We start from the raw sequence: 57,671 nt of genomic DNA, 5'->3' as shown, positions 1-57,671 counted from the left end.
CATCCTCAAGATTTACATGCGTATATGTATTCAGCGTTGCACTGATATCTGAGTGACCCATCAAATATTGCAATGCTTTTGGATTTATTCCAGATTTTGCCATATTTGAACAATACGTATGACGACAGATATGAAGTGTAATAACAGGCATCTGCACTTTGTAGGTATTATTATATTTCTGAATGATATGTTTAAAGTAATGCTCACATTGCAATGAATAACAGATACTTCCATCCTTATAAAAATATAAGAATCCACTTTTTCCATTTACCATAGGTTCTGCTTTCGGCGGGTTTCGTTTTTCTATAATTTTCTTAAAACTTTCCTCTACTTCCGAAGTCATAGGTATCTTTCTTATTCCACTGGTTGTCTTTGTTTCTTGAATATAATATCCAATTTTTGACTTTTTCTGTAATTGATGATCGATGTTGATCGTATGTTCTTTAAAATCAATATCAGAAATCGTCAAACTTGACCATCACCAAATTCTATGATCATTAGCTCTCCGTCATCTTTCCGTGCTATATCAATTGTTACAAAGTTGCTTTTAATTTTTTTGTGCTGCATTCTATCCAACTAATTTCAACGTCAGATAATCTCACATCCTCTTTTTCCGTCCCATAGTTATCCATTATCAGAATTTTCCCAGCGTAGACGACTATTCTATATTCTTCTGATATAGGCATTCCACTTCTTTCATGAAATCCAATTTTCTGTAAGTTCATAAATTTACACAGACCAATTCCTCCTTAGCATAAATCTAATCTTTCACATTTACCACACCTCTACATTTCTTCTATCTTATATTGCTTCTTTAGACGCTTGCTCATATGATACCATGCCCATGAATCAGCTCCGTGGAGTCTAAACAATTCCGCTGCTATTTCATCATCATTTCTAAGTTTAGATGAATAGTATTCTGTATTTGGAAAATCCTCTTGTAAATCAAGCATTGCCAGTTCCTTGTTACCTCGCAACCTTGCACTCATATACTCATAAATCGTATTGAGATTTCCACCCTGTTCCATGCAAAGCTTTGCCAATTCAAAATCATCTCGATAAGATTTATCAACATAGATAAAATTCCATCTTTCTACTTTACACGCCAAGTAAACAAGTTCTTTATCTTTACGATATGGCTTCATACAATCCAGATACATGATGGTTCCATTTGCTGAATGTTCAATAGCAAACTTCGCCCATTCACGATTATTTTGAAAGCGTTTAGATGCAAATTCTATCGCTTCTCCACTATGTGAAAGACTATATCTTACCATCACCTCATCATCCTGATATTGCGGAAGTACCCCTAACGACCATCTATACTTCAATACAACTTTCGCCAAAACTCTGTCATTGAAATAAGAAAGATCCAGCTTTTCCATCAACCTCGGATGTTCCTCTAATAATTTACTCAATCTTCTTCTGTACTCAATGTAGCGTTTCTGCCCTATAGCCTTTTTATAAGGCAGCAGGCAAACTTCAACCGGTATGTACTCTCTATCTTCAAATAATATTTTCTGTATTTCCTGAATCTTAGGAATTAATTCCTCATAGTCAATACCACATTCCTCTGCTGTTTGTCTGAGATGATCAAGTCTCCAAACTTTTTCAGCCAATTTCTTCAATAATTTTTCAATATGTGCACAACTTTTTTCGTGATTTTTCCTGGAAACCTCAATTTCTTTATCTATATCTACATTATTCGAACTTCTAATTTCAGACATAGACAATGCAGGTTCAAAGGAAATATCTTCTTTATACTCTTCCACCATAGTCATTGGATAATCACCATAAATGGCTCTATATTCCTGTCGCAGTTGGATGAATCTCTTATCATTAAACAGGTTTTCAATAAACTGATTATCATAATCATATTCGGGAATAAGCTTTGCAAAAATCATTCTAATAATTTCAGATGACAAATCATCAGGATCAGTCCAAAAATCCACATCAGAGAAATCTCTGTTATGTATGTAATGATTTCTGATATATAAACAATATGAAAAATGATAATCTATTGCATATGGATTACGAATAAGATGCTCTCTGTCTTTATCTTTAAGGTTTGCCACACACTCATCCACAACTTCCGTAATGAATTCTAATTCTGTTTTACACTTTACTTTTTCTCTTTCTTTTGACATAGCAAACTCCTCCGATAATCCAACTCTGATGATATCGTTTTACCAAAATACTGTCCAAAAATACTGACTTCATATCTCTTGCCATTCCATACATCATGTTTACCGATCCTCCAAAGGTGTAAATTCTATACTTCCATCCAAGCCCCCCAATAAAATCAAGACTTTTTAGAACAAAAGGTGTGTTGACAACTATCCGCCAAATAATATCATTTTCCTCTTGTTCAAAACGGTGATTCACGATCTTACATCTATACAGTTAGGAACTTGATCATTGTCTCCTTATAAGACGCTCTGTGATATCTTTATAATCTATAGATTGCTGTTGTATGATTGGTAAACTGCACATGCCTTAGACAATTCCAAACGATTACTTTATTTCAAATTCTTTTTTCAACAGTTCTACAATAAATTCTGCAGTCTGTTTATCGAATTGAATCGACTGACTAATCTTATCCGGATTCTCACGGTCAATTTTACCATAGGTATCTATCTGAACATACCGGTCACCATCAGCATTAAATACCGTATAAGTAGTATATACTTTATCATGTATGATGTTTCTGTTCTTCTTTATCTTTTTAATATTTTTTAAATTAATCTGTGCCATAACACCTCTCCTCAGATATTTATAAATAATACTATTATAAATCTTCGTAAGAAATCGCTATTTCAATCAATTGCAGTATATCTTTTCGATCTATATATAATTTATACAGCACGCCATCTATATCCGTTCCATAATGCAAAAGATTATGACAATAACTGCAAAGTGAAACTATATTTTGCTCTCTGTCTAAATTTACATCAGTAAAATCTTTCTGAGCAAATAATGAAACCAGATGATACTGTTCTGTATAATTCTAGCTCAAATGTCTGTGTATGCTCAATTGCTTCATTCAACTTACCACTTTTGTCAATAATATCCTGCAGCCTTACCTACCTCATCCGCACAGATAAATCCCAATATTGCCGCAAGATAACTAATCTTATGATTTATAATGCCAATAACACATAAAATCATAATCGCTCTAGTTCCAACCCATACTCCATTTGGTCCATGATTATAGTTTTTTCGGAGTTTGAAAAGCATATATTGAATAAGCAACGTACAAACGAAATATCCAATCCCATAAATCACAAATTCCAACATATTCTCAACCTCTTCATAATATTTCTATACGGTATATTCCAAGTCCTCTATTAGAACTGGTTCTTATTCTATTACAACTTCTTCCATACGCCTGTAATTTCCGCACAATATAATCAGCTACTTCCTTCTCTATGGCAACTTTATTTAGTCTGCCTTCCGCACGAAATTCATATATCCGTTCATTCTTTTCAATTAATCTGTCAATATATTCCATAAGTCGATGTCTCATCTGAAAGGACCAACCTCTCTGTACATAATAATTCGCTTTCTTGCTTCTACATATCGGTAAGCTGCTATCCGCTTTGTGATCCTGATTCATTAACTCGTCTGTCAGATTAAAGTAATCATATACCACGAACTGCTTGTTCTGCCCTGTTGTACTTGTATCCCAAGTAACATCTAACTGATACGGCTCTCCATCAATATTTACAATATTCCATGCATGTGGCACACACTGTCCGCTTTTTGTTGAATCACCGGTTACAACTATACACTTCATATCAACTGCATTCAAAAGAACCTTTACCGCCTTAGCAATCCCTTCACATTGAGCTTTATGATGTGCAAAAACACCAAGAATATTGTGTGAAGCAATCACTCTGGATAACTTGTCCTTATCGCTTCCTTCATAGTCATACGCAACATTCCGACAAATCCAATCGTGCACTCGAAGTTCTTTTTTATAATCATTACATTCCAGCAGATGCAGCTGTCCTGCAAGTTCATTCACCTTTTTTTCAATTTTTCGGTTATATTCTTTTACCTTTTCTTTCGAAAAAAAATATTGCGGACAGATTGCAATATGCCCAAACATATCACTGGCAGTACTACATGCTGACTGATTCAGAAAATAAATCAATGGATTATCCCTTGTCATTGCCATGAATATACGTTCAAAGCTATCCTGTGTAAATTTACCACGTACCGGAATTGGTATGATCTCCTGATGCAACATTGCCCCATTGTAAAATGCCTTATAGATCGCCTGCTCTTGTTTATTCAGTTGGTGATAATAATAGCGATCTACAATCATTTTCCTGTGCCCCCCTATTCTCCTGTAAAATACACCATAACAACTGTGATATCATCTCCACACCCAAGTTCACTAGTCTCTGTCAGCCAGTTCTTCAGATTTGCCTGTACCGTCTCTGCTCCATGCTCCTGAATCATCTGCAAATAATCCTTACATGTCTTCTGGTACTCTTCATCAGAAGTATAACTGTTTGCAAATCCATCTGTAGAAAGGATGTACATACATGACTCTTTACTTTCCCTTTCCCGTCTCCACACCGATACCACGGCTTTTCTCCATGCATCCGGTTTTGAAAGAGAATGTGTTTCTGTTCCAAGGAATTTCTCTGGTTCTACCAGCGGTGCCACTTCCTCTTTTGTCACAACACTAATATCACCATCTCCGATTTGGAAAGAAAATACAAAGCTGTCAGTCACCAGCATTCCAAGCAGTGTCGTTCCATACAATGAAAATACAGACGACCACTTGATATTTCCATCTTCATCGGTCATTCCATCTACTTTGTTTTTATAAAAAGACTGTTTCACCCTTGCCTGCCATTCTTCACATACATCCTGGGCGAACCGTATGTCGCCTTCCCGGTTAAGGAACGTGATCAGATTAGAAAGTCCATCCTCATTTTCTCCATAGACTCTCAGATAGTTTTTCATAACCTCATAAAAGGAATTTACAGCAATCATAGAACCTCTGTCACTTCTTGGACATTTAGAGCTTCCATGACCATCTGCGACCGCAATGATTGCAATTTTATCTGATACCTCTACAATTCGTTTATTATCCTGACAGGGCATTTGGTTTCTTACGTGAGTCGCACCTTTGACGATTCCATCACATATATAACGTTTCATCCGACTCCTCCTCTTCTTACCAGACAGCCCCTTCATCAAAATCATCTGGATTTGGAATATTACTCATATCAAGTACCAACGGTGCCCCATTGTTTACCGGTGCAAATGGATCATTTGCCGGTACGGATGGCACTACAGAAACACCTGCTGAAGATGTAGGTACAGAAGCTGGTACAGAGTTCATTGGCTTACTTGATGGTGCTGATACCATAGAAGCTGTCGTAGATGCCCATTTAATCATTTTCGCAAGGGCTGCCGCATTATTTGCCTGTAAAACCAATTCATTATTCCCACAAAACTCAACTAACACATCATCATCTGCATCTTGACCAATAGAAATTGCAATTTTAACTGCTTTTCTAAACCATGGTAATTTTTTCAATTTTTCTAAACTTCTTTTATAATCATCTGTAGGTTGTCCATCAGAAAGAAGTACAATAACCGGCGGTAATGCCCTCTCTGGCATTGGCGGAATACTCAGTTGTGCCGCTAAAAGATCAAACGCTTTTCCAAGCTCTGTCAATCCATTTGCATCCATATCTTCCCACCCATAATCTTCAACAGGTACTGGGGTTGTTGTAATCCAACTTGCACCTGAAGAAAACTGTAAGGCACGGATTAAAAGCTGTGCGTTCGGATTATTATCTGCTGCTGTACGCATCTCTGGAATACATTCCTGAATGGTATTGTTTACGATTCCAATTTTCTCTCCATACATGGATCCAGAGCAATCCACTACCCAAAAGAAATGAATTGGTCTTGTTGCTAATTCTCCACCTGGTATTTGTAATACTTCCATCTTCTTATCCCCCAATCTTTCCACTTTCAACTTCTAAGTCATCAAGTATCTTCTTATCTATTTGCCATGCATGTTCCAGCTTTGCTCTGCAAACTTTAACTTCTCTATCAATTACTTCTTCTCTATCTTTCGCATATTTTATTCTAAGCAATATTGAATAAAGATCTAACTCCTTTTGCATCCCCAAAGCTACTGTTGCTTTATCAATTTCCTCTTGCATTTTATCCTTTGATACCATTCCCCATTCTCCTTTAAGCGATTATCTGAACTCTCCAACCGTTCCAGGAAATATGATCTTTACACCTTTTGCAATCCCAGCTGTTTTTCCTGGTGCAACCGGTATCTGCGTGCCATCTGCTTTCTGGTAAGTCCAGTTCACGTTATCTTCATTCCGAATTCCCCAGAGTGCCGGGTTCTTCGGATTCTGAACCACCGATCCTACAACTGTATCCATATCAAAGTCATCATAAACATGATGATGCAACAATTTTGTATTCTGATTTAGCAGTACCTGGTTCTTCCCAATGATGATCTTATTGGGTATCTGTACAGCTTTCCCACAGTTCCAACAGGTATGTGCTACACCTTTTGCTTCCAGTTCTTCATCATAAAAGAACTGTGCACCACAGGAACACTGCAACATTCCACTCATCATATTGGAAAATAGTGTCATCCATTCCGGCTCTGTGATACGTTTGCTTGGCTCATTCAATCCGACTGTAAATGCCTTGGTAAACATCTGCCGCAATTTTTCTGGATATAATGGCCAGTAAATCGTTGCATTGTCATGAATCCCTTTTACCGGTCTGTTCGTCTTATTATTCGGATCAAAGATAAATACCGGATCTGTACCATACAGCTTCACTCTTGCTGCCATATCCATACAGCGAATACTTGCTTCCAGTTTTCCTTCCAGTGGATGATTTACCATAAAAAGATAAAACAACAGCACAGAAAGGGAATAGCGGTCTGTATCTTTGGATGGACGTTTCTCACCTCTTACAATCTCCGGTGCCATAAATCCCGGTGTTCCAAGAACTCCACCTGGCTTACTATTATCAAAAGAAACATTATCATTATCACAAATCAGTACATCTCCATTATCCGGATTAAAAAATAAGTTTCCGAAAGAAATATCCTGATACTTAGCTCCCATAGCGTGCAGTTTCTGATAACCTCTGGTTAGATTAAAAGCAGTTCTACACAAAGTATAAAAAGATGGATTTACACGTTTTTTCATCAGATCCACGATGCTTTTATAATTTTTCGGTCGAAGAGGCATGATATAACCATACAGATCACTCTTTGTCGGTACAATCAGTTCCATAGGCCAGAGAAAACTTTCATCCGGTGAACCTTTCGCAATGATTGTTTCCAGAATCTTTTTCTGACGTTCCGTAGCACTGCCTTTAAAGTACCATTTCAAAGCATAATGATTGCCGCCGCATTTCACATCATAGACTTCTCCCTGTCCACCAGCTCCCAGGAGACTGACTACCTCATATTTATTTCCACTCTCTGAAGTGAGAATTGTTCCATTTTTTAATTGTCCTTCCATTATGGTATCTGCCTCCTTTGTTTGATCAACTGCAACACTTGATTTACTACACTTCCATCCGCCACGATCATGCAATAGGATTTATTGCCAAATTGCATTTCGCAAGCATTGCTATATGGCGTAATAGCTGTCAGATAACGATAGGTCTTGTCAAATCCCCATTCCATTGCCTGAAACACAATTCTCTGATTGGTTATGTATAAAATTCCCCGGTGCTGCACAAGTTCTGTATGTTCAACAGTTCTTCCTCTTCCTGAACTCCAACGGGTTCCCTCAAATAATCCTGGGGCACTTCCTCCCACATGGCGGAACTCTTTCACTGTTTTCTGCTCCATATTGATTGCCTTATCAATAAAGTGAATCCTTTCTCCACGTTTCAGGAACAGTTTGTCTGTGTTTAAAATTGGAAGTCTGCCTGCAATGATCTCCTGCCTTGCTGCATCCGGCAAAATCGTCGTCACCGTAGGAATCTGATTCCGATTTCCAAATAGTGCATCAAAAAGTCCCATCCTCTCACCTCATTATCCTAGATACTACCTTATCATAATATGTTCTTATTCCAGTCCCTTCGCAGGTGACATTAAAACTTATACTAAATCTATTGTATAATTTCCCTCCTCAATTGTAATCACATCTAATAACTGATCTGCTTTTATCATCCAAAATAACTCCTCTGTTTTCAGCATTTTATTTTTTTGCCATTAGATTTATTCTTATTTACATTGGTAACACAAGAATCTTTCCATCTTCACATACCATTAGTGTTAATAAGCCATTGTTTTCTGCTCCATTAGGCAAAATTCTGTTTTCTTCTGTCACTTTCGTTTCCAATTTAAAATAGTGGTCGCCATATTTTTCATAAAGGTATTTTATCAAAATAACCTCTGTTCTATCTTCCTCTTCACTTAGAAAAATATCCAATCTTTTTCAGCTTACTCTCTATCCATTTTTAATCTACATCTACAATTTTTTCAATAATTTCTTTATCAGCAACGATTTTTTATCATCTGACCTATAAAACCCAAAATTACCCTATAAATTTACACTACTCTCAAACGACACCGGCAGAAGTAAAGCGAATGCGGAGTTTCATTCCCCTATAAATTTACACTACTCTCAAACACAGATTTAAATAATTTCTCCTGTCAATCGTTTCATTCCCCTATAAATTTACACTACTCTCAAACTATCATACTGGCTTCCTCTCTTCGTACGCAGTTTCATTCCCCTATAAATTTACACTACTCTCAAACAAAGCATATAATCTTGATAACCAAGATGAAGTTTCATTCCCCTATAAATTTACACTACTCTCAAACCACGACTATGTGTGTTCGGACGGAACGGTGTTTCATTCCCCTATAAATTTACACTACTCTCAAACAACTTAATTGTTATATAAATAAAGGAGTGGTTTCATTCCCCTATAAATTTACACTACTCTCAAACAACTAACAGGCGAACAACCTACTTTATCAGTTTCATTCCCCTATAAATTTACACTACTCTCAAACCTCAAATTCGAGAAAACGACCTGCTATCGTTGCAAAATCTATAGGATCTATTTAAAACTCGCACAAATCACAATCAACAATCAAACGATTTTCTTGTTCTAATCTTTCAAAATCGTGACTATCAATTAATAACACTCTAAAAGAATGCCCAACCACAGTATTTACAAATTCTTGCAATTGTTCTTTTCTTATATAACTACTTAGATTAACAAAAATAAACAGCTTATCTCCTTCAAACTCACGTATTAACTCCATATACGCATAAATTTTATCCACAAGCCTAGAATATTCATCTGCCACAGTCAGTTCTGCTGCTTTAAGTATCTGTTGAAACGAAATATCATGGCATTCTATTTCTGAATCAAAATTAAGGCTCAAATCATTAATATATGTCTCAATTTCAGCCAGCAATTTTTGTGTTCTTTCATAGTATACCGCATCCTGACCACACTTTTCCATAGCCACTAATACTTTTTTTATTATTGTCCTACTATTCATTTCTATAGCCAACGGATCTGTAATTAATTCTACACATTTATGAAAACTGACAGGTTCATTGCGAACGGATAATACTGTATTACCTTCAAAATTATTTATCTGGCTTTTTATATCCATCAGTAGCTCATAAAAAAATTCTGGGGCTTCAATCACAAGTACACTAATTTCATGATCGGATATTTCTATCTTACTATTTATTTTGGGATGCACAATTTTCATAATATAACCAGCCTTTCATCGGTATCTATTACTTCTTCATCTGGTTTTCCTACCAAAAATTCCATTTTTGAAAATTGTTTTTCTGTTACTGTCAAAATCTGAACTAATCCTGCCGGTGGTTTAGCCTTTCGAATCGTATGGATCACGTTTTTTTCTACACTTTGATTTAAAACCATTCTACAATAAACAGATTCTTGCATCATAAAAAAGCCATTTTTCAAAAGTGTTTTTCGAAACAATCGATAATTTTTCATATCCTCTGATGTCTGTACCGGCAAATCAAAAAAAACTAAAACTCTCATAAATCGATAACTCATAATCCATAAAATGTAATCAACGACAAGTCCTTTTCATTTATTGCGTCAAAAATACTTCTCACATAAATCTTAATGCCATTAGTTAAGACTTGCCGTGTATTATTAATCCCTATTTCTTGCTGCAAAATTTCTACCATTTTGTGTTTTTCTTCTACTGAAAATGCTGTAAATCCACTGGAATAAACGTATCGATCTACCAGAATACGAAACGGTTCCATTAAATCACAACTTAAATTAAATTGATTGAACATGTTATCATGAAAAAATCCTAATTGTGTCAGATATCCATTTGCAACAATTTCTCTGTTAATTGTTGATAAAATAAGCGAATATCCATAGTTCAAAGCTGCATTAATTGAATTATCATCATTTCTGGTAAAATCTTTTCCAAATAACGCATTAAAATACACTTTGGCCGCATGTCCTTCACGGTTCGTTGCATCCCGATATTCCATCTCATCTATGTAGATTCTCAGTAAATCTTCTTCTTCCTTTTGTAAATCCAACAAAAAATCTGCCTGTTTTCGAATTTTTTCTTTTACAATTCTTGTCCAAATTTCCCCTTTAAGTTCTTCAGTCCATGACATTTGTAATTTGATTTTACTAGAACAATCATGGCATCCATAATAGGGCACCAATTCCGACTGCGGATTTCTTTTGCTGTCGCAAAAAATCACTTTAATCTTTTTCTGTATAAGTGCTTCCATTAAACACCCTGTAAGAGATACCGCAGGATTCTCTATAATAAGTGTATGGATATCATCTAAGAGAATCCTTTTTGTATCTTCTTTCCTCACTTCTAAGAAATTCATTTTATAATCTAATTTACAGCGTTTTGTAATAACTACCGTTCTAAAGCTCATAATAACTCCAATAAATTCTGAGATATTTTCCTATGTAGTCCAGCTGCAGAAATGTCTACAATCCGGACATCTTTGTATGATTTTTTCCAATTTGACAATTTAGAATTTTCTGTAAATATCCCTGCCTGTCCAGCTCCTCCCAATGCTTTTAAATCACAGCCGGTTGTTCGCCCTGTTTTAAAAATAGAAAGAACATTTAAAAGTGTATCTACCTGTTGTTCTAAGTTCAAATTTTCAAACTCCTTTTCTTTATCATGTAATACCTGTAGTTGACTACCAAATATTAAACAATAAGGCTTTTCTTTTACTTTGCTTGTTAAAAATAAAAATAACTCACCATTTTCTTCTTTCGTTATTTTGTCATATACTTCATCTACTAACAAAGAATTATTTTGTTTCTTCTTTTTAGCAAAGCTTTCCAAGCGTTTGATATAGCTTTCCTTCTTATTGTCAACAAACAACGGCATCATAGATCCAAATACTAATATCTTTCCTCCATTAGATTTACTTGCCAGGGTTGCTTCAAATCCATCAAATGTCAACAATGTGTTTACTTTCATTTTTCTCATACCCAACAGAAAACTTACTTCCTGCACTACATCTCTTGGTTTTCCAAGAATCTTTGCAATCGTATTTCTTGCATAGTCTTTTGCATAGGTTTCATTATCCATAATCCGTTCCGATTCCATCAAATCTATTGGAACAAACATTACATCTTGCTTTGGTTTCTTTCCCGCTTCAATATATTTTACTAACAGGAAATAACTGGCTGTTGATTTATTATATCCTCCATATTTTTCTGTATCCAATCCAACTTTTCGCTCGATTAACCCTGATGCTGCTCTCAAAGGCTGTTGGTCAAATAAACCTCCTTTTCTTTCAAACGCATATCTTGTATAGTGGACACTGTTTTTCGTGAGTATTTTTTTCACTCTCGCGATATCTTTTCCCCCCTCCCACACTAATTCTTTTCCGCGCCATACTTTGTTTTCAAAAATCACCTTTGTCTTTACCGAATATTCATCTTGATCAACTTTAAAGAATTTGGCAGTAAATCTGGCATGATACACTTCTCCTGCAACAATATTCAAATATGCATCTTTCGCATGATGTAAATCATTTACAATTCTGCTTTTCGCACATTTCAGAATTTCATTTCGGAAATCTGAAACAAGACCAGCCTTCACAAAAACAATTTCTGTTTCTGGAAAAATGTACTGAAAAATTCTTGTCAATGCTTTTGTAGACTGTCTAGTCTCCACCAGTTGCCGATTGATAAACTCCATTTTTTCTGTGTTTGAAAATCCACTACCCCTTGTCAGACGATGATATTTTTCATCTGAAATAAGTCTTTTTTCATGGTACACTCTCCACATTTCTCCCATCTTTTGTCTGATTTCTGCACTAATTGGATATTTATCCCCCTTTACTCCATTTTCTTCTGACAAAACAAGAACTTTATTTGAGAGGCTATCATCTTTTACTCTACACTGTGGATAAATATGATCCACATTATAAGCATCTGTTTTTAGTTTTTCGATATCTATTGACTTGCCGGAATACATACTTCTTCCAAGCTGCATAAAATATAGAAAAAGAACTTCACTTCTAAGTTCGCGTTCACTACAATCTTCCAATTGTTTTGATAATTCCCTTACTTCGCCCTTATCCATACCTTTATACAATTCTAAAATCTGATCTTTCCTTGATTTCTTTCTACTGCTTCCTTCTTCCTGTCCTCGTGCCATTTCCACATAGATTTTTTTTGGTGCTGTTTTGCAAACACTTTGAATATCTTTTATTACATCTAATGTTCTGTAAATTGGACGTTTTACCGCATTTGAAACATACATTTCCTCTAATAAAGATTCTACCGTCATCGGATGCTCTTCATAATATTTACGTTGTTCTTCTTCGATACTGTCTTTGAATGTATATCGATCTGAAAGCAATTGCATCAAATTATCATTTGTATCCCACAATGCCTGTATAATACTAAAACTTTCACCGGTTTCCTTATTTGCAGCTCGAATTCCAGTAAAAAATTCTCTAGATAATCTTCCAAAACCACTATATTTTAATTTTGATAAATACCTTCTGTCTTCATCTAAAAGTTTTGGGAACTCCCTCTCTAATCTCCGAAGCACTCTATTTTTTTCTTCAGAATATGTAATGCACTCAATAATTCGCTCTGCTTCTCTTTCATTTAAAACTCCTGAATTTAGAAGTCTTTTAAAATCATGCTGTGGTTTGAGAGAAGATTTTATAGTAACATCGATACCACCCAGTACATCTTCTTTTTTCATATAATTATTACTAATTAAGTATTTCTTTATCTTATCAACTGTTACTTTTTTATTTTCTTCAAAAAGTCTATAAATCTCCTGTTTACATTCCACGGAAATTGAGGTTCCATTAATTTTAATATTGTTTATTTCATTCAACACAGTAAATTTGCAATACAATAATGAATTCTGTGGCAACACAGTTTCACCTGGCAAATAAGAGCAATTATTTGTCATTCGGTTAATAAATGCTTCCTCACTTTGATCTAAATCCACCTTTTCTTCAAAATTCCAGGGATAAATTTTTCCTTCTGACTTTCGTTTCAACCATGCATATTTACTTGTTGAGCAAAGCGGACCCACATAATATGGAATACGAAATTCAAATATAGAAAGCAACTTCGTTTTATTAGAAATGCCCTGTTCATCTTCCTTTTTCAAAAACGGCAAATAGTTTTCTGCATTTTCCAGAATTTTTTTCAATTCATCATAATAAAGCTGATAAGGTATAACTCTATTATCTCCCGTTACCTGTTTCGGCATAAATGTGTATGTTTCCAATCGGAACATCATATCTTGATAAATTTCCTCATCTTCTTCATCAATTTGAACATCTTTTAATTTCTTTTTTAGATAATCGCAAAATTCTTCTTGTGTGATCTTCTTCTTATATTCTTTCGTTCTTTTTCCCTTTGGGATATTATATACATAAGATGCATAGTTTTCTTTTTCTGCATTTTTAAATATGGTCGCATACTCATTCGGGCAATACTTACGAACAAAACTCTTTAGTATCTTTAAATCCGCTTCATGTTGAATATAATCTTGCACCTTTGCTTCTGAAATACTGGAACATCCATGTAATGAATCCACTAACAATGCCCAATCATAAAGTGCGCGAAGTCGAATCAAATACTCTGAATACTCTGAATCCACTTCATCCATTTCATCTAAAAGCAATTGGAAGTCTTCCTCTGATTTTTTCAACGAAATAGAAATTTTCTCCTGAAATTCTTTCTGATTAAATAGTTTTCCAGCCTCTACAGTTCCTCCTGAAAGAAGTCGAATCAGTCCTTCTTTATTGATGTAATCCTCTTCATCAGTTTTAGGCTTTTTCCCATCGTATAGTAATCCCCAGAATTTTCTCTCTTTATTTTTAATCGTTTGATGCAATAAAAGAATATTTTTGAATTCTTCTTTATCAGAACATATCCATGGTGGCGTTGTAAAAAGCTCCATCAAATTTCCGTAAATCGAATCAAAATCAAGTAACTCGGTAATATTATCTTTATTTACTTCACTTAAAAAATGTCCTCTATGCGCCATAAGCCAGGCAATTGCTAAATAAACCAAGCGAACATCGTGCGGTTTTGTATTTTCCATCAGTTCTTTAATGAGATGATGAATTGTTGGATAATCTTTGTGATACTCTTTATCCGTATAATTTTCATCTTGAAAAAAAAGATAAGTATCTCTTCCACTGGTATCTTCCCTAAATAATGCACTTTCCTTCAATCGAACAAAAAATCTTTCATCAACTTCACTAATAGCTTTTGCAAAAATTTCCTGTGTCAAATGAACTCTTTGTTGTCTGCGATCTAATCGTCTACGTGCTGTTCTATGCATTCTTCTGTCTGAACATTGTTTTCCTTCTTCAAACACATGGGATCCCCACATTGATTCCCCTTTGTACTTCAACAAATTGAACCGTCCATCCGTTACTGCGTAGCCAACGGAGTTTGTTCCAATATCTAATCCTAAATAATAATTTTCTTTCACTCTTGACACCCCACCTCAAAATATGATATTTTAATTTTGTAAATCATTACCCTATAGATTTACACTGCAAGTTCAAATAATATTATTATGAATGCGTCAGATAACTGACAAACACAGTGTGTGTTATAAAAAGCCTATTTCATATAGGCTTTTTTATTTTATACCATCATATCATCAAGCGCTGATTTTTTTGTCCCATATCAGGCGACATTTTACACCAACTGATATTTAATCTTATTCTTTCTGGCATACACTTCTGCATATGAACCAAAAGAACATTGAAGAATAAACTGCTTATCCATATTGGCAAATGCATCTAAACCAATTTGTTTCACACTATCTGGAATAATCAGAAAATCCAAAGAACTGCATCCAAAAAATGCACGTTCACCAATCTCAACTAGATTCTTCTGCAATTCCACCTTTTTTAGATTTTTACAATTTTCAAACATTTTAGCTGGGATTCTTTCTATATTCTCTGAAATTGTTATATGATCTAACGAATCACACTCTGCCAAAAGTCCTTCCCCTACCCAGAACACACTCTTTGGAATAGCGATTGTTCGAAGTCCTGTTCCTTTCAACGCACCATCCCCAATCGTCTTTAATGCCACCGGCAATGATATTGATTTGAGACTGCTACAATTTTCAAAGGCTGAATCTTCAATCTCTTCGATACTGATCGGCAATACCACCTGATGCAGCTTATTACACCCAGAGAAAGCTTTTCGTCCAATATAGGATATTCCTTCTGTCAGAATGGCTTCCTCTGTCGGAGAATTACTGAAGCTGTCATCTGCGATCTCCACCACCGGCGTATTCCCGGATTTATTCTGAAAAATAATCGTTTTGTTCTTATCTCCACGAAATCCAGTCACTGCAAGACCTTTTCCTCTACGGCTTTTTTCATATGTAAATAGATCCCCATAAGATCTGCCAGAAGATGACTGTTCTCCTTGAATTGCCGGTCCGCTTCCCTGCTTCTGAATGGAAATGTCACAGGCTTTTCCCAGCACTTTTGCCCCATAGCATGCACACCATACTGAAACAATCCAGTCTGCATTAACACGGCTCATGCCAAAATCGTCCATAAGCTGCTTCACATATCGGAATGCAAAGGTATTATTGATGTGGGATGCAGTCTGAATATCCTGCGCAATTCCCATGTTATATGCCATCAGCAATAAATTGACATTCTTCGCCTGATCTGGAAATAAGTCTTTTACCAATGCCTTAAATTTCTTTCTATCATCAAGAAATGCCTGGTGTTGCCGCAACATCTCTTCAAAATCCTGTTCAAAAATAACTCATCACCTTCTTATCTGCTTTTGTACTATTCTCATGTCTTATTCCACACCAAGTGCTTTAAATACTGCTTCTTCTGCGGAAGAATAGAAAATCAAGCTAAATGCACCAACCAAATCTGATGGTACAGTTCCCAGATCACCTGCAGAAGTAATTGGCAATAATACTTTCTTCGCTCCACTGTCTAGACATACTTGCAGTGTACTTGCCAGCTCATCTACCTTGATCAGAGTACCTCCAATACTGATTTCACCAAGAATTGCAAGGCTGTTCAATGGTGTCTTTCCAAGTGCTGCGGAACAGATTGCAATTAACGTCGGCAATGCCAGGTTTCCTGTCATTCCAATGCCCTGCATATCCTGATAGTTAATGATATAATCCTTTGTTGTGGTACTGATCTGACCGGAAATACGGTTTCCATTTGCTTTCAAATAATTAAATGCTGTATTTGTTGCCTCTTTCGGCTCTTTTCCTGATCCAATGCCAGTACAAGTCAGCTTTCCATTTCCAGGCATCATCTGTGTTTCCAGCATATAGCAACCGATCATACCTGTCTTTGATTTGGAAACGGTATAAACAGATCCTGGTTTTCCCATGCCTTCCGGAATTAACTTGCCGCCGCCCTGCTCTGGAACGGAAACATAATGCTCCTCAAAACTGTCATTATCTGTATAAGAGAAATTCACATCATAGAACTCCATGCCGCCGATCTTTTTCAACTGCTCTTTGACTCTGCGACGAAGTTCCAGTGAAATCTCCACAATTTCACGCAATTCTTCTTTCGTTACCTCTCCATCCGGATAAAGAAGTTTCGTAAATCCGGAAATCATCTTACGAACAGCAATAGTATCACGCTGATTCAGGTTGTTTCCAAGGTGGAAATACTTGTCCATCAAATCACTATAGCTGTCTTTACGCAGTTCTCGCATAAATTCAGATAGATAATCTGTAATAAAACCATAATCATTCGTGAATGAATCTGGTCTGTATTTCGGAATCTCCCAACCTGGAATATAGCAGTGCATACGATCCAGGAACGCTGTATCGGTTCCCATTTCCGGTGGGAATGGGTCAAATAAGCTGGATGTCTTTAAAAGCGTATCTACACTCTGGTTGATATTTCCTACAAATACCATAGAAGCCTTAGCTTGGATCTCTGCTTTTCCTCGTGAAAATGCTCCGGATGCCATGTAACCTTTCATAATCTGGATTCCATCTTTATCTTTAAATTTAATACCGGCAACCTCATCAAAAGCAACACAGTCCCACATACCAACAAGACCTACTGTGTGATTGGACATGTTATAAAAAAGGTTCGCAACCGTTGTCTGTCCCCCTGCTACCAGAATACTGTTCGGAGAAATCTGCTCATATATGTAAGATTTACCGGTAGAACGTGGTCCCAACTCACAAAGGTTGAAGTTATTCTCTACTAGCGGAATCATACGTGCAATCAACAGCCATTTTGCTCTCTCACTAAAGCTTTCCGGTTCCAATCCCGTAGAACGGAGCAGGATATCCATCCATTCCTCTTTGGTAAATGCTTTTCTTCCATTTCTCACTTCATCCATATCCACATGCGGCATCTGGATTGGTGTCAGCTTGCGGATACGAATTGGCTGTGTATTCTTCTTATCTTCTTCAATAAATTCATATTCCATCTGCAGGATACACCAGATGCCACCACAGAGCAGACGGTCATAATCTTTTACATAATCCGGATGAATCGGGATTCCCTTTACACCCAGATTAGAGAATGTAGCTTCATAGCGGTCTTCCTTTGTATTCAGTACAACCGTGATACGGTCAATCACTGTATAACTACCTCTTTCACGCAAAAGAGAGAGAATCTTCTGTGCCTCATCCGGACGCACATAATTATCTCTCAAAATACGCTTTACGTTCTCCACTCCCTCTTCAATGATCTCGTCATCATCGGAATTACAGTACTGTCCAAGGAGATATTCCAGTACATAGACCGGAACATTGGCTCCCTCACGAATAGATTTAGTTAAATCCTTTCGGACAATGCGCCCATCATAGTATTGTCGGAGCTTTCGTTTTATTTCTTCTCTTTTGTCTTCAGTTGTATTTTCTCTATATTCGTCCATTTTTTCTCCCATCAATCTCTATATATTTCTTGCAAAAGAGCCTTATGCGACTCAAACATATCATCTAAACAACTGATTTGTTGATAATAATATGTAAAAATCGTCCTGTGATCCAATTTAACTGCAGAGATATTCGAAAAGTTATTCACAATACCTGCATGTAATGATTCAAGATAACGATCCATAATAGGCTTTGTCATAATATACTGAATATTTGTAGCTGATATTTCTTTAAGCATATCCGTAAATTGCAAGTTGTCATATATTTTTCCAGAACGTGCCTCTTTTTGGCGTTTATAATGTTTTTCTAGTTCCTGATGTACTTCAACATTTAAAACATCCTTGACCTTATTAAAATACTCAGCGTTTGTTTCCATTATAATATTTTCAACCACGTCTTCTGAGTTTTCTAAACTATAATATGAGCATAATAATTTTGCCAATTTATCAGGCTCAGCTGCAAATGTTGACTCTATGCCATAACCATTTTGAAAAAACACTTTAAATTCCGCACCACTGGTATCAACATTCTTTTTATCTACATTTCCAGCAGATTCTTTTTTATTACATGGAACACAGTCAGTATCTCTAATTAAAAGCCATTTGCAGTTTGTAGGAATTATACCTTTTAATGCACGTGAATATGTAATTAACTTAGCGTTTAAAGTATCTATTCCATCCATTTTTACAACTATTTTCATCGGAAAAGACACATTTGCATACTCTTCATATTTAGGACACATCGTATCAAGAAAGTCAATATCTCCCACTCCTTCTACTAAAATCAGTTTTCTAGCATTTCGTAACTTTTCAACATCTTCAAGATCTCCAACTAAATTTTCGAGAACAATCCCTTTATATCCTGCTGGAAGATGATCTACTATACCATTCTCTTTAGCACTTTCTGTCATGAACAAAATTTCTTCTTCATCCAATTCTTTCAAAAAACGATCGTTATGAGATATAATCAGTAACTGACTATTCGTTAATGTTCTCAATTCATTTATCAATCTTCTTTGTAATTTAGCATGAAGATGTGAATCTGGTTCGTCAATTAAAAGTAAATATATTTCTGGTTCCACATATTCTAATGAAGAAAATATTTCTGCAAGTTGTAAAAACCCACTACCATATGAAAAAATATTTTTACCATCCACTTTTATGGAAATATAAGTCTTATCATCTTTTTGCTTTTCAACGATTTGATAGTCTTTTCCCATTACATTATTGATATGTTCCTGCACATTCAAAATATTATCCTTAATTTTATTACGTAAGACCTCATATCCTTTTCCTTTTGCAATTTTATCCATTACCTGAGCTTTATACATATATGGTTCTTTTGCTATAATATTAGCAATCGGCCTTGTTTCACTAATCATAATAAAATTTGATAAATTTTTGCCGGGAATCGAATTAACCATTTCAGCAAATTTTTCAAATTCAGAGTAATCAATATATTTTGTTTGATAATATGCGTCATCCATAGAATCAACTTTTTCAAGTCTAAATCCTAATCTATAAGATATCCCATTATATTCAATTTCCAATGTAATCTCCGCTTCCGCATCCTTTTTTGAATAATTGTGTGGAAATAAATCCATGTCCTGATATACTCTAATATGTTCCATATCTCGGAATAAGAGATTATGTGCTTGTGCATAAAATCCCTTTTTGCTCTTTTTTATTGTGCCATCATAGCACATTTTCCACAATAAAATAGCTTCAAACAGTGTCGTTTTTCCTATATTATTTTCCCCGATAATCACATTAAAAATGGGGTTAAATTTAACAGTAATATTATAAATACTCTTAAAATTTTTTATTTTTAATGATTTAATCATTTGTTATCACCTCAAAATCCAAAATCATCCACGAACGCAATATCAATCATAAATTCATACTGCTGCAGTATATTCTTCTCATCATTTGCATCTGCCAGCACCAGATAATACTTGTCTCCATACTTATATTCTCTGGACTTCAATGTAAATTTCTCATGGAATGTTCTCTTCTCCGGTGCATCTTCTCTGCTGTTCGCCACAATCGGTACATCAAAGGATATCTTCTCTCCATCTTCAGTTGTAAAGTATGCCACCAGGCTTCTTGCTTTCATGGTATCTGTTACTTTCTCTGTCTGAATGAAATCAAAGTAGGTGATCAGGTTTGTGACTTTTCGATTGACAGAAGTTAAAATCACATCCACATAATCATATGCCACTGCTCTGGTATTGGTTGTCAATTCGATCACCGGTATCAGCATTTCCTGTAAGGATGAACCACCATGTACATAATTCTGTCCGCCACCAGCGACTTTGAAAATATCTGCTCCAATCGGTGTGGTCACATATAACTGATTCATATATTCCATCATTCTTGACTTCATTCCCGGTTCATTTACTTTCTGTGTCGTCAGCAGGAATCGCTTATTGGAGTAGGCACAGATTTCCCGATCATAAGACACTTTATCAAATTCATGTAGCTTATCTCTCTTATATAAGAATCCATGATCTGCAGTAACAAAGAACTTCGCTGCTGATATATAACCTGTCAGCTTCTTGATCAGTTTATGGATTTCCTCGATTGCCTCTGAACAGGCTGTAAACACTTCATTCTCGCTGGCTGGCTTATCTCCACGGGCATCTACCTGGTTGTGATAGATGTATACAATATTTTTCTTCTGCAATAACTCACGGATTTTCTCTTTATTTGCACTTGCCACTTCATCAAAGGACAATGCCACGTTGTTCTCATTCTGAGCTTTTAAGATCTTATCCCTTGAAGCCAGATCCCCGCAGTTCTGTCCGTCTACCGTTACATTCAGCTTTTCATCCACCAGCAATTCCTTATGTGGTAAAAGACTTGCCATTCCCACAGAGGTTACAGATGGAAGACCGCTAATCATGCAATCCAGCTTCGGTGTACACTTTTCATCCAATTCCAGTCGTTCCATCAACTCTTTGGCACATTCATACCGGAAAGCATCCGAAATAATTACGATCACACGGTTCTTTCCTTCGTATGCTTTCAGATAATTCCGATAGAAATCTTCCTGGCGTTTCAATCCGGTATCTGCCATGAGATTTTCTGTCAGTTCCTGATTCCATTTCGGAGTTACTTTCTGCAGGTAAGTAAAGGAATACATATTCTCGATCCGCTCTCTCACCTGTGCAAAACGCTCCGTATCTTCCATACAGTCATAGGCACTGTAAAACCATCTATAATAAGAATCAATCAAATACGTCTGTTTCTGATAATCTGCGACCATTTCTTTGATATCACTGGTTACTTCCATAACAGATACCGCTTTCATCATCTGATAAGCATATTTGATTGCCTGATATTCGTTTTTATATACATTTCCAAAATGACAGGACTTTGCTGTTCGCTGCTCTGCGATCTGTGCAAGGTTCATGCCATCAATCTGAGCATCCAGAATCTCGTCATTTAACTGATCCAATGCCCAGTCAATTAAAATACCATCCAGTCCCCGGAAGGCATCACAGTTTGCAATATCCAGGAGCTGTGCTGACTGATCTTTTGCTTTGTCCGCATCCTTTTTTAATTCATCCCGGATTCTGGATACAACTCGTAATGTCTTGTCCACTTTTTCTGATAATACATCATACGCCTCCTGATAAAGCACATTGTCCATCAGGTTCCGAACAAATACCACTACATCATTTTTCTTTTTTAAAATATAAGATTTCAGCACATCTGGAAGCGTATCTTTCAACGCTACCGATGCGTAAGTCAAAAGCATACATGCCGCCAGATCATCCATGTTCGGATTCTCAGACTGATATCCAAAATACTTCTCACATAATTCCCAGAACTTTTCAATCAGTCCATTGTCTTCTAGTGCTTTTAAATACGCTTCGTTATCATTCAATAACAGCTGTCTTATAATTTCTTCAAAATTCGGTGTCTTCACATCTGTAAGAACGGCAATAAGACCAATATCAATGGTCTCTACATTGAAATGGTCTATGCCAAGTTCTTTAAACTTCTCAATCCGATTTTTATTCTTCCAGAAATTGCTGTACTGTGCCAGATGCTCTTTAAACCGGTTATCAATTCCGAGCTCCTGCGACATCTGGGATACTCGGTCCGTATAGTACAGAACCGAGTAATAATACATATCTGCCAATGGATTCTCAGCATCATTTGGTTTCGGGAATGGTGCATATACAAGATACTTACCTTCTACATCTGATTCATTCAATAACCATTTTGAATAGAACCAGTTTGTACCATCCAGAATATGTAATTTTGCATTATCTAACTGAATTTCCGATACCTCATCCTCATATTCTCCCTTATCATCAAACCAGAATATGATACGGGTGTCTGATTTAGAAAATTCTGTATTTAGCTGTTCTTGTATATTCAATAAATCCATCTATGTCTTCCCACTTTCCTATTTTATTTTTGCCAGAAGATCTACCTTTAAAGTTTTCTTTCCTTCCTGTGCCACTTCTACACCCTGGAACTTCTCATAATTTACCTTCACGCCATCATCCAAATCAATCTCAATTCTCTTATTGGCAATATGAGCAATAGCTTCGTCGTAAATCTTCATTTCAGCAAGCTGCTTCGTATATTTCGTGATTGCCTTTGTTGCTTTTGATTTTTCAGATGCGGATGAAGCATTATCAATAGTATACTGTGCACTCTGCATTGCTGTCTCTACATACTTCTGTGCCCTGTGAAGATAATCGGTTCTTACCCGTCCAACAGTATCTGCATCATAGCGGTGCATATAAATCAATGCCTTGAATCCATTCTGTTTGCCACTGTCAAAAAGCCAATAAATCGGGCGTTTACCAGATCCTGTGATTTGATACGCATTACAATGATCTCTATAAAATTCATTTAAAAAATATTCTCTAAGTATGCTTTTAGGTTCGCCATCTCCATTTAATACATTTGTTATAAATTTTAAATTTTCTTCTAAATATTCTTCCCCATAAGCATCTTTTATCAAATCAATAAGTAGATTAACTATGTCGTCTTTAAAATACTCCTCATCACAAATTGGTATAATATTATCACTATCCACTTTTAAATCTACCGCCTGTTTAATATTCCATTTTCCCCCTGCATAAACAATGCCTTCTTTATTAAGGGAATATCTACCAAACATACAACCAATAAAATATGATATCAGTGAACGAATTTCTCGTTTTAAATCAGCTTTATGAACAGTTACATATCTGTCATCCACTTTAGCATCAATTTCCGCTTGTAATCCGTATATATCAAGAAATATTTCATTAAGTCTTTCTTCTTTTTGCTTCAAAGCAGAAAATCTATTTTCACATTCATTTTTCCATAATTCAAATGCATATTTAATACTGGAGTGTTTTCTAATCAGCGGATGCTTTTTAAACTCCCATGATATTTCAAAATTATCCCAATCCTCTTTTACAATACTAATACATTCTTTCACTAACGAATCTATTTCATCCTTATGTTGCATTGAAAAACATATCGGAATACGTGCCATATCTCCTACTTGCGTTGTAATTGTTGGATTTAACATTTTAATACATTTTTGAGAAATTTTCGAATTAAGAAATCCCAATACATATAATATATTATCCTCATCCGGGAAACCACTTGACCCTTTAACATCAAAAATAAATCCACCCTCACAATATCTTCCTGAAAATTGCGCACTCGTTATATCTGACCATGTAATACAAGGTCTAAAATAATATGCAGTATTTTGAGGTCGAGAACGCAACTTTCCAGCTTGATTGAAGCAATGCTTTATATCATATCCATCATTTTCCCAATTGACAATATAGTAACGATTTCCGTACCATCTTTTAAACTCCCCGCCCTTATTATACGGAAACCATTTATAATGGAGTTTCTTAGGTTCTTCTAATGATTTTATATCAAATCCTATTCTTTCCCTCTCAACTTCAAACCATAGTCGTAAAAATGCGTCATTATTTCCGGTTTGCAATCCTACTTTAGGTTCGGCAATTTTTTTTAATGGTTGTGCTGTTTCAAATATTTGAAGCAAAGTCTCACTTGCCATAAACGCAATAGGTGTCCCTTCTATACGTTCATAATTCATTTTATTGTACTCATAGAGATATCCACATTTCGGATTTCTAATTGCTTCTAAAACTTTTTGTTTCTGAACCTCCATGCCTCCAACAAATTTTGAAAGATCAAAATATTTTCCCACCGCTATATCAGCATCATTGGATAATATAAATGCACAGAGTGGAACCGTTGCTTCTTCATACGCAGAATATTCCATTTGTATTAAAGAAACAATTCCTTTATTCTTTATTATATATTTTCTTATTTTTTCATATGATTTTATATACATCCAAACAAACGGTGTCATGTAGCCGCAATAACCATCTGATATTGCAAATTGCAAATTTCTATATATAAACGCACTGAATAGATCGCCCGAATAATCGCTATAATTGTCGCTTATAAATTTTTTCAGAGAGCTATTATACTTATTAAGATATGGTGGATTTGTGGCAACAATTGTATATTTTTTAGACAATAATTCTGCTGCTTTTATCAACGGCTTAAATTGAGCTAATGTCATATCTTTCCAAATATTAATATCCTCTTCTATTTCATTAATTCGAGCATATAACATTGAAAAATCAATACCGTTAACTTCTAGCAATGAGCCATATTCTTTAGCATCCACCATTTTTTGCTCAAGATAATTAATCATTCGCTTTAATTCTTCATCAGAATTGCAAAAATACTCTTTACAATATACATCTAAGTCATTACTTTCACTTATCGCATAAATATTAGGTTGAATATTCCTTGTAAAGAATCTTCGATCATATTGCCGTGCTTTCATCATAATTGAAAAATAAGCAAGTTGTGACGCCCTATCATCAATATCTAAACCATATATATTATTTTGTATAATTTCAGCCGCTGCTTCCCTTGATGAATAGCCATTCTCCAAATATATTTTCATAAATACATCAAATGCATAAATCGCAAAATGACCAGATCCTATGCATGGATCAAAAAAAGTTATCTTTTGCGGAATAATACTATTATCAAACTGACTCTTACAAGGTACCGTTGTTTCTATAAAATAATCTAATTCAGTTCTTAGCGATGATCTAGGATTCCTTTCAATCCAATATTTTCCAAGTGTATTATCAACCAAATATTTAACAATCCAATCGGTTGTAAAAAGTTGTGTTGCCGCTGGAATATTTTCTTTTTTAACAGCTTCTTTATTACTAATATTCACAATTGCATCATGCTTCTCAGAAATATAATATTGATATAACCAACCAATAATTTCAATGGATTCTTTCCAGTCTTCTTCCGCTATTTTATTAGACGAATTGATTAAATAAAACACAATTCCATCCCTGTTTGTATAAGAAATATTAAACAGCAATTCCATATAATCAGCATCTGTAGCAAATAATCCAGGCAATACTTTATAAAGTTCATGACATTCTTTTAAAAACAATGTACGATATAACATATCTGTATCTTCTGTTGTTCCACTCAGCTTCCAGTTAATAATCTCTTCTTTTTCCTGTGCAGTCAGATCCAGGTCCACATCTGGTGCCTGCGTTACCAGATCTGGTTCCATCTTTCCTTCTTTTTCAGAGGAAAGTACACGAACTCTGTTTGGAAGATAATCATTCACTTCCATAAAACGAATGGCACAGATTCGGTTGAACCAGGTATAAGCCACTTCTTCTACCACTGCTTCAAATCCACGGGATTTAATCTGTGATACCAGGCGTCTTCTTTGCTCGCACTGTCTTTTATTTAAAGTTACTTCTGTTCCTGCCACAGTCTGATAGACTTCAAAATCCGCACCTTTTGTGATTGGTTCACTGCATGATTTTTCCGTAATGCCAAGCATACCAGCTTTGTCTGTAACGGAAGCAATCAATTTTGTTCTTGCTTCTATGGCAAATTTCTTTATCGCATTCTTGTTCATGTACATTTCCTCCCACTGGAATGATTAGCTTAATGTAATAATGGTATTCTCATCCAGCTCTCTTAATAATTTCTGCTTCATCTCTGCCAGGAACTTGTCGATATCCTGCTCATTTTCAATCGAATAGGTTCTTGCACCTGCCACATTGCTGATGGATACATTCTTACGCTTCTTTTGTTTCGGCTGAACTGGTGGTGCTACCGGTTTCACTGGCGGTACATTGCCTCCCTCTGTAGGCGGTGTCACAGGATTTATCGGTGGTTCCGGATCTACTTTCGGACGATGTGCCTCTTCATATTCCGTAATCTCATCCAGGCAGCGAAGTTTCAGTGTATCACTTTCCAGACGGATATTCTTTACGCCTGCGATTTCGTGTGATGTATCCAGTTTCTGTTTTAATTCTTCAAAAGCACGCAGGAATTTATCCCGGAATACCGGTGCAAATTCTTTTTCATCCAGTGTATTTAATACTTTCTGCAGATCATCTTCTACGATTGGACGCATGGCTTCTGCTTCTTTTTCCAGTAATGCGCCATACTGCTGTACGAACTTCATGGACATATCCGGCAGTTTCTGAATCTGTCCGAAAGGATTCTTTGCAGTAACAATGGTTTCCATCTGAGCTACGTTATCAATAATTTCCTGTTCCCGGACGTAGGTCTTGCTGTTTTCAAACATCTGGATCTGTTCCAGTGCCTTTTCAAAGATCTTTTTCTGTCCGCTCTTGAAGAAGTCAAATACTGGTGCTGTATCATCGGCATCATCCAGGAGATCATCCCTTTTTTTATCCACAGTCTTGAAAAATTCTACCGGCTCCTTGATTGCCAGAAGCTCTTCCAGATTCTTCTTCGCCTGTTCCATCAGAGATTTACATGGCAGTTTCGGATTCACACGGTATTCGATCATGATATCGTTAAATGTTTCCAGTTTATCCTGTGCCTTATTCTTAAAGCTTCTCATGATGGTATCGTCATCATCACTGGATAAGGAGAATCCAAAGTAGTCTTTTAATACTTCTTTCACGGAACGGATCTGTCCGTCTGTCGCTCTTTCCCGGATATCAATGAGCAGTTTTTCTACAAATTCACGTTTGGTCAGGTAACGTACCAGCTCATCCTTTGTATTGGAAAGCATGGATAAGCTCTGGCTGTTGTAAGTCAGGGATACTCGTCCCATCTTAAAGAGCATAGCCACCAGCCACTGCACATCTTTCGGATCAAAGCCATACGGAGCTGCTCCAAATTTATCCTGCAACGATTTCAGGGAAGTTTTCATATGTCTTGCATTGTTCAGGCTGATCACCTGAATCACTTCTTCCAGTGCCAGTTTATTTGGTGTAGTGTCACTGGTTCCAAGGAAGGATAACTGACCATCGTTGCCGTTAAATACAGCCGCAATATCTGATAATTCTGGGGCTGTCTCCATATAGGTCAGCTTGTTATACTGCATTGCCACCAGCTTACCAAGTGCTTCGTTAATACGGCTTGCCGGTTCTTTTGCAGAGATGTTCGCTTTATCGCCATTCACATAGATATCTGCATGTTTCAGCGCTTCCTCAATAAAGATCCGGATACGGTCTTTTTTCTCAATACGCTCATCTTCTTTCGCACGACGTATGCTGTCAAAGCTTCCTCTTGCTCCGGAAGCATTTTTATTTAAGAATTTATAAATCTTGATGGATTCTGTAATCTCATCCAGAAATGTACTGTCATTTGGAAGTTTCACGATCACAGTATGTTCCTGTGCAGAAAGCATACGAAGAGCGGAATCCGGATAATCCCCACCATATGGTGTAATAATAGACACACCAATATCATTGGACTGATTACCTTTGAAATAACGATCATCTACTTTCTGGTTAAATGGGAACAAATACCGACTACTGTAGCGATACTTCTTATCTGTAAAGATTTCCTCAAAGATAACCGTGGATGCTTCTCCGATAATCTCTCCCATTTCTACAGACTCGTTATTGATGGCATTGTTGATTTCCTGTTCCTCATTGGTCAGAAAGATATAGATATCTCCATTCTTCTGTACCAGTGTTTCACGGATCAGTTTCTTTAAGGATTCTTCAATTTTTCCACGAATTTCGATACGGTCATCGTCAATATTAGAGATCATCAATGTGGTCAGGTTGTCTACGTTTGCTTTGATCTCTTTGACATATTTAATCATAAACAGTACTTTCAGCAGTTCTACGTCAAACTCATCCAGCCTGCTGTTATCCTCAGCATCGGTAATCACCTGACTGTGCTGGTGGTCGATAAATTTGTGCAGTGGATCATAGAAATAGCTGAATGGTACCAGAACGCCTGTTTCACTGTCTTTCAGGCGGATGGCTGACTCCTGAAACAGTGCCAGCATGGAACGGGACTGATCGGATAAGTGCTTTCCACTGGCTCCGTGGGTACGAACAGCTGTCAGCACCTGTCCCAGTAAGTTAAACTGGTAGGGAATAAACGGATAGCAGTCTGCAAAGTCCGTCTTGTCTGTATATAATTTCTTATCTGCAGTATCCGCAGTGAAGGTGATCAGGTTTTTGATAATCGACTCTTTCTGCTCATACAGCAGTTTGAGTGACGATTCTGCGATCTCATTTTTCTCCAGAATACGTTTCCGGATAACTTCATCAACGTTGGATGCTGACAGGGAAAGCCTGGTATCAAAACGTCCCTGAATCTTTGAAAAGTCATTACCTTTTGTCTTTGTGATCGAATCAATGTCTTCCTGGCTGGTAACGATCACCCATGCTTTTCCTCTGCAGGCAGTTCCCAGATCTTCTACGATGGTCTGCAGGTTGAGCATCAGCTGGGTATCGTCTGCAATATACTGTCCGATCTCATCCACAAGGAAAATAACATGATGGTTCGGTCCTTTTTTCTCACAGTACTCTTTGACCAGAGATACAAACTTCTCAATACTGAGGTCATAGCTTCCCTTTGCATTTTTACACCAGTTACGGGCAGCCTCCTCACTCATGAAATCCATCGCCACAATAGTTTTTACAATTTTATCCTGAATAACGGCAAAAGCCTGTCTCTTTTTCTCCCAAGGTGCCCCTGCGATCTCTTCAAATTTCTCTTTGAACTCTTCAAATCTGCTTTCGTTATCCAGCTGACGTTCAAATTCTGCAAGATACGGAATGGAACCACAGTATCCCTGCATCTCATTGAAGACTTTCATAAAGACTTCTACAATAGCCTCTTTACCAGAACCGACCTTTGCAGAACCTTTGGAATCAATATTAAAGAGCATGACATCCGAAGAAATGGTTCCGGAATTGGTCATCTTGGCAATCAGCATAGGATCATCGACTTTCTTTCCGTCTGTAAAATACTCGATGGCTCTCTTTCCTTCTACCACACTGTTTTTTAACAGATAAGAAAGAATCTTTAAGAAGTGAGATTTACCACTTCCAAAGAAACCGGAGATCCAGACACCCATTTTATCTGTGTTGTTATTGATCCCCTTTTCATAGTTATCAAAAAAATCACGGAAATGTTTTAACAGTTCTTTTGTTACTACATATTCGTCCAATTCCTGATATACGTTTTCTTCATCAGACTGACCTACTTTGATTACGCCCTTAATATCACGATCAATCTGTTTCTCAAACATCTCTTTAATCTGCATTTTTCTTCTCCTTCGTGTTTACACAAGCCGGAATGCCCGGTAATAATTTCTGGAATCCATCGTTCCAAATAATTTCAGATCCTGTCCGCTGTATTCTCCAGGATAAAACATCACAACCGGCACACTGTCCAGCACCTGATGTAAATTGTTCAAAATATTATGGCTTGCAATGATTGGATGGCATTTTCCAACTCCTGTCAGGAAAATCACGCTGTCTGTCAGATCTTCCTGCAAAATCTTTGAGATAATCAGGTTCAGTTCGTTCGTTTCATCCAGTCCTAATGTCTCTACCAGACTGTCTGCCATATCAAAAAAGCCATTATCTTTTTCCAGATCAAAGAAGGCTTCCAGATATCCTTCTTCTTCCAACACCTGAATCATTGTATGAAACAGATCAAATTCTATAATTTTAAAATCTTTATTACCGTTGTTGATTCGGTCTTTTAAATATGCGATATGACTGCGCACTTCTAGCTCTGCTCTCGGATCGTAATCAAACACATAATATCCAACTTCATTTCCAAGTCCTTTATTTTCACGGAAAGACTTTTCAGAAATCTTATCTTCAATCCGGTTCAGTCTTTCTTCCAAGCTTAATCTCGCCATTCTTAGACTCCCTTCACTGCCTTCAAGTATTCTCCAAGCCCATTTGCAGTCAGTAATTCTTCTGTACGGTAATCAATATGAATTGGCTTGATTGTTCTTGGTTTTGCACTGCTTTCCAGTAATCCTGCCTCAAACATCATTCGGGTAAAGCACTGTTTTAACTTCCGTACTGCAGTATCCGTCCAGCCAGCAACCACATCACTCTGCATTGCCTTATCTGCAAAAAAGACATTCAGATCCCGGTCTGTGATCTCTTTTTCACCTAATCGAATCTTTTCGTCGTATACTTCATGTAAAAATTCAAAAAATAATCTGCTGTCCATCAAAATTGCAATCAGATTCAGAATCTTTGCGGTTTCTACATCACAAGTGATAAATGCCTGTAATACTGCTTCTGGTAAGGCTGATACCCTTCGGTATGTTCCATTCAGCACTTCATAGGCTCGATATTCTGCTTTCACCTGATAGATATTTTCCTCCCAGGCAATCTTGCGGATATCTGCCTTACTAAGTCCTTCCAGAATATAACCCGCTGTTTTTCTGGACTCTTGCAGCCAGAATAATTTTGATGTAAGTCCTGCACTGTATTCCATTACTGTCCACCATCCTTTGTTTCTTTTTCATAATGGACAATATCTCCGAAATCACAATCTAACTTCTCGCAGATCCTCTCCAGAACCTTCATGGAAACCAGCTCTCCATTGGTCATTTTTGCCACGGTGCTGCTACTGATTCCCACCTGGTTCATCATATCCACTTTTTTCATATTTTTATCGATTAATAGCTTCCAAAGTCCGTTGTATGATACTGCCATCTCTTCTACCTCTTCATTTATACACAACTTATGGTTTTCTTTTATTTAGAAAGTATATTTTCCCTGTCCGTTCTGATACTTTCACTCTTTATTATTGTACCATACCTGATGTATTTCTTCAATGAGAAGTACAAATCAAAACTTCGACTTTACGAATACTATATTTGAAAATTCTGAAGTATATCACCTGTCTTTTTCTACTATTCTTCCAAATACATTTTCAACGCATTGTAGCAATTAAGTGTTTCGTTATCCGCATCATTGAAATTCTGGGAATAGATCCGAAGACTTATCCGATATTTGCTCGCCGCAGTTCGGGAATGTTGTCATAGCCATAATCTTTTCCCTCCAAATTTTTCATTTTCAATTCCATCTCTACCATTTCCAGTAGTTTTTCCAATCTATTTTTCTTCGACATACGTTTTACAATCCCTGCATCATGATATTTTATATATTGAATCACCTCAAAAAAATTCTCCGATGGAAGCTTTTGTTTGTGATACCCTTCTATGCATTTCATTTTCTGTTTTTTAAATATTGCGACTTGCATATTCTGTAGTTTTCATGAAGTAACTTTTTTACCTTATCCTTTTGCAGATAAACAATCCATCTTGAAAAAGCAGTCCTTACAAATACAATTTCGCTGCTGATGTTATAAGATAACTGAAACCATTTACATATTTTCTCTATATTTGTTTCTGTTAGCGGCATTTGCTTTAAATCATCTCTGTATTTCTTGTTTTGTATTCTATATTTATCAACAAATTCCCACTCCAATTGTTTCCAGCTTTGACTTTTACCGCAACATTTACATACCGCATATCCTTTGAAAATCATACTTTTAGGTACTATTAATTTTCTATCAACAGACATATTTCGCACATACCGACAGTTCTCTGTATGTAACTTCTTAGTAATCCTATTTGCAAAACATCTCTCTTCTGCAGTCGAACTGCTAATTTGTTACCGGAGTATGCGTTACAATTTCTGTCTTTTCATTAAATAAATTCGGATCACTCAATCTGATTGCTTTAGAAAACGTCTTTATTTTTTGTATTTTGTTATCAGCAGCCACTACTCCTATCTGAATTGCTTCACGTCCATCCAAACCTGTAGTTCCTGGTGTCTGATTTCACTCTAAATCAAGAAACAGATATTCAAATCTTTCTTTTTCTCTTTTAGCAACTTCCACTATTCTTTTCCTTCTTTATATGCCTGAATCTCATCTGCCCAGTGATCATCCATAAAGTCCATCATTGCATCACTTTCAACTGCTTTTGAAATTGCTCTTCCTACAGCTTTAAAGTTCAATTCAACACCCTTAGCATCATTCTCATATGTCACAGATCTGTTTCTGGCAATTCCTATCTTCTCAGCTTCTTTTCCTGCATCAATATTGGCACCCAGAAATAGGAACTCCCACCCACATTCTTTCTTTGCTTCTATCTTTTTCTTGATCTGCTCTTGTGTGAAATGCTCACTAGAATTTTCCAATCCATCTGTAGTAATGACAAATATAATTTTTCCTGCCCGGTGATTCTCTGGGAGATGTTTCTGTACATTTTCCATTTTCTCAATTGCTATTCCAACTGCATCTAATAAAGCGGTACAGCCACGCACAAAGTATTCTTTTTCCGTAAGTGGTTCAATAATCTCTGCCGGAAATCTGTCATGAATGATATCTATTTCATCATCAAATAAAATCGTAGTAACATTCACTTTCTTTTCCTGTTCCTTTTGCTTTGCAATCATTCCATTAAAGCCGCCAATAGTATCACTTTCCAAACCACCCATTGAACCACTTCTGTCCAAAATGAAAACCAACTCAGTTAATTCTGTATTCATGTGATTTCCTCCTTAAAAACTTATTGTTAATCACATTTTATCTACAGAACCAACTGGGTTGGTCGCCTGTCAGGTGACATTGCACCAAAATATTTTATTAAAACACTGGTTGTCCATACGCATCCAGCACATCATTGATTTCAAACATATCATAAATCTTATTCTGCAAGAAATATGCCACGATAATATCTGTTTTTGAACTTCTGGATAATGCGAAACCGGCACTTGCCAGTAAATCTTTTGCTTCATCCAGGGATAATTCCAAAGCGATTGTAAAAGCCAATACAGTTTTCTTGTTAGGAACATAATTGACATCTTTACGAATTTTCGAAAAATGCCGACGATCCACATATGCCTTGGTATATGCTTCTGAATCAGTCATACCTCGCTCATCAATCATGCGAAGCAATCTCTGTGAAAATGTTTCTTCCAGCTGATTCATCAGATTATCAATGTTTCTGTTTACCGACATTGTAGAAGACATTCCTTTTTTGAGTTTCGTCTTCTGCATCGTCGAAACATCAAATTCTTCCGGTACCGATTCTTCTGTCTGACTGTTCTCCAAAATCTGCTGATCCTGCAATGCTTTTTTCTCAGCACTCTTCTTTCTGAATCTTGTGATTCTGTCAAAAATGGATTTCATTTCCTTATCCATTTTAATATCATCTTTCACCGGTTCATAATATTTATCTATGTATTTTCCCACCTCATCAATCAGCTTCTGCCTTGTCATGTTTATACCGCCTTTTATAAGTTTTAATCATCATAATGATTTATGTTTTCAAACAAACCTAATCTGCTATATTCTCTTTTTACTCATAACATCATCCGCCCGACGCTCTTTCCCTCTTGTTTAATTTCAGAATAGCACACTTTTCTCCCTTTGAAGTCGCATAGCAGGCGACATTCTCTTATCATATCTACAAACATTATAACTTTTATAATACTTCCAACAATACACACAAAAGCTAAAAGTTACAATGATATCATTCTACAATTTTCTTAATACCGTTTTATAAAATGCAACCGCTCTCACCACAGACTCCATTTCGATATTCTCATTCTTATCATGTACAGAAGCATATTGCTGATTATTAATATCAATAGGGGCAAAACGGATTACCGCATCGCTCAGTTCACTGAAATGACGTGCATCGGTCCCCGCCGGAAGAATAAATGGTGCACAGGCTGCATAACCAAATTCCTCTTCCACGCAAGACTTTATGAATTGATACCCGCTGCTCTGCATACTTGCCGGACGATGATATTCATTTTCAATAACTTCATCCACCTCAACCTGAAATTCCTCAGCAATCTTCTGAAATGTTTTCAAATCTGTTTTTAAATCTTCCTCTTTCACACAGCGGAAAAATACCTCTGTCATACAATCTCCGTTTTCTGCTGTCCGCAAATTTTTAAAAGTACATGTCGTGCCGAGCATCGATCCTGCCTGTGCATTTAATGCAGGAATCAGTCTTTTTAATAATCCGCCAAAACACCACATATTTGCAAAGACCAGCCGCATCGGTAATTTCATATACGGAGCCAGCGATTCGAACATTGCCAAAACTTCCGGATGTATTTTTCGGATAAACGGTTGTTTCTTTTCTATTTTTGTGATCAATCCTGCGATACGGACCGCCGGCGATTTTAATTGTTTCATCAAACTGCCGTGTCCTGCTGCCTGGGCAGCTTTCACCCGGATGGTATAACGTCCTTTTTCATGAACCGCAAGCATCGCACATTTACAATCCATTCCGCCCATCGGCGCATCAATCACAGCGCCTCCCTCATCCAAAATCCATTCAAATGTTATCTTCTGTTCTTTCAGCCACTGCAAAACAAGAGGTACCCCATCCCCTGCGATTTCTTCATTATGAGAAGAAACAAGGTACACGTTGCATGGCGGGATCCAGCCTTTTTCTAATAACTCTTCCAACGCGGAAAACTCTGCAAAAAGCGGGGTTTTCGTATCCACCGTCCCCCGTCCCCAAATGCATCCTTCCGCAATCTGTCCGGAAAATGGCGGATAGCTCCACTCACCTTCCGCCGGAACCACATCGTGATGTGACATGAGCATTACATTTTTTTCCGGTTCTCTTCCTATGAATTTATAAAGATAACAATCTTCTCCAAAATAAAGAACTTCCGCCTTTTTTGTCACTTCAGGAAACAGATCACTTATGACAGAACGTAATTTATAAAATTCTTCCGAGTGAAACTCACCCTTTTTCGATACTGTCCGGCAAGAGATCATTTCCGCCAGCCTTTTACTATAATATACTTGCCTGTCTTCCGAAAATTCTTCCAAATTTTTTTCTGAAAATGCAGGCTTCTTTTCTGCTAATTTTCTTCCTTTCGCCTTACACATTTCTGCACGAAGAAATAAGAAAAATGCTCCGGCTATAAAAACCATAAAAATTACAGTCAACATGTTCATCTTCTCCCGTTCTGATATCACCGATATCCGATTTCTTTCAGAATCCGATCCATCACCCGCGCATTACGCAATGAAAATTCATGCGTTACCCGAGGATTTTCACCATCTGTGATGCATCTCCCAAACTGCTCGATTTCCAACATATAGTTATCCGGTGCTGTAACTGTAATTTCTCGGACGGATTCTTCTTTTTTCACATAGTATACCAATATTCCTTCTTCATTAAATGAAATCGGCGCTTCGATCGTGCCCTCCGTTCCATAGATAAAAAGGCGATCTCCCCTCTGCGCAGAACACATTCCAGATGTCATACATGCCCGGCTTCCATTACCAAATTCCAAATATGCCGTCGCAAAATCATCGATCTGTTGCTCTGTAAAATGTCCGATTGCTTTTATCTCTTTCGGTTCTTCTTCAAAAACTAACAACGTCAGGCTTGTACAATAGCATCCAAGATCGTAAACAGATCCTCCTAATGTTTCTCTGCGTACACGAATATTTTCAGCTGTATATCCGGGTGTAATAAAAATAGATTCCATAAAAGAAAGTTCTCCGATCGCACCAGAATGGATCGTTTCTTTTACAGATCGAATCAGCGGACTATGTAAATATGCAAATGCTTCCATAAACAGGACTCCGTTTTTTTCACATGCTTCGATCATTTCTTTCACATCTGCTTCCGTTCCGGCAAGCGGCTTCTCACACAACACATGTTTTCCATGTTTCGCAGCTTTGATCACCCATTCTTTGTGCATCGTATTCGGAAGAGGAATATAGACTGCTTCAACCATCTCGTCTTCCAACATTGCCTCTAACGAACCAAACGCTTTTTCAAAACCAAATTGTTCCTGAAATTGTTCTGCTTTTTCTTTAGATCTTCCTGCAATTCCATAAAGATAGCAATTCTCTGCTTTTTGCATTGCAGGGATCGTACACCGTCTGGCAATATCTGCGGTTCCGAGTACACCCCATTTTACCTTTCTGCCCATACTATTTTTCTCCGTTTCTTCTTAATATTTATCGTTTTCGCTTTCTTCCCACGTTTCTCCGAAACTCAGAATCCTATTATGGTATCTATTTTAGCATGTTCTTTGTCCTTGCTCAACTCCGAAAACTTTACTAAGATGCCGTGTTCTAAAATGAAATTTTATCAGCACAAATGGCAAGAGCCTTATCAACTCTTGCCATTATATGTTTGGGCATCATCCCTATATACTGTTTTGACCTCTGCTTATCAATCGTCCTAATGACGTATATTCCTTCTCTTTTGCCTCTATTTCATTCCTTCGTTTCTTTCCTTTAACGCAATTGCAACCTCATCCATCTTTTTAGAATCCAATTTATACCAGATAAGCGGGATGATTCCAACAAGCTGAAGAATTGCCGGAATTAAATTAACAATCACATTAATTCCGGTCATTGCAGATGCACTCTGCTGTTCTCCTGCAACGTATCCTGCCGCTGCAAGTAACCAGATGCTTAATGAGCCTGTAATGGCTGATGCCAATTTAACCGAGAAACTCATCAACGAAGAAGAAATCCCCTCATTACGAACCCCAAATTTATAATCGCCATAGTCAATACTATCGCACATCATTCCATAAGAGATAGCACCTGCCCCCTGTGAAAATCCTCCTATTACAGAAACTCCAAGTACAAATGCAATTGTCGGATGTCCATTAAAGAACAGAACCAGATCACTTGCGGCATTAATAATAAGCAAGATGATCATATAACCTTTCTTTCCGAATTTCTTTGTTCCCCAAGGTAATGTTGCCGTACCAATAATCTGGCAAACAGTCAATGTTGTAAACACTGCGGATATCATTGTATAAGAACCCACTACATAAATAACATAATATGTAAGCAATGACATTCGGGCCATCGCACCAATAGCCCCAATAAACACTGTACTTATTGAAATTACAAGAGGTTTATTTTTCAACATTAATTTTAAATCTTTTGCAAAAGAACCTTTATTTTCTTTTTTCACGGGTTCTATGATCTCAATTTCTTTACATTTAAATCCACATATCAAAAATAGCGGAACAGAAACAAGTGCAAGGATTACTGTTGTCCATAAAAACCCTCTTCCATTTGCCGTATCTGATTTACTGAAAAATAAAATCATTGGCATTGCCACAGCTGCAAGTACTGTCTGAAGTACATTACTGGCTACATTTGCGATAGAAATAATTTTCATTTTTTCATTTGAATCTGTGGACAATCTGTTTACAATACCATTGATCGCTACACCCACTGCCGTATATGCCATTCCGGCAAGAATATAAGAGATTCCGCATAGTACGGCTTTCATTGCTCCTTCCACCGGCCATACTGTAAATGTCAAAATATCAAAGATAGCGAGAAACGGCGGTGCAATGATAATATAAGGTCTGAATTTGCCCCATTTTGATTTTGTCTTATCTACAATCACCCCCATCATTGGATCATTTACAGCATCCCATACACGCGCTACCAGCATAATCGTTGAAATTGCTCCCGCCGAAAGACTTACTACATCTGTATAGAACAACATTAAATATGTGTTGATCATATACCAGATAATATTTTGGGACATAAATCCCATGGAATAGTATAATGAATTTTTCGTTGCTTTCTTCATAATATCCTTTCTGTGTGATATTGCACTCACACGGTGACTCTATTATCCTTTTGCGTTTCATCTTTGTCAGATATTCGGAACTTCTCTCAAAAGTGCATCTATTTGTTCTTCATTGATTTCAATCGATTTCTCATGAAGTATATCCCGTAATTTCATTCTGCTGAAGCAATTCATCATATCATCAAATGTCATTTCCGGCGTAAACGGGATGATTGTTTTTTTCATTTCTTCAATTACATCGATCAGAACTTCTTTTGCTGCCGGGTTGCCCATGATTCTTCCAATTGTACAATCCAAGGAAAGCCATGCGCTTTCATCATCGGTCACATGTGCTTTACATTTTGGCTTTGATAAAATCTTATCTTCTGCAGTACCAACGTAAAAATCACCCATTACATCTTTTAAAAATCCAATACTATCTTGTACCCAGTTTGGAATTCTCTCACAAAATGCACTCTCCCTTGTCTGGATTGCAGTATCGCCTACTGAAAATCCATGTGGACCGAACGCATAAATATGACTTTCAAATGTAATCCCTGCTTTATCCAATGAGATTGCCATATCTAATGTATTTTTTATTGGTACTACATTATCCGCTCTTGATGCAAATAAGAAACATGGAACTGTATTATAATCTACTTGCTCTGCAATTATTGGCGCATCTTCTGCAATCTCATCTACTACTTCATTAAGTACAGCATATCCAAGTATTGCTGCTGCCGGTTTATGCTTTGCGATTGTTGCTGCTGCTCCTGCAAGATGACCTCCTGCTGAGAATCCAACAACAGCAATTTTGTCAGACAAAACATTCCATTCCTCTGCATGAATTTCAATGTATTTCATTGCATCCTCATAATCTTCCAATGGTTCAGGCCATTTATGATCAGCTCCAACAGAATATCTTAATATAAATGCATTATATCCTGCTTTCAAATAAGCAAATGCTACCGGATCCGCCTCTCGATCCGAACAGAATTGATATCCACCTCCTGGAATCACTAAAACTGCCGGTCTTTTTGTTATGTTTCTAAATTCTTTCTCAACATCCTGTAAATATGCTGTAAGACTTACATCCTGTCTGCCGTTAATAGCTACTTCTAAAATTTTCATCTTCTCCCACCTTTTCTCTTTTCATATTCACCTGTTTATACTTGGTTGCTTGCTATGTCTATTATTATATTTTTAGCAAAAACGATTATCTTCCGAATAATCATGTTTTTTTATTATAATTATTTTTCTTCTCCTTATTTTTGCAAGAAAAAAAGCTTGAAAAGGATAATATTTTCAAAAATAATTATCTTTCTCAAACTTTTCTTCCTGCATATACTCTATTCGTACGCATACTGGATATTTAAATAACATATTTCATTTGCAGACAATGTGATCTGTAATTCTAACACTTCATCTTTTACCTCATATGTTCTCAAGGTTTGTTGAGGTACGAGTATCTGCTTTAAATACTCGACATCATCATTATGTAAAAATGCCGGCATAATTATCTTTTCATATGGTGCAATTCTTCTCAATTCATCCTGTACACTACCATGCTCTATATTTACAGAATGCTTTTTTACGATATATCGTCCGTTTTTCACATTTTCTAACCGAATCTTCAGTTCTTTTTCATTTTCGTCGTCAAAGTATCGTTCCATCTTCTCCAACTGCTGTTTCATCTCATCCAGATAATAATGATAACTTAATCTTTTGCAGTTGTGACATATAATCTGATAATCTAAGAAATCATTTCCAAATACGATCGCATACTCATTTTTCCCCAAATAATATGGTCCCGCTTTTTGTAGGAAAGAATATGCATAATAGGATGGCTTTCGCAATCCTTGTTTTGTGATCAATCCGTCTCCTCCGAACAGAACTTTATCTTTCATTCCATTTATATAGCAGAGATCCAGCGGAACACTATGTGGCAGAGCATTTGTTTTTTCAAAACACTCAATCACATTTTTTATGATCGATGCGCCTCGATAACAAGAATCATTTAAAATATTCATCTGTTGAATACTATCATAATAATCTGTGATGTAAATATGTTTGATCTCCGAAATCAGATCCGCAAAAGATTCGTAAAAAATCTGAAGCTGATTTTTTACGTATCCACTATCCGTAATACGGTTGACGGTCATACCGTCCCCTGTTTCCATACAAACGTACGGTTTTACCTGCATAGTCAATGCAGGTAATTTTCTTTGATTCTTTTTTGCAAATTCTTCAAATTGTCGGATTCCATCCCAATCCCCCAATTCCAAACCTGCACCAAACAATTCCTCTATCTGATATATCGCAAGAATTTCTTTGATCTTATCGTATAAAGTCCAATATAATTCCGCTTTTTTCTCATCAAATAAAGTATTGTATTCTAATTCAAAACGCCAGTTTCTTATCTCATTACTTCCATAATGCGGCGCAAAATGAGAAAGCATTTTTTTCAAATATGCAAACAGCATTTCTGATTCTTGTAATTCTCTGACCGAAATAGTAAACCATAATTTCAAATTATTTTTTAAAAGAAAATCAAAAACTTGTTCTTCCAGATAAAACGTATAGATCTCTTCTTCCGAAAACTTACTCCAATCTAAATGTATTCTGACATATTTAAAATTCAACTCTTTCTGCAGCTCTTCAAACTGTTCCCTTGCTTCATAATTCAGCAGCAAATTACAATCTCTCAGATTAATAATTTCTCTCCAGTATGGTCTGTATAGCTGTTTATTACCGACGTCTACCGAGATAACGTCTTGAATTTGATCCACAGCTTTAATACCGCCCAACTTTTCTATTGCTGTCTGCAGATTTTCTGTTTGTTCTTTCTTTTCAAACTCTTCTTTTACCTTTTGTTCTATCCGATATTCATATGGTGACATCTCATATCGTTCTGTAAAATATTTCCGAAAAGAAGCTTCATTTGGAAATCCATTATCCATTGCCACACATAACAAATTTTTATCACTATGCAGCAAATCTTCCCACGCATTCTCTAATCTTACATTACATAAATACTGATAATAATTTATCCCGAAATTTTTCTTGAAAAATCGCGAAAAATATGTTGGTGTCATGCAAAATTGACTGCTGATCTGTTTTAATGATAAATCTTCTTGAAAATGCTCGCTAATGTAATCCGTTATATTTTCAAAAAGGGGATTGAGTTCTGTGATAACTACATTTGTTGCGAAATTACTTACTAAAAAAATCAGAATTTCACAACTTATTTTATTCCATTCCGCCCATTGATACTCGGTTCTTTCATATTGTAACACGAGTAATTCAGTCAAATATTTTCGTAATATTGCAAAATTATCATTTTTTGTATTTGTTGAATTACATAGAAAACGATACTTTTTGTTTGGAAATAATTTTCTGAACTTTCTGATGGAGATCGTAAATTCTGCATATAACGACTTCGCTGCCCGAATTGAAACAGGTGTTTTTGAATTGATCACGATTATTTCATCTTCCGTCAAGATCATCCCTTCCCCTGCATCCATCGTTATATTTAACTCATTTTCAATCCCTAATAGAATTATAATGTCATTTGAACATATTTTTTCACACTCTGTACAATATTTTACTGCTGATGTTATCACACGTTCCATATCTCGTTCTTCTTTCATTTCTAAATCGTTTATGTAAGTTTTTTTGCGCAACTTACTCAACCACGAAGACCTTCGCCGTCGACTGCCTCTTTTACGATTTCTTCCATCTCTCCCGGATCCAATTCAATCTCTGGCAACAATTCAAAATAGAAATCCGTATATTTCTGCGCAAGCGCCGAAATACAACGCTTCTGATAAATTTTGAAACGACGTACAGAAAGTTCATCTTTTTCCAATGTAATATATACACTGATCCAAAGTTTTCTTCCTGTTTTTACAACTTCATAATAAAGATCTGAATAGCGACACCCTCTCAACTCCGGTTCCACCAACTCTCGGATCTCTTGAATGGTTTCTTCTCCCGGAGAAATCAATAGTAAATCTCGGATTCCCGAAATTACCGTCTTGACCGGCGCCGGAAGCATGATCATCGACAAAATGATCGTCAGGATCGAATCCAGATACGGAACCCACGGCTGAAACCATGAAAACGTAATGAACTTCGGCATAAAAAATGCCGCCGCCATCCCAATGGAAATAATGCTGTCGATCTTCCACCCCTGCATTTCCGCCTGGATCAGCGGTGAATTCATTGTGCTGTTCCGATACTTCAAATACAATGTAACCGCAATACCGATCAGACATGCTGTCAACTCAAATCCTGCAACAGTATCAAAAGAAACAACTCTTCCTCCATGTAGCACAATATTCATACTGTTTGCGATCAGCCCGATTGTAACCGCCGTCATTGTAATACCTTTGACTACAATAAAAACCGTTTCAATCTGCATGTATCCAAACGGATGTTTCTCGTTACTTGGTTTATAAAGAAGCGGTATCAAAAATACCGATGGCAACAACATAAAAAATTCAATCCCATCATAAACCGCATCCAAAAGTACCGCCTGAGAACTTGTATAAATTGCCATTCCTAACTCTAACACGACAAAGAATAAATTTCCGTAAAGCGACACGGACATCGTCGCTTTTTCCTTCTTTGGTGTTTTTCGTCCGATTCGCATCGTATCTACATCCTCTCTGTTTTTAGCATAATCATCATTATAACATAGAAAATTTTTTCGGCAACAGTTCCGGCATCCGCTTTTATAAAGCCTTTATAAACCATTTACTAAAATTCAATATTCCAAATATGCACTTTTCATCGGACTCGCTGCATGTTCTGCAAATATCCTTATATGTATCACACCTAACCGTTTATCGAAAGAAAAAAATGAGATAACAATTCAAATTGCTACCTCATTTTTTCTTTTATTTCATGTATTAAAAATGTGTTTTTCATTATAACCATTATGGAATCCAATTTGAGACCGGTGAAGAAAGAATCAATGTAACCCAAGTCGACTTTTTAGATGCCCAGATTTTGAACTTGGCTACGGGCTCTCCGATTTTCTTTAACACACGTATCGCTATGTGTTCTCTTGGACCACTTGAATATCTGGAAGCTAAAATCAGACCCGATCTTTGTCAATTCATTGTCAGTATGAGCGAACCACCTAAGTGGTACGATAGTCCAGATTACCTATAACAATATCAAATAATTAAAAAAGCATCCGAATATGATTCAAAATATCATCATATCCCGATGCTTTTTTCTTTACTCCACCAAAATTTTTTTCAACTTCTCTAAATCTTCTGCATTCACTCCGCATTCTTTCAAATACGTTTCTGCATTTCCCCATGTAGAATCCAAATAATCCAATGTAATTTCCATTTCTTCTTTAGGGGAAGATAATAACACGTCAGAAATTTCTATTCCGCGTTGTTTAAAAATTTTTCTCTGTTCTTCAAATATACTTTTCATATTTTCAGCACTTACACTATAATCTGCTGCAACCACTTCTTCCGAAACACCTGCCAGACGAAGCAATAACATTGCAATGACACCTGTACGGTCTTTTCCTACTGCGCAATGAAAAACAACCGGTTCTCCATTTCTTTCTGCAATCCGTTCCATCACTTCTTTAATTTCTTCTTGATGTGTATTTAAAATCGTAATGTAAAGATCGGATAGTCTTTCCGGTATCGAAAGCGCTTCTTGAGAATCATTCATCCGATCCGACATCGGAATTGAATAATATGTAAAGTTTTCTCTGATCCTGTCCGGCGCTTGTTCTACTTCACTTCTGCTTCTAAGATCTAAAACATATGTGATCTTCTTTTCTTCCATCCAAGACAGATCATCCTCTGATAATCGATGTAATGCATCTGATCTATAAAAACATCCTTTTTTTATCGTTCCCCCATTTGCCGGATAACCGCCCAAATCTCTAAAATTACAAGTCCCATCCATCGGAACCGGAAGATTCACACTCCATTTTTTCATTTCCTGTATCTACCTGCCTTTCTCCCATACTTCTTCTTTCATATTACTTTTAATATAGACAACTGCTCCGCCCAAACATAATAAAAACATCAGAACAGAAAGTGCGGCAGCTTTTTGATAGTCAAGATATGTATTCACTTGTTGATACAATAAGATTCCCAACATTTTCGGATTATTCGGACCAGTAAGATAAGGGATCGTAAACGCTCCGATCTGTCCCATTAATATAAATGTGGCTGCTACGATCACATCTTTATACACAAGCGGCCATATGATTTTCTGAAAAATCTTCCAATAAGAACATCCCGCATCTCTTGCGCTTTCCACATAGGAATCTGCGACTGCCGATAATGCTGCGGAGAGCAGCATAGCGGAAAAGGGGATATTAAACCAAAGATTGCACAAAATAATTCCTTTTATATCATATAAAAGTCCCGGCTTGTATACGATACCAAATAATTGTAAAAAACGATTGATAAAGCCAGAATCCTTTATGATATTCATAACAGCGTATACCGCTACAATTCCCGGAATAAATCTGGGAAGTAAGTAAAGTCTTCCGATCAATTTGCTGATCTTACTTTTAGAAAAACGCAAATACAATGCCAGCAAGAAACTGAAGATAATCGCTAAAATCATCGTGCTAAATGCTTCGATCGCCGTAAAGATCAAACTCTGAAAAGCTTCTTTACTTGTGAAAAAGTATTGATAATTTGCCATTGTAAATGTACCGTCTGCAGTTTTAAATGACTGCAAGATCGTATTGATGATCGGAAGCACTACGACTAACATCATAACTGCGAATGCCGGAAGCACCATCGCATATGGCGTCCATGTTTTTTGCCTTTTTTGTTTCATACCATCCTCATTTCCAATATATGATCCTCCTGCTTTTTGCAAGGAGAATCATATACTATTTCCTCTACTGTGCAAGACTTCCGATTTCCTCTGTCCATCTTGCAGCAATATCTTTTTGAAGCAAACCAATGGAAAAATATCTCAAAGAATCCATATTTGTCTCTTCCAGCCAGTCTTCATGTTCCAGTCCTTCTAATTTTGAAGAATCAACAACCGGGGATGCAAACATTGTGTTCCAATCAATCGCCTGTGCTTCATAACTCAAATAAAAATCAATTACAGAAAGTGCTGCTTCTTTATCTTTTCCAATAGACGGGATCATAAATCCTGCAAGACCACCTAAGAAAGGCTCTTCTAATTGTGTCAATTTGATCTCTTCCGGAAGTGTTCCCATTGCTTTCTGGCTCAACACCATATTTACAAATGCCGGTGTCATATCTACTTCTTTGTTAGCCAGCAATTCCAATGATCCGGCATTTTTCATCGGATATTGTACTTTACCTGCTGTTTGATAGAGATACGGATGAAGTTCTTCCAACAAGGTAAAAGCATTGTCCCATTCTTCGGTATGCTCTGTCTTCCACTTTTCATCGGAAGAGGTTGCCGCTTCTTCCGGAAGCTGATTATAAATCGTATTTGCAACAAACGAAAAGCCTGAATTTCCCGTACTTGGATCATTGTATGTAAAACGTCCCGGATGTTCCTCGATCCACTGATATAACTCCTCTGCGGTTTTCGGCGGGTTCTCTACTGTTTCTGAGTTATATGCCAAATAAACTGATGTTCCTCTGTATGGAACAAAGTTATCTCCTACAATATTATCCTTAAAGATCAAATTCTCATAATTTGGAATTTTAGATAAATCAATTTCTTCAAAGAAATCTTCACTTGTCTGCGCTTCGATATTTGCGATCGCACTGTCATCGATCGCGATCAGATCGAAATCCGTATCTTTTTCGCCTGCTTTATATGCAGCGGAAAGACGATCCGGCAAACTTTGTTCACTTGTTCCCGATACAACAAACTGTACTTCAACTTTTGCTATTTTATTATATTCTTCGTTTGAATTATAAGCATCGGCGATTGCCTGCAATGCTTCTCGCACTTCTTGTCCTCCGCTTGACCAGATTGTAACGGTTGGCACCTCTTCTTCTGTTGTTGTTTTGCTGCTTCCACATCCAACCATTGTACAGATCATAGTCATTCCCATTGCTGCTGCAAATGCTCTTTTCCCTCTTTTCATCCAAATGTTTTTTTTCATAGTTGTTCTCCTTTTCATTTCCATTCATTAATTACTTTCTTTATCTATGCTTTATGCCCTTGCCGCAAACTCCTGTTGTCTGTCAAAGATACAGTTTACGCGGTTTCCGGTCTCAAAGCCTTTCGCCTGATCTTTTTCCAGAAATACTTTCAACATTTCCTTTTCAGACTTTTTAACGATTGCCTGTGTATAATGTCCAAGTGACATCATCTGAAAGATTTCATACTTTCCATTTTGATCATGCTGAAGCGTCACATCTTCCGGACGCACTGCAAATGAACTTCCATTCTCTTCAATAAAATTCATCTCCCCGATAAATTCTGCTACAAATCTTGTCTTCGGATGATCATAAATTTCCTCCGGCTTTCCTACCTGTTCCATATATCCCCGCCGCATAACTGCGATTCGGTCTGAAATAGCCATTGCTTCTTCCTGATCGTGTGTAACAAATATAACGGTCAATCCGGCTTCTCTTTGTATCCTTTTTAACTCCTCACGCATTTGTCCGCGTATTTTTGCATCCAATGCAGAAAATGGTTCGTCCAAAAGCAATAAAGACGGTTTTAACACTAACGCTCTTGCGATTGCAATTCTCTGCTGCTGTCCGCCGGAAAGCTGACTTGGATACTTTTTCTCTGATCCATCCATTCGGACTAATTCCAGCATTTTTTTGATTTCTTTTTTGATCTGCTCTTTCGGACATTTTCTGATCTGCATTCCAAATGCCATATTTTCATAAACGGTCATATGTGGCCAGAGATTATAACTTTGAAACACCATACCTGTCGGTCTTTTTTCCGGCTGAAGATTTTGGATCTCTTTTCCGTCCAGTAAGATCCTTCCTGAATCTATCTGGTTAAATCCGCCGATCGCTCGTAAAATGGTTGTCTTTCCACAACCTGATGGTCCTAAAAGAGTCAATAATTCGTGTTCTTTTACACTGAGATTGATATTTTCAACCCCTTCATTTTTACCAAACTTTTTTGTTAAATTTTCAATGATTAATTTTTCACTCATGACATACCTCACATTTTAAATCCACTTGACAAGGCTTCCGCGCTCAAGTATTTGCGGAACACGATCAATAATAGAACAGACGGAATCAACAAAATCACTGCGAAGACTGCTCCTGCCGTATCCGGGAACGACATAATGATTCCGTATAATTCACTCGGCATCGTATGTATATTCGGCAGCCCGATCAAAAGTGAACCTTGTGCTTCTTCCATTGATCCAAGAAATGTATACAAGGATGCAACAACAATTCCCGGCCATGCCATTGGCATTGTGATCTTGAAAAACACCTGAAGTGCAGATGCTCCCGCATCTCGCGCGCTCTCTTCCTGCTGAATATGTACTGTTCGAAATGCACCACTTGGAATCCACACCATAAACATCATCGTATTTACAACATGTACGAGCACAACTCCTGTAAACGTTCCTATGAGATTTAATTTATAAAATATTACTGCCATCGCTGTATAAATCCCCATTTTAGGAAATGCATTTGTCAAAAGAAAACTCAGCCTCACAAAACTTCTTCCTTTAAACTGATACCTTGCAATCGCATATGCCGCCGGAAGGCAGATCAGCAACGAGATTACCGTGACTACAACCGCCAAAAGTAAGGACGTCGTAATAGACTCTAACATCTGACCTTTTGATAAAATATAATCCCACCACTTTAATCCATACGTTTGAGGGATTACGTCAGGATACTCATATTTCCCTGCAAATGACAATGTCAACATATTAAACAGCGGACCATAAAAAAAGAGAACGAATACAGCCAAAAGAATCCATTCGGCAAATTTTCTTTTTCCCAATCCATAATACAAACGTTTCATTCCTCGTTTCCTCCTGATTTCCATCTGACCGAAATTCCGGCTGCCAAAAGATTTTCATATTGACAGTTTTCCTCATACATCCGTAAAACAACTGTATGCTCCCTCTGTGAATCCGCTTCTTGTTCTTCCTTCAAAACACCTGCTATTTTGATTTTCTCTGTACTCTTTGTAAAACGTAACGGAAGTTCTTTCTCTATCTGTTTCCCGCGGATTCGTAACACCGGATGACACGCTGCCCATTTTAAATTCCAGTTTTCATATTCTGAAGAATGATCCACCTCGATCCATAAATCTTCTTTTTCTGCCCAGGCATGTAACAAAGGTCCCTTCGTGACAATTGTTTTTTGTCTCATCACCGCTCCCAAAACAGCTTTTTCCACTCCTTCGTTCTGTCCTTCTCCGCTGTCTTCAAGCAATGCATAGGTAATCATAACCGGAAGTTTTTTCGGTTTTTGATGAATATCCTTTCCACTGACTGCTGCCAAATGATACCCCGCTAATACTTTTTCTTCCCAAAATTCTAAAGCCTGTCTGTTTCCCATAATATGTCCGGCCATCGCTTCGGTTCCACCGCTCGTATTAAAAACTTCTATATAATCAATTTGATCCCAATCATGGATTTCCAGATCCATCCGACAACCGGCTGTAACAGGTCTTCCTATACAAAACGGATGGGCTAATCCGATCGCACCTGCGCCGGCTGCTCTCAATTTTCCTAAGAATTTTTCAGGTGCTCTCGGGTCTAAATTGGTAAAATCAATCATATGTTCAATACCCAATGCCAAAATATGTCCGTAAAATGTTGTTACTTCGATTCCTTTTAACAACTGAATATGTAATTGTTCCTCTTGTATTGTTTTTTCTGCCTTTTCATGTCCCGAACAAGTATTATGATCCGTCAGCGCAACAACACCATAGGCTTCTTTTTCTGCCCATCTCATCAGTTCTGCCGCCGTCATTTCTCCATCCGATTCCGTGGAATGATTATGTAATTCTACTCTTTGATACCTCATAATTTTTCCTCTCTTTTGATCACAACCTGATAGGGAGTATTCTGATTCAATACCTGATATACATGCAATACAACCTTCAAAACTCCGCCGTGGAATTTCCATGTACGAAACCCTTCCGAAGCTTTTTCCGGAGAAATAACGATCTTTTTTGTCATTTCATCTCGATGTGCACATCCTAAATACGCCTCATTATGGAATACAGACACATTGATCTCTGTTTTTTCTCCGTTGATCATTCTTATAATTTCGTTTTCTTCCGGATTCGTGCCTACATTTTCTCGGTACGCTTTGATACAGGCTTCACGATCTTCTTGCGTAATCTTTTCCATTATTCTTTTTTCAAAAGAGACTTCTACTGTAATTTGATCCATATCAACCGGTAATACGACTTCATAAGCAATATTTCCGATAAACCCTTTCATCAGTTCGCCTGATACTTGATATTCCTTCATCTGTTCCTTCCTTTCTTCGAAAATCACAAGCGCCAGTATAAAAATAATTTTTTAACTTTTCACCAAGACTCCGTTAAACTCCTGTTAATCATTTTCTTCAAAAGTTAATTTTTCTTTAAGTGCATTCGATTACAACGCATTTTTATTTCCATCCGTGATTTTTTTCACAAATTAAATATTTTGAAGTTTTTTTATTGATTTTGTTGCTTTTATATGTATAATATGATAATGGAAGTCGAAGTTTTTTCGACTCTGTGGAAAGGTATTTTTAAGACTGGATATTCAGCTTATGATAGATACATTTCCATAAGAAAATACAATTTAAGAAAAGAGGTTAATGTAAGATGGCAGAAATCGATTTGAGCAAGTATGGTATCACCGGAACTACCGAAATTGTGTACAATCCTTCTTATGAGACATTATTCGAGGAAGAGACAAAACCGGAACTTGAAGGTTTCGAAAAAGGTCAGGAAAGTGAACTTGGCGCTGTCAATGTTATGACAGGTATCTACACAGGACGTTCCCCGAAAGATAAATTCATCGTAATGGACGAGAATTCTAAAGACACTGTATGGTGGACTTCTGACGAGTACAAGAACGACAACCATCCTGCATCACAGGAAGCTTGGGATACTTGTAAAGCACTTGCTTTAAAAGAACTTTCCAACAAAAGACTTTTTGTAGTTGATGCATTCTGTGGAGCAAATGCTGACACACGTATGGCAATCCGTTTCATCGTAGAAGTTGCTTGGCAGGCACACTTTGTTAAAAACATGTTCATTCAGCCTACTGCTGAAGAGCTGGAAAACTTCGAACCGGATTTCGTAGTTTACAACGCTTCCAAAGCAAAAGTTGAAAACTACAAAGAGTTAGGACTGAACTCTGAAACAGCCGCTATGTTCAACATCACAACACGTGAGCAGGTTATCCTGAATACATGGTACGGCGGAGAAATGAAAAAAGGTATGTTCTCTATGATGAACTACTTCCTTCCATTAAAAGGAATCGCTTCTATGCACTGCTCCGCTAACACAGATTTGAACGGTGAAAACACAGCAATCTTCTTCGGACTTTCCGGAACAGGTAAAACAACTCTGTCCACAGACCCGAAACGTCTTCTGATCGGTGATGATGAGCATGGTTGGGATGACAACGGTATCTTCAACTTCGAGGGCGGATGCTATGCAAAAGTTATCAACCTTGACAAAGACTCTGAGCCGGACATTTACAATGCGATCAAGAGAAATGCTCTTCTTGAGAACGTAACACTGGATGAAAACGGAAAGATCGACTTCGACGACAAGAGCGTAACAGAGAATACTCGTGTATCTTACCCGATCGATCACATCGAAAAGATTGTTCGTCCGGTATCCGCTGCACCGGCTGCTAAAAACGTAATCTTCCTGTCTGCAGATGCATTCGGAGTACTTCCTCCGGTATCTGTTCTGACACCGGAACAGACAGAGTACTACTTCCTGTCCGGATTTACAGCAAAACTTGCTGGTACAGAACGTGGAATCACAGAGCCTACTCCGACATTCTCAGCTTGCTTCGGACAGGCATTCCTTGAACTGCACCCGACAAAATATGCGGAAGAGCTCGTTAAGAGAATGGAAGCAAACGGAGCAAAAGCTTACCTTGTAAATACAGGATGGAACGGAACAGGAAAACGTATCTCCATCAAAGATACCCGCGGTATCATCGATGCGATCCTGAACGGAGACATCCAGAACGCTCCGACTAAAAAGATTCCATACTTCAACTTTGAAGTTCCGACAGAACTTCCGGGTGTAGATCCTGCAATCCTGGATCCTCGCGATACTTATGCAGACGCTGCACAGTGGGATGAAAAAGCAAAAGATCTGGCTGGAAGATTCATTAAGAACTTCGCTAAATACGAAGGAAATGAAGCTGGTAAAGCTCTTGTACCGGCTGGTCCGCAGCTGTAAGATCTATATCTTTTCAAAGATTGATACAATGAAATTAAAAAAGACGGTCACACGCTCGTGTGCCCGTCTTTTTTTGTATAGGCGACGAGCCAAAGTCCGGGTTTGCCCGAGACCTTGGCGACTGCTTACAATCCCAGAATATGCCTTTTGGCACTTCCGGTGATCCAGCCTGTTTTATTGATTCTCCGCTGATAGATCATCCGCAACAAAGTCAACTATTCTTATCTCTCCGGCTTTCAAAAATAGTTTCCGTTCTTTTCCGTTAAACCAAAGAGAAACTTCCTGCTCCTGCTCTGCTTCCAGCCGTGCCTGACAATCTTTTCCACCTTTCATTCTCGCAGAAACCAAAATTCCGCCCTCTCCGCGGAAGTGTTCAAAAGCTGTCTCCTCTTCTTTCTCTTTCCAGCTTTCCGGAACTGCCGGAAACAGGTCGATCCGCCCTTTCCGCGTCTGCAAAAGCATTTCCTGAAGCCCGTCTGCCGCATACATATTTGCTTCCAATGTAAATGGACGATAATGAAATGTCGTATACCCCCGCCGTTTATAATCCCCGTTCAAATGAAATCCATTTGGCGAACAAAAACTCTCCCAAAAGATCCGTAGCTGTTCATATGCCCCCTCTCCGTTTCCCTGCACTGCATACAAATGCGCCATCCACACAAATGAAAATCCAACCCACATGCCGCTCCCGAGCCTCTCATAATCCTCGACCACCGCATCAATGATCTTTCGGTCATCCTCTTGCTCATATTAGTACAAATGCAGCGGACAGATTGCCAGAGCGTTGGACAAATGCCGATGCGATTCCTCCAGACTCTCATCCGGCGAAAGCATCAATACGCCTCTTTCATTCACAGAAAACTCAGAAAGATGAGAAAGAATCTCTTCCCACTCTTTTTTCGGACACTCTCCCAGTTCTCCGGCAAATCGGATCAATGTCTGGTACAGATAACGCAAAAGCGCCAGATCATAATGACTGTTCGGAGTCAGCCAGGCTTCGGCTTCATCATCATGGATTTCCGGAGAACTGGACACCGGAAGTACATAGTCCCCGACTTCATTCTTTTGTAAAAGTCCTCGGATACACTGTTCTGTTTCCTGAAAATAAATCCATGCCCGTTCTCTCAAAAATGTGCGATCGCCGGTATATCGATAATATAGATCGAATGACTGGCACAGCCAGATCTGGTGGGTCGGTGACAACGAATACATCGGCCATCCTCCCAACGGTTTTCCATCGATCGTCATCACGCCCGGAAGACAGATCCCTTTTGTCTGATAGAATTTTTCGGCAAATTGTTTCGCCGCGTCTTTTTGAGCCCACAAAAAATCAAGAAAGCTCTCTCCTTCTTCCAAATGATTTGCCTTATAAAAATGCGTATAACTCAGCTGGGTATTCAGATCATTATGATAATCCCCTTTCCATGGCGGGAGCTTTCCGTCATCCGCAGTCCATACGCCTTGAAGCGGCATCGGATATTCCCCTTTTCTGGAACAGGATGCAAACAGATAGTTCGTCAGATACCATTGTTTCTCAAACATCGGATCGGGAACCCGTATCCGGCTTTTCTTCCAATATGCAGTCCACCACGCCCGATGCGCAATCCGGCACTTCTCATATCCGTCACCCAGCTCTGACCGTAAGGCGTCTATCGCATCCTGCAGCCAGTCATCGCCGTCCTCACTTGTCACGATCCGATAAAAAACCTCCGTGCTCTCCCGATCTTCCGTCTTCCCTACGACAATTCCATACGAAAACGCCGCGTCGACTTTCTGCGTAAACCAGAAAAACTGAAACTTCCTAAGGCTGCCATTTTCTGTCATTTCACTGACAGTACGCATTCCGCTCTCAGCTTCCGGATAATGAAGCTTTTTCAGAGAGCCTTGCGAGATTTCCCGATGCATCGGATCATAGACCTGTTCTTCTTCCTTCTCCGGTCTTCCAAAATCCGGATGTTCCAGTTTTACCCGAAATGAATCTGCCGAAGCAGAAACCCGGATCATACCGGTCTTCGTAACTGCATGGCAGAAGCTTTCCACAATGGCAGCTTCTGCTATACTTGTTCCCTTTTCCGATACGATCGCAAATTTCGCTTCGGCAGTCTCTAAATCCAATTCCGAACACACATGATCTCCATCCGAAAAACAAAAAATTAATTTCCCGGACGGCAGCTTCGTCGGAGTCGGACATTGATATGGCGCATCAAAAAATTCCCGGATTTCTCCTGTTTTCCCGTCTTTTGCCAATTTTACCAGATTTGCATATGTAAAATCTTCCCGCTCCGTATACATCGGCGTCGATCTGTCCCATATATCTGTCCGATCCAGACTAAACCGCAAGGCAGACGGTCCGCCCCATACCAACGAACCAATCCTGCCGTTTCCAAGTGGGATTGCCTCATCCCACCTTGTAATACTCTTCTCAAATTTTAACCGATATTTCATAATCCCTACTCATACTGTCTGTTGTAAAGCCACAAAAGTACCAACAATCCCGCCAGTCCGACAAGCATCATCAAAAGCCCCGATGGTCCTATTTTTCTCTGACCTACGATCACCAAGGCAATACATACAACGAATACGACAGCGATCAAAATACCCAGCAACAGTTTTTTTCCATTCTCGCTCATAGTATCTCCTCCTTAGCCTTTCAGTCCTCCGACTGTCATTCCCTGTGTCAGCTTCTTCTGTACGCACATATAAAGGATCAATGTAGGAAGCATGACGATTACAAGACCTGCATACATTTTTCCATACTGCACCGCCGATCTCTGTGCCGCCATCAGATTCATAAGTCCGACCGGAAGCGTCTTCAGTTCCGGCTTCGTCAACAACGTCATGGAAATGATGTACTCATTCCAGAATGCCAGGAAATTGAACAAGATCACTGTCACGATACTTGGCTTTGCTATCGAGATGATGATCTGGACCATTGTCCGGAAATATCCGGCGCCATCCACATATGCCGCTTCCTCATAATCTCTCGCCAACGTCTTAAAATATCCGGACAACAGATAAATCGTAAACGGAAGCGCCGTCGCCGCATAGACAAGCGCCAGCACAAACAAGTTGTTCATAAAAAAGGTAGTCCCGAATGTCTTGTAAATCCATTTATCTCCATCATTGAGCATCAAAAAGATCGGTACGACAATATAGTTTACATTGATAAACAGTCCCGCCATAAATAAAACATTCCAGAATTTGCTGGATTTAAACTTGAATCTTGCCAGTACATATGATGCCGGAAGCGCAATGATCACAAGCAGGAAAATCGCAACCACCGTCACAAATACAGAATTGAGCATATAAGAGCCCATATTCGCACTTTCCCACGCATCGATAAAGTTCTGGAAATAAAATCCCTCCGGAAGCGCCCACGGATTGCGGTAAAATTCCGAATTCTCCTTGATCGACGCCATAAACACCCAGAACACCGGCACTATGATCAAGATAGACAGGAGAATCAGCGGAATGTAAATAAGAACTTTCGCAAGTCCGGACGTTTCCCGGATCGCTCCTTTATTCTTTTTTCTCATTGTTCTCCCTCCTTTAGAATTCAATCTCTTCACGCTTTGTAACAACATTCAGGATGCCCGCCAGAGCAAACGAGAAGATAAATACGACAGATCCGATCGCCATACCATAGCCGTAGGAAGAATTGGTATATGCTTCCTGATACATATAACTTAAGAATACGTTTGACGCTCCGTCCGGTCCTCCGTTTGTCATCGCTTTTACAAAGAGGAAACTCATGTTAATGGTACTGATAATGAAAAATGTAAGTGTTGTCCGGATATTTGTCCAGATCAGCGGAAGTGTGATCGAGAAGAACTGTTTGATCTTTCCGGCTCCCTCCAGACTTGCAGACTCGTAAAGACTTTCCGGTACATTTGCCATACTTGCCATATACATTACCATATAGTAACCGATTGCCTGCCAGATCATAGCGATCACAATACTGTAAATAACGATCTTCTGACTTCCCAGCCAGAGAATCGGATTCTCGGCTCCGTCCGCTCCACGGAACAGATTCAAAAAGGAATTCAAAAGCCCCTGATTCGTATCGTAAATTGCAGAAAAGATCGCACTGATAACTACAATGGACAAAATATTCGGGATATAGAAAATGATCCGGAAAAAGTTCTGTCCTTTGATCTTCTCTCTCGTCAGGATTGCGGCGAAGATCAGCGAAAATGCAAACGTACAGATCGTCACAACGATGATCAGAAGCACGGTATTCTGGAACGCCTGATAAAACTTGTCGCTCTGGAACAACGTCTTAAAATTATCCAATCCTACAAAAGTCTTTTCTGATGTGTATCCGCCCCATTTGTACATGGACATACGGAATACGCCGATAGTAGGATAAATCATAAAAATTGCAAATAAAAACACGGCGGGAGCCAGACAAAAGAATATAAATCTCCCTCTACCTTTCTTTTTTCTCATTCGGTCATCTCCATCCTTTCAGAACAGTCGAACAGCCGGCGCATAGAGAAACGAACGCCGGCTGTTTCTACTATCTGACAATTCACAGACAGTTTGTTATCTTGCTTATTCTTTTAAAGCTCCGCGGAATGCATCGCTTGCTTCCTTAAACTCCGCGATCCACTGATCTTCTGTCTTATCTCCGGATACAAGAGAGTTTACAGGATCAAAGAATGCACCTCTGGTCGTCAGACCTTCAACCGGATCTGTTGTTGAGAATGCGTCAAGAACTGCAACTGCTCCTGTGTCGTAAATACCATAATATGTTACGGCATCTCCTGACAGCTTATCTGTCATTCCTGCGATCGGCTGTACCGCTCCGCCCTCTGTTGCGAAGATCTCAGCTGCTTCGTCGGAGTACAGATATGCGATAAACTGTTTTCCAAGATCCTGATTCTTCGCTTCTTTCGGCATCCATACCTGCTCAAAGAACGAATAAGATGCTCTCTCCGCCCTCTTCAAGTGCCGGAAGTGCTGTGAATCCCCACTCAAATCCCTCTGCACGAGGAGCCTCTGCCATCTCACCGATCACCCAGTTTCCGTTCGGCATAAAGAGTGCTTTGTTGTCCAGGATCATCTGCTGATTTTTCTGGAAATCATTGTCGTTTGCATTTGCAGGAGTTGTCTTCTCTGTATAAGAAGCCAGTTTTGCAATGATATCAAATACCTGCTGTGCTTCCGGTGTATCCCAGATTCCTTCTTCATACTTCAGAGCCTTTGTGAAGTTCTCTTCTCCCATTGCTTCGTGAAGCAGTGCATAGAAGAATGCATCAAAATATCCGGTTGTCGGATATGTGAAGAGCGCGATGCCCTCTGCCTGCGCTTTGTCTCCAAGTTCCCACATCTCATCCCATGTCTCCGGAACTTCCCAGCCTTTTTCTTCAAAAAGCCCTGCGTTGTAGAATAATCCGCATGGTCCGTAGAACATCGGCATCAGATATGTCTTTCCGTCTCCGTATGGATTCACGATCGTATTCTCTGTAAATCCCGGAAGAATCTTCTCGCCTACGGTTACCTCTTCACCCGGTACTGTCATATCCAGAACGTCTGTCAGTTCTGTCAGGTTGTTATCCCGGATAAAAGTCTCTGTCATACCGGATTCTGCTCCGACTGCACGCATGATCACATCCGGATAGTCGCCGGCTTTCATCGCCGGATCGATCACATCTTCCAGATTCTTGTCAATCGTCAGTTCTACGGTCACGCCTTCGTTTGCTGCTTCAAATGCATCGCAGACTTTTTCCCACATAGCTTTTCCGTAAGCGGTTTCAACTGCTGCAACTTTTAAAGTCTTTCCGTCTTCGCCTTTTCCTCCTTTTGAAAAACGGATTTTTCCGCCCTTATTGGTATATCACAGTCATTACCACCACTTCAAGTGGTGGTTTGAATTGGCCCTAATAAGGGCCGGTTACATGCTCGCCCAAAAGGGCGGGTATCGCAAGCATTGTTACTGGTCCGCTATAAAGCGGTACTTCTTAAA

At 38.0% G+C, this 57,671-nt stretch carries 47 protein-coding genes, 2 pseudogenes and 1 CRISPR repeat array (1 of these 50 running past the window's edge); of the genes and pseudogenes, 1 reads left to right on the top strand and 48 read right to left on the bottom strand.

The genetic code is table 11. The features are described from left to right. The 42 genes and pseudogenes from I2H87_RS14110 to I2H87_RS09210 all read right to left on the bottom strand — a co-directional run. Window positions 1-469 (bottom strand): annotated as a pseudogene (locus I2H87_RS14110) (site-specific integrase); its annotated part reaches 32 nt to the left of the window's first position; the annotation flags it as partial. Continuing rightward, window positions 466-567, bottom strand: coding sequence for an ATP-grasp domain-containing protein (locus tag I2H87_RS14105; RefSeq protein ID WP_165853405.1), 102 nt, complete (start codon window positions 565-567; stop codon window positions 466-468). The gene I2H87_RS14105 and the pseudogene I2H87_RS14110, both read right to left, overlap by 4 nt. Before the next feature lie 218 nt (window positions 568-785). Then, window positions 786-2,147 (bottom strand): hypothetical protein, encoded by a 1,362-nt coding sequence (locus I2H87_RS09405; protein ID WP_117549525.1) that lies wholly within the window; start codon window positions 2,145-2,147, stop codon window positions 786-788. A 367-nt stretch (window positions 2,148-2,514) separates the two neighbouring features. Then, window positions 2,515-2,754 (bottom strand): methionyl-tRNA formyltransferase, encoded by a 240-nt coding sequence (locus I2H87_RS09400; RefSeq protein ID WP_117549523.1) that lies wholly within the window; start codon window positions 2,752-2,754, stop codon window positions 2,515-2,517. 306 nt (window positions 2,755-3,060) lie between these two features. After that, window positions 3,061-3,297: a hypothetical protein gene (locus tag I2H87_RS09395; protein ID WP_117549521.1), complete on the bottom strand. Its 237-nt coding sequence runs from the start codon at window positions 3,295-3,297 to the stop codon at window positions 3,061-3,063. A 13-nt stretch (window positions 3,298-3,310) separates the two neighbouring features. Next, complete coding sequence (locus tag I2H87_RS09390) at window positions 3,311-4,330, bottom strand: transglutaminase domain-containing protein (protein WP_195609808.1); 1,020 nt, start codon at window positions 4,328-4,330, stop codon at window positions 3,311-3,313. 14 nt (window positions 4,331-4,344) lie between these two features. Continuing rightward, entirely contained in the window at window positions 4,345-5,178 is an 834-nt protein-coding gene (locus I2H87_RS09385) for a PP2C family serine/threonine-protein phosphatase (RefSeq protein WP_165853406.1), read from the bottom strand. A gap of 16 nt (window positions 5,179-5,194) precedes the next feature. Beyond that, window positions 5,195-5,977 carry a vWA domain-containing protein gene (locus I2H87_RS09380; protein WP_195609807.1) on the bottom strand — a complete coding sequence of 261 codons (783 nt, stop codon included), beginning with the start codon at window positions 5,975-5,977 and terminating at the stop codon, window positions 5,195-5,197. Between the two features lie 4 nt (window positions 5,978-5,981). Then, window positions 5,982-6,215 (bottom strand): hypothetical protein, encoded by a 234-nt coding sequence (locus tag I2H87_RS09375; RefSeq protein ID WP_117549512.1) that lies wholly within the window; start codon window positions 6,213-6,215, stop codon window positions 5,982-5,984. A gap of 21 nt (window positions 6,216-6,236) precedes the next feature. Beyond that, entirely contained in the window at window positions 6,237-7,535 is a 1,299-nt protein-coding gene (locus I2H87_RS09370; protein ID WP_195609806.1) for a serine/threonine-protein kinase, read from the bottom strand. After that, complete coding sequence (locus I2H87_RS09365) at window positions 7,535-8,044, bottom strand: hypothetical protein (RefSeq protein WP_117549508.1); 510 nt, start codon at window positions 8,042-8,044, stop codon at window positions 7,535-7,537. Before I2H87_RS09365 ends, I2H87_RS09370 begins: the two co-directional genes overlap by 1 nt. Window positions 8,045-8,556: 512 nt before the next feature. Next, a CRISPR array of direct repeats spans window positions 8,557-9,049; the repeat unit is 36 nt; unit sequence GTTTCATTCCCCTATAAATTTACACTACTCTCAAAC. Between the two features lie 51 nt (window positions 9,050-9,100). Beyond that, on the bottom strand, window positions 9,101-9,766 hold the full coding sequence (csn2, locus tag I2H87_RS09360) for a type II-A CRISPR-associated protein Csn2 (protein WP_117549504.1): 666 nt from the start codon (window positions 9,764-9,766) through the stop codon (window positions 9,101-9,103). Continuing rightward, entirely contained in the window at window positions 9,763-10,068 is a 306-nt protein-coding gene (cas2, locus tag I2H87_RS09355) for a CRISPR-associated endonuclease Cas2 (RefSeq protein ID WP_117549502.1), read from the bottom strand. The genes csn2 and cas2 overlap by 4 nt, the downstream gene beginning before the upstream one ends. A gap of 11 nt (window positions 10,069-10,079) precedes the next feature. Continuing rightward, window positions 10,080-10,946 carry a type II CRISPR-associated endonuclease Cas1 gene (cas1, locus tag I2H87_RS09350; RefSeq protein WP_117549500.1) on the bottom strand — a complete coding sequence of 289 codons (867 nt, stop codon included), beginning with the start codon at window positions 10,944-10,946 and terminating at the stop codon, window positions 10,080-10,082. Continuing rightward, window positions 10,943-15,010 carry a type II CRISPR RNA-guided endonuclease Cas9 gene (cas9, locus tag I2H87_RS09345; protein ID WP_195609805.1) on the bottom strand — a complete coding sequence of 1,356 codons (4,068 nt, stop codon included), beginning with the start codon at window positions 15,008-15,010 and terminating at the stop codon, window positions 10,943-10,945. The genes cas1 and cas9 overlap by 4 nt, the downstream gene beginning before the upstream one ends. 212 nt (window positions 15,011-15,222) lie before the next feature. Continuing rightward, entirely contained in the window at window positions 15,223-16,290 is a 1,068-nt protein-coding gene (locus tag I2H87_RS09340; RefSeq protein WP_117549497.1) for a leucine-rich repeat domain-containing protein, read from the bottom strand. 66 nt (window positions 16,291-16,356) lie between these two features. Then, window positions 16,357-18,426: a protease Lon-related BREX system protein BrxL gene (brxL, locus tag I2H87_RS09335; protein ID WP_117549622.1), complete on the bottom strand. Its 2,070-nt coding sequence runs from the start codon at window positions 18,424-18,426 to the stop codon at window positions 16,357-16,359. Window positions 18,427-18,437: 11 nt separating this feature from the next. Next, window positions 18,438-20,270, bottom strand: a complete 1,833-nt coding sequence (locus tag I2H87_RS09330) for an ATP-dependent nuclease (protein ID WP_117549495.1) — start codon at window positions 20,268-20,270, stop codon at window positions 18,438-18,440. A gap of 11 nt (window positions 20,271-20,281) precedes the next feature. Then, window positions 20,282-22,828, bottom strand: a complete 2,547-nt coding sequence (pglZ, locus tag I2H87_RS09325) for a BREX-1 system phosphatase PglZ type A (RefSeq protein ID WP_117549493.1) — start codon at window positions 22,826-22,828, stop codon at window positions 20,282-20,284. Window positions 22,829-22,846: 18 nt separating this feature from the next. Next, a complete protein-coding gene (pglX, locus tag I2H87_RS09320) occupies window positions 22,847-26,401 on the bottom strand; it encodes a BREX-1 system adenine-specific DNA-methyltransferase PglX (protein WP_117549491.1) in 3,555 nt (1,184 codons plus the stop codon). A 24-nt stretch (window positions 26,402-26,425) separates the two neighbouring features. Then, window positions 26,426-30,037, bottom strand: a complete 3,612-nt coding sequence (gene brxC, locus I2H87_RS09315) for a BREX system P-loop protein BrxC (RefSeq protein WP_195609804.1) — start codon at window positions 30,035-30,037, stop codon at window positions 26,426-26,428. Between the two features lie 18 nt (window positions 30,038-30,055). Further along, entirely contained in the window at window positions 30,056-30,643 is a 588-nt protein-coding gene (locus tag I2H87_RS09310; protein ID WP_117549488.1) for a DUF1788 domain-containing protein, read from the bottom strand. Between the two features lie 2 nt (window positions 30,644-30,645). Next, a complete protein-coding gene (locus tag I2H87_RS09305) occupies window positions 30,646-31,236 on the bottom strand; it encodes a DUF1819 family protein (RefSeq protein WP_117549486.1) in 591 nt (196 codons plus the stop codon). Continuing rightward, the gene (locus I2H87_RS09300; RefSeq protein WP_117549483.1) at window positions 31,236-31,457 is read right to left on the bottom strand and encodes a helix-turn-helix domain-containing protein; all 222 of its coding nucleotides are present in this window, start codon (window positions 31,455-31,457) and stop codon (window positions 31,236-31,238) included. Before I2H87_RS09300 ends, I2H87_RS09305 begins: the two co-directional genes overlap by 1 nt. 289 nt (window positions 31,458-31,746) lie before the next feature. After that, the gene (locus I2H87_RS09295) at window positions 31,747-31,920 is read right to left on the bottom strand and encodes a hypothetical protein (protein ID WP_195609803.1); all 174 of its coding nucleotides are present in this window, start codon (window positions 31,918-31,920) and stop codon (window positions 31,747-31,749) included. 53 nt (window positions 31,921-31,973) lie between these two features. Next, window positions 31,974-32,330: a hypothetical protein gene (locus I2H87_RS09290; RefSeq protein WP_117549479.1), complete on the bottom strand. Its 357-nt coding sequence runs from the start codon at window positions 32,328-32,330 to the stop codon at window positions 31,974-31,976. An 82-nt stretch (window positions 32,331-32,412) separates the two neighbouring features. Then, window positions 32,413-32,565 (bottom strand): hypothetical protein, encoded by a 153-nt coding sequence (locus I2H87_RS09285; protein WP_165853408.1) that lies wholly within the window; start codon window positions 32,563-32,565, stop codon window positions 32,413-32,415. 83 nt (window positions 32,566-32,648) lie between these two features. Further along, window positions 32,649-33,302, bottom strand: coding sequence for a vWA domain-containing protein (locus tag I2H87_RS09280; RefSeq protein ID WP_117549478.1), 654 nt, complete (start codon window positions 33,300-33,302; stop codon window positions 32,649-32,651). 97 nt (window positions 33,303-33,399) lie between these two features. Next, entirely contained in the window at window positions 33,400-34,035 is a 636-nt protein-coding gene (locus I2H87_RS09275) for a hypothetical protein (protein ID WP_117549477.1), read from the bottom strand. A 258-nt stretch (window positions 34,036-34,293) separates the two neighbouring features. Next, a complete protein-coding gene (locus I2H87_RS09270; RefSeq protein ID WP_165853409.1) occupies window positions 34,294-35,736 on the bottom strand; it encodes a M20/M25/M40 family metallo-hydrolase in 1,443 nt (480 codons plus the stop codon). Window positions 35,737-35,759: 23 nt separating this feature from the next. Then, window positions 35,760-36,731: a Gfo/Idh/MocA family protein gene (locus I2H87_RS09265; RefSeq protein WP_195609802.1), complete on the bottom strand. Its 972-nt coding sequence runs from the start codon at window positions 36,729-36,731 to the stop codon at window positions 35,760-35,762. Window positions 36,732-37,015: 284 nt separating this feature from the next. Continuing rightward, window positions 37,016-38,368: an MFS transporter gene (locus I2H87_RS09260; RefSeq protein ID WP_195609801.1), complete on the bottom strand. Its 1,353-nt coding sequence runs from the start codon at window positions 38,366-38,368 to the stop codon at window positions 37,016-37,018. A 66-nt stretch (window positions 38,369-38,434) separates the two neighbouring features. Beyond that, window positions 38,435-39,478 carry an alpha/beta hydrolase gene (locus I2H87_RS09255; protein WP_195609800.1) on the bottom strand — a complete coding sequence of 348 codons (1,044 nt, stop codon included), beginning with the start codon at window positions 39,476-39,478 and terminating at the stop codon, window positions 38,435-38,437. Between the two features lie 218 nt (window positions 39,479-39,696). Then, complete coding sequence (locus I2H87_RS09250) at window positions 39,697-42,039, bottom strand: helix-turn-helix domain-containing protein (protein ID WP_009266056.1); 2,343 nt, start codon at window positions 42,037-42,039, stop codon at window positions 39,697-39,699. Further along, window positions 42,036-43,001, bottom strand: coding sequence for a cation diffusion facilitator family transporter (locus tag I2H87_RS09245; protein ID WP_009266055.1), 966 nt, complete (start codon window positions 42,999-43,001; stop codon window positions 42,036-42,038). Before I2H87_RS09245 ends, I2H87_RS09250 begins: the two co-directional genes overlap by 4 nt. A 593-nt stretch (window positions 43,002-43,594) precedes the next feature. Then, window positions 43,595-44,290, bottom strand: a complete 696-nt coding sequence (locus I2H87_RS09240) for a tyrosine-protein phosphatase (protein WP_242849607.1) — start codon at window positions 44,288-44,290, stop codon at window positions 43,595-43,597. 42 nt (window positions 44,291-44,332) lie between these two features. After that, window positions 44,333-45,181 (bottom strand): ABC transporter permease, encoded by an 849-nt coding sequence (locus tag I2H87_RS09235; RefSeq protein ID WP_117549463.1) that lies wholly within the window; start codon window positions 45,179-45,181, stop codon window positions 44,333-44,335. 64 nt (window positions 45,182-45,245) lie between these two features. Next, complete coding sequence (locus tag I2H87_RS09230) at window positions 45,246-46,442, bottom strand: extracellular solute-binding protein (RefSeq protein ID WP_195609797.1); 1,197 nt, start codon at window positions 46,440-46,442, stop codon at window positions 45,246-45,248. 51 nt (window positions 46,443-46,493) lie between these two features. After that, window positions 46,494-47,459, bottom strand: a complete 966-nt coding sequence (locus tag I2H87_RS09225) for an ABC transporter ATP-binding protein (protein ID WP_009266051.1) — start codon at window positions 47,457-47,459, stop codon at window positions 46,494-46,496. Window positions 47,460-47,467: 8 nt separating this feature from the next. Beyond that, window positions 47,468-48,289, bottom strand: coding sequence for an ABC transporter permease (locus tag I2H87_RS09220; protein WP_009266050.1), 822 nt, complete (start codon window positions 48,287-48,289; stop codon window positions 47,468-47,470). After that, on the bottom strand, window positions 48,286-49,302 hold the full coding sequence (locus I2H87_RS09215; protein WP_195609796.1) for a CehA/McbA family metallohydrolase: 1,017 nt from the start codon (window positions 49,300-49,302) through the stop codon (window positions 48,286-48,288). The genes I2H87_RS09220 and I2H87_RS09215 overlap by 4 nt, the downstream gene beginning before the upstream one ends. Then, window positions 49,299-49,754 (bottom strand): DUF6669 family protein, encoded by a 456-nt coding sequence (locus tag I2H87_RS09210; RefSeq protein ID WP_195609795.1) that lies wholly within the window; start codon window positions 49,752-49,754, stop codon window positions 49,299-49,301. The genes I2H87_RS09215 and I2H87_RS09210 overlap by 4 nt, the downstream gene beginning before the upstream one ends. A gap of 344 nt (window positions 49,755-50,098) precedes the next feature. Between I2H87_RS09210 and pckA the strand changes: the two genes are divergently transcribed. Beyond that, window positions 50,099-51,703 (top strand): phosphoenolpyruvate carboxykinase (ATP), encoded by a 1,605-nt coding sequence (gene pckA / locus I2H87_RS09205; RefSeq protein ID WP_009266046.1) that lies wholly within the window; start codon window positions 50,099-50,101, stop codon window positions 51,701-51,703. 174 nt (window positions 51,704-51,877) lie between these two features. Here pckA and I2H87_RS09200 read toward each other — a convergent pair whose 3' ends face one another. The 6 genes and pseudogenes from I2H87_RS09200 to I2H87_RS09175 form a co-directional block, all read right to left on the bottom strand. Next, window positions 51,878-52,384 (bottom strand): hypothetical protein, encoded by a 507-nt coding sequence (locus I2H87_RS09200; protein ID WP_195609794.1) that lies wholly within the window; start codon window positions 52,382-52,384, stop codon window positions 51,878-51,880. Window positions 52,385-52,453: 69 nt separating this feature from the next. After that, complete coding sequence (locus I2H87_RS09195) at window positions 52,454-54,148, bottom strand: glycosyl hydrolase family 95 catalytic domain-containing protein (protein WP_195609793.1); 1,695 nt, start codon at window positions 54,146-54,148, stop codon at window positions 52,454-52,456. Between the two features lie 5 nt (window positions 54,149-54,153). Next, window positions 54,154-54,333, bottom strand: coding sequence for a DUF6903 family protein (locus I2H87_RS09190; protein WP_009266042.1), 180 nt, complete (start codon window positions 54,331-54,333; stop codon window positions 54,154-54,156). Between the two features lie 12 nt (window positions 54,334-54,345). Then, the gene (locus I2H87_RS09185; RefSeq protein WP_195609792.1) at window positions 54,346-55,239 is read right to left on the bottom strand and encodes a carbohydrate ABC transporter permease; all 894 of its coding nucleotides are present in this window, start codon (window positions 55,237-55,239) and stop codon (window positions 54,346-54,348) included. Window positions 55,240-55,252: 13 nt separating this feature from the next. Then, a complete protein-coding gene (locus tag I2H87_RS09180) occupies window positions 55,253-56,152 on the bottom strand; it encodes a carbohydrate ABC transporter permease (protein WP_117549455.1) in 900 nt (299 codons plus the stop codon). Window positions 56,153-56,257: 105 nt separating this feature from the next. Continuing rightward, a pseudogene (locus I2H87_RS09175) lies at window positions 56,258-57,500 on the bottom strand (carbohydrate ABC transporter substrate-binding protein); the annotation flags it as partial. Window positions 57,501-57,671 lie beyond the last annotated feature (171 nt).

Origin of the sequence: Mediterraneibacter glycyrrhizinilyticus, from assembly GCF_015560805.1 — a bacterium.
GTDB lineage: Bacteria > Bacillota > Clostridia > Lachnospirales > Lachnospiraceae > Schaedlerella > Schaedlerella glycyrrhizinilytica_A.
This window is presented reverse-complemented; position numbering and strand designations above follow the sequence as displayed.

Excerpts from the sequence above, each read along its gene's own strand:
- pglZ (WP_117549493.1), bottom strand. The coding sequence starts at position 22,828 with ATGGATTTATTGAATATACAAGAACAGCTAAATACAGAATTTTCTAAA.
- I2H87_RS09280 (WP_117549478.1), bottom strand. The coding sequence starts at position 33,302 with ATGAATACAGAATTAACTGAGTTGGTTTTCATTTTGGACAGAAGTGGT.
- I2H87_RS09180 (WP_117549455.1), bottom strand. The coding sequence starts at position 56,152 with ATGAGAAAAAAGAAAGGTAGAGGGAGATTTATATTCTTTTGTCTGGCT.
- I2H87_RS09300 (WP_117549483.1), bottom strand. The coding sequence starts at position 31,457 with ATGGCAGTATCATACAACGGACTTTGGAAGCTATTAATCGATAAAAAT.
- I2H87_RS09210 (WP_195609795.1), bottom strand. The coding sequence starts at position 49,754 with ATGAAGGAATATCAAGTATCAGGCGAACTGATGAAAGGGTTTATCGGA.
- I2H87_RS09190 (WP_009266042.1), bottom strand. The coding sequence starts at position 54,333 with ATGAGCGAGAATGGAAAAAAACTGTTGCTGGGTATTTTGATCGCTGTC.
- I2H87_RS14105 (WP_165853405.1), bottom strand. The coding sequence starts at position 567 with ATGCAGCACAAAAAAATTAAAAGCAACTTTGTAACAATTGATATAGCA.
- I2H87_RS09370 (WP_195609806.1), bottom strand. The coding sequence starts at position 7,535 with ATGGAAGGACAATTAAAAAATGGAACAATTCTCACTTCAGAGAGTGGA.
- I2H87_RS09305 (WP_117549486.1), bottom strand. The coding sequence starts at position 31,236 with ATGGAATACAGTGCAGGACTTACATCAAAATTATTCTGGCTGCAAGAG.
- pglX (WP_117549491.1), bottom strand. The coding sequence starts at position 26,401 with ATGAACAAGAATGCGATAAAGAAATTTGCCATAGAAGCAAGAACAAAA.
- I2H87_RS09220 (WP_009266050.1), bottom strand. The coding sequence starts at position 48,289 with ATGAAACGTTTGTATTATGGATTGGGAAAAAGAAAATTTGCCGAATGG.
- I2H87_RS09385 (WP_165853406.1), bottom strand. The coding sequence starts at position 5,178 with ATGAAACGTTATATATGTGATGGAATCGTCAAAGGTGCGACTCACGTA.
- I2H87_RS09185 (WP_195609792.1), bottom strand. The coding sequence starts at position 55,239 with ATGAGAAAAAAGAATAAAGGAGCGATCCGGGAAACGTCCGGACTTGCG.
- I2H87_RS09375 (WP_117549512.1), bottom strand. The coding sequence starts at position 6,215 with ATGGTATCAAAGGATAAAATGCAAGAGGAAATTGATAAAGCAACAGTA.
- I2H87_RS09240 (WP_242849607.1), bottom strand. The coding sequence starts at position 44,290 with ATGGATGGGACTTGTAATTTTAGAGATTTGGGCGGTTATCCGGCAAAT.
- I2H87_RS09200 (WP_195609794.1), bottom strand. The coding sequence starts at position 52,384 with ATGTGGGTTGGATTTTCATTTGTGTGGATGGCGCATTTGTATGCAGTG.
- cas2 (WP_117549502.1), bottom strand. The coding sequence starts at position 10,068 with ATGAGAGTTTTAGTTTTTTTTGATTTGCCGGTACAGACATCAGAGGAT.
- brxL (WP_117549622.1), bottom strand. The coding sequence starts at position 18,426 with ATGGACGAATATAGAGAAAATACAACTGAAGACAAAAGAGAAGAAATA.
- I2H87_RS09230 (WP_195609797.1), bottom strand. The coding sequence starts at position 46,442 with ATGAAAAAAAACATTTGGATGAAAAGAGGGAAAAGAGCATTTGCAGCA.
- csn2 (WP_117549504.1), bottom strand. The coding sequence starts at position 9,766 with ATGAAAATTGTGCATCCCAAAATAAATAGTAAGATAGAAATATCCGAT.
- I2H87_RS09290 (WP_117549479.1), bottom strand. The coding sequence starts at position 32,330 with ATGTCTGTTGATAGAAAATTAATAGTACCTAAAAGTATGATTTTCAAA.
- I2H87_RS09405 (WP_117549525.1), bottom strand. The coding sequence starts at position 2,147 with ATGTCAAAAGAAAGAGAAAAAGTAAAGTGTAAAACAGAATTAGAATTC.
- I2H87_RS09380 (WP_195609807.1), bottom strand. The coding sequence starts at position 5,977 with ATGGAAGTATTACAAATACCAGGTGGAGAATTAGCAACAAGACCAATT.
- I2H87_RS09225 (WP_009266051.1), bottom strand. The coding sequence starts at position 47,459 with ATGAGTGAAAAATTAATCATTGAAAATTTAACAAAAAAGTTTGGTAAA.
- I2H87_RS09260 (WP_195609801.1), bottom strand. The coding sequence starts at position 38,368 with ATGAAGAAAGCAACGAAAAATTCATTATACTATTCCATGGGATTTATG.
- pckA (WP_009266046.1), top strand. The coding sequence starts at position 50,099 with ATGGCAGAAATCGATTTGAGCAAGTATGGTATCACCGGAACTACCGAA.
- I2H87_RS09330 (WP_117549495.1), bottom strand. The coding sequence starts at position 20,270 with ATGATTAAATCATTAAAAATAAAAAATTTTAAGAGTATTTATAATATT.
- I2H87_RS09390 (WP_195609808.1), bottom strand. The coding sequence starts at position 4,330 with ATGATTGTAGATCGCTATTATTATCACCAACTGAATAAACAAGAGCAG.
- I2H87_RS09195 (WP_195609793.1), bottom strand. The coding sequence starts at position 54,148 with ATGAAATATCGGTTAAAATTTGAGAAGAGTATTACAAGGTGGGATGAG.
- I2H87_RS09365 (WP_117549508.1), bottom strand. The coding sequence starts at position 8,044 with ATGGGACTTTTTGATGCACTATTTGGAAATCGGAATCAGATTCCTACG.
- I2H87_RS09270 (WP_165853409.1), bottom strand. The coding sequence starts at position 35,736 with ATGTTGACTGTAATTTTTATGGTTTTTATAGCCGGAGCATTTTTCTTA.
- I2H87_RS09310 (WP_117549488.1), bottom strand. The coding sequence starts at position 30,643 with ATGGCGAGATTAAGCTTGGAAGAAAGACTGAACCGGATTGAAGATAAG.
- I2H87_RS09245 (WP_009266055.1), bottom strand. The coding sequence starts at position 43,001 with ATGCGAATCGGACGAAAAACACCAAAGAAGGAAAAAGCGACGATGTCC.
- I2H87_RS09235 (WP_117549463.1), bottom strand. The coding sequence starts at position 45,181 with ATGAAACAAAAAAGGCAAAAAACATGGACGCCATATGCGATGGTGCTT.
- I2H87_RS09255 (WP_195609800.1), bottom strand. The coding sequence starts at position 39,478 with ATGAAAATTTTAGAAGTAGCTATTAACGGCAGACAGGATGTAAGTCTT.
- brxC (WP_195609804.1), bottom strand. The coding sequence starts at position 30,037 with ATGCAGATTAAAGAGATGTTTGAGAAACAGATTGATCGTGATATTAAG.
- cas1 (WP_117549500.1), bottom strand. The coding sequence starts at position 10,946 with ATGAGCTTTAGAACGGTAGTTATTACAAAACGCTGTAAATTAGATTAT.
- I2H87_RS09340 (WP_117549497.1), bottom strand. The coding sequence starts at position 16,290 with ATGTTGCGGCAACACCAGGCATTTCTTGATGATAGAAAGAAATTTAAG.
- I2H87_RS09395 (WP_117549521.1), bottom strand. The coding sequence starts at position 3,297 with ATGTTGGAATTTGTGATTTATGGGATTGGATATTTCGTTTGTACGTTG.
- I2H87_RS09215 (WP_195609796.1), bottom strand. The coding sequence starts at position 49,302 with ATGAGGTATCAAAGAGTAGAATTACATAATCATTCCACGGAATCGGAT.
- I2H87_RS09400 (WP_117549523.1), bottom strand. The coding sequence starts at position 2,754 with ATGGCACAGATTAATTTAAAAAATATTAAAAAGATAAAGAAGAACAGA.
- I2H87_RS09275 (WP_117549477.1), bottom strand. The coding sequence starts at position 34,035 with ATGACAAGGCAGAAGCTGATTGATGAGGTGGGAAAATACATAGATAAA.
- I2H87_RS09265 (WP_195609802.1), bottom strand. The coding sequence starts at position 36,731 with ATGGGCAGAAAGGTAAAATGGGGTGTACTCGGAACCGCAGATATTGCC.